Source organism: Aeromonas sp. 102P (assembly GCF_051920345.1).
GTDB classification, from domain to species: Bacteria; Pseudomonadota; Gammaproteobacteria; order Enterobacterales; family Aeromonadaceae; genus Aeromonas; species Aeromonas veronii.
In genome coordinates this window covers 1,782,775-1,838,973 of sequence record NZ_JBQBCZ010000001.1, presented here as the reverse complement: position 1 = coordinate 1,838,973, position 56,199 = coordinate 1,782,775, and the positions used below count along the sequence as shown (strand labels likewise).

Annotated in this window: 52 protein-coding genes, 2 pseudogenes and 1 riboswitch (1 of these 55 only partly in view); of the genes and pseudogenes, 20 read left to right on the top strand and 34 right to left on the bottom strand. The window is 60.4% G+C overall.

The features are described from left to right. Positions 1–335, bottom strand: partial view of a GGDEF domain-containing protein gene (locus ACTG1K_RS08860; RefSeq protein ID WP_005349944.1) — the start only. Its footprint begins 787 nt before the window's first position; the window shows 335 of its 1,122 coding nt (coding positions 1–335); the start codon lies at positions 333–335; its stop codon lies beyond the left edge, outside the window. Positions 336–581: 246 nt separating this feature from the next. On the opposite strand from ACTG1K_RS08860, the gene ACTG1K_RS08855 reads away from it, so the two are divergent. After that, the gene (locus ACTG1K_RS08855) at positions 582–1,979 is read left to right on the top strand and encodes a nucleobase:cation symporter-2 family protein (protein ID WP_043818866.1); all 1,398 of its coding nucleotides are present in this window, start codon (positions 582–584) and stop codon (positions 1,977–1,979) included. Between the two features lie 99 nt (positions 1,980–2,078). Beyond that, the gene (locus ACTG1K_RS08850; RefSeq protein ID WP_139437383.1) at positions 2,079–2,795 is read left to right on the top strand and encodes a lipoyl protein ligase domain-containing protein; all 717 of its coding nucleotides are present in this window, start codon (positions 2,079–2,081) and stop codon (positions 2,793–2,795) included. Between the two features lie 114 nt (positions 2,796–2,909). Here the strand turns inward: ACTG1K_RS08850 and ACTG1K_RS08845 are convergent, their stop codons facing one another. Continuing rightward, complete coding sequence (locus ACTG1K_RS08845) at positions 2,910–4,286, bottom strand: alanine/glycine:cation symporter family protein (protein WP_005338391.1); 1,377 nt, start codon at positions 4,284–4,286, stop codon at positions 2,910–2,912. Between the two features lie 107 nt (positions 4,287–4,393). Beyond that, positions 4,394–4,509, bottom strand: a riboswitch (glycine riboswitch). A 507-nt stretch (positions 4,510–5,016) separates the two neighbouring features. Between ACTG1K_RS08845 and ACTG1K_RS08840 the strand changes: the two genes are divergently transcribed. Continuing rightward, positions 5,017–6,183 (top strand): type III PLP-dependent enzyme, encoded by a 1,167-nt coding sequence (locus ACTG1K_RS08840; protein ID WP_043818871.1) that lies wholly within the window; start codon positions 5,017–5,019, stop codon positions 6,181–6,183. Between the two features lie 87 nt (positions 6,184–6,270). On the opposite strand, the pseudogene ACTG1K_RS08835 reads toward ACTG1K_RS08840, so the two are convergent. Both ACTG1K_RS08835 and ACTG1K_RS08830 read right to left on the bottom strand, forming a co-directional pair. Beyond that, a pseudogene (locus ACTG1K_RS08835) lies at positions 6,271–7,238 on the bottom strand (calcium/sodium antiporter). A gap of 126 nt (positions 7,239–7,364) precedes the next feature. Continuing rightward, entirely contained in the window at positions 7,365–7,838 is a 474-nt protein-coding gene (locus ACTG1K_RS08830; RefSeq protein ID WP_440005112.1) for a peroxiredoxin, read from the bottom strand. Between the two features lie 155 nt (positions 7,839–7,993). Between ACTG1K_RS08830 and ACTG1K_RS08825 the strand changes: the two genes are divergently transcribed. Continuing rightward, entirely contained in the window at positions 7,994–8,920 is a 927-nt protein-coding gene (locus ACTG1K_RS08825) for a phenylacetate--CoA ligase family protein (RefSeq protein ID WP_058056707.1), read from the top strand. A gap of 83 nt (positions 8,921–9,003) precedes the next feature. On the opposite strand, the gene yfcD is transcribed toward ACTG1K_RS08825, so the two are convergent. Further along, a complete protein-coding gene (gene yfcD, locus ACTG1K_RS08820) occupies positions 9,004–9,486 on the bottom strand; it encodes an NUDIX hydrolase YfcD (RefSeq protein ID WP_236368015.1) in 483 nt (160 codons plus the stop codon). Between the two features lie 203 nt (positions 9,487–9,689). Here yfcD and ACTG1K_RS08815 point away from each other — a divergent pair, with 203 nt between their 5' ends. Next, a complete protein-coding gene (locus tag ACTG1K_RS08815) occupies positions 9,690–9,908 on the top strand; it encodes a DUF1107 family protein (protein ID WP_005338403.1) in 219 nt (72 codons plus the stop codon). Positions 9,909–9,960: 52 nt separating this feature from the next. Here the strand turns inward: ACTG1K_RS08815 and ACTG1K_RS08810 are convergent, their stop codons facing one another. The 12 genes from ACTG1K_RS08810 to ACTG1K_RS08755 all read right to left on the bottom strand — a co-directional run bounded on the left by ACTG1K_RS08810 (position 9,961) and on the right by ACTG1K_RS08755 (position 20,439). Then, complete coding sequence (locus ACTG1K_RS08810; protein ID WP_005338404.1) at positions 9,961–10,275, bottom strand: DUF2845 domain-containing protein; 315 nt, start codon at positions 10,273–10,275, stop codon at positions 9,961–9,963. Positions 10,276–10,463: 188 nt separating this feature from the next. Next, on the bottom strand, positions 10,464–11,075 hold the full coding sequence (locus ACTG1K_RS08805) for an FKBP-type peptidyl-prolyl cis-trans isomerase (protein ID WP_440005111.1): 612 nt from the start codon (positions 11,073–11,075) through the stop codon (positions 10,464–10,466). A 150-nt stretch (positions 11,076–11,225) separates the two neighbouring features. After that, positions 11,226–11,951, bottom strand: a complete 726-nt coding sequence (locus ACTG1K_RS08800) for a copper homeostasis protein CutC (protein ID WP_088869895.1) — start codon at positions 11,949–11,951, stop codon at positions 11,226–11,228. A 41-nt stretch (positions 11,952–11,992) separates the two neighbouring features. Continuing rightward, a complete protein-coding gene (locus ACTG1K_RS08795; protein ID WP_440005110.1) occupies positions 11,993–12,895 on the bottom strand; it encodes an ROK family protein in 903 nt (300 codons plus the stop codon). Between the two features lie 107 nt (positions 12,896–13,002). Continuing rightward, positions 13,003–13,509 carry a GNAT family N-acetyltransferase gene (locus ACTG1K_RS08790; RefSeq protein WP_005338408.1) on the bottom strand — a complete coding sequence of 169 codons (507 nt, stop codon included), beginning with the start codon at positions 13,507–13,509 and terminating at the stop codon, positions 13,003–13,005. Continuing rightward, a complete protein-coding gene (locus ACTG1K_RS08785) occupies positions 13,497–14,303 on the bottom strand; it encodes a M48 family metallopeptidase (protein ID WP_005338409.1) in 807 nt (268 codons plus the stop codon). Before ACTG1K_RS08785 ends, ACTG1K_RS08790 begins: the two co-directional genes overlap by 13 nt. Positions 14,304–14,484: 181 nt before the next feature. Beyond that, a complete protein-coding gene (locus ACTG1K_RS08780; protein WP_005338411.1) occupies positions 14,485–15,459 on the bottom strand; it encodes a PstS family phosphate ABC transporter substrate-binding protein in 975 nt (324 codons plus the stop codon). Between the two features lie 178 nt (positions 15,460–15,637). Next, the gene (gene phoR / locus ACTG1K_RS08775; RefSeq protein ID WP_100646531.1) at positions 15,638–16,933 is read right to left on the bottom strand and encodes a phosphate regulon sensor histidine kinase PhoR; all 1,296 of its coding nucleotides are present in this window, start codon (positions 16,931–16,933) and stop codon (positions 15,638–15,640) included. 8 nt (positions 16,934–16,941) lie between these two features. Continuing rightward, a complete protein-coding gene (gene phoB / locus ACTG1K_RS08770) occupies positions 16,942–17,631 on the bottom strand; it encodes a phosphate regulon transcriptional regulator PhoB (RefSeq protein WP_005338414.1) in 690 nt (229 codons plus the stop codon). Positions 17,632–17,732: 101 nt separating this feature from the next. Then, a complete protein-coding gene (locus ACTG1K_RS08765) occupies positions 17,733–18,143 on the bottom strand; it encodes a VOC family protein (RefSeq protein WP_440005109.1) in 411 nt (136 codons plus the stop codon). A 63-nt stretch (positions 18,144–18,206) separates the two neighbouring features. Further along, positions 18,207–19,487 (bottom strand): GGDEF domain-containing protein, encoded by a 1,281-nt coding sequence (locus ACTG1K_RS08760; RefSeq protein WP_440005108.1) that lies wholly within the window; start codon positions 19,485–19,487, stop codon positions 18,207–18,209. A 133-nt stretch (positions 19,488–19,620) separates the two neighbouring features. Then, the gene (locus ACTG1K_RS08755; RefSeq protein WP_440005107.1) at positions 19,621–20,439 is read right to left on the bottom strand and encodes an AraC family transcriptional regulator; all 819 of its coding nucleotides are present in this window, start codon (positions 20,437–20,439) and stop codon (positions 19,621–19,623) included. A gap of 233 nt (positions 20,440–20,672) precedes the next feature. Between ACTG1K_RS08755 and ACTG1K_RS08750 the strand changes: the two genes are divergently transcribed. Next, positions 20,673–21,572 carry a DMT family transporter gene (locus ACTG1K_RS08750; protein ID WP_440005106.1) on the top strand — a complete coding sequence of 300 codons (900 nt, stop codon included), beginning with the start codon at positions 20,673–20,675 and terminating at the stop codon, positions 21,570–21,572. A gap of 76 nt (positions 21,573–21,648) precedes the next feature. On the opposite strand, the gene ACTG1K_RS08745 is transcribed toward ACTG1K_RS08750, so the two are convergent. From ACTG1K_RS08745 to ACTG1K_RS08725, 5 genes and pseudogenes are all read right to left on the bottom strand, one after another. Next, a complete protein-coding gene (locus tag ACTG1K_RS08745) occupies positions 21,649–22,344 on the bottom strand; it encodes a response regulator (protein ID WP_111805413.1) in 696 nt (231 codons plus the stop codon). Positions 22,345–22,347: 3 nt separating this feature from the next. Further along, a pseudogene (locus ACTG1K_RS08740) lies at positions 22,348–23,915 on the bottom strand (ATP-binding protein). A gap of 17 nt (positions 23,916–23,932) precedes the next feature. After that, the gene (locus ACTG1K_RS08735) at positions 23,933–25,483 is read right to left on the bottom strand and encodes an NAD-dependent malic enzyme (RefSeq protein ID WP_425854179.1); all 1,551 of its coding nucleotides are present in this window, start codon (positions 25,481–25,483) and stop codon (positions 23,933–23,935) included. Positions 25,484–25,506: 23 nt separating this feature from the next. Then, complete coding sequence (locus ACTG1K_RS08730) at positions 25,507–26,823, bottom strand: 2-hydroxycarboxylate transporter family protein (RefSeq protein ID WP_194496511.1); 1,317 nt, start codon at positions 26,821–26,823, stop codon at positions 25,507–25,509. Between the two features lie 518 nt (positions 26,824–27,341). Beyond that, positions 27,342–27,512 carry a hypothetical protein gene (locus tag ACTG1K_RS08725; RefSeq protein ID WP_088869905.1) on the bottom strand — a complete coding sequence of 57 codons (171 nt, stop codon included), beginning with the start codon at positions 27,510–27,512 and terminating at the stop codon, positions 27,342–27,344. A 298-nt stretch (positions 27,513–27,810) separates the two neighbouring features. Here ACTG1K_RS08725 and ACTG1K_RS08720 point away from each other — a divergent pair, with 298 nt between their 5' ends. From ACTG1K_RS08720 to ACTG1K_RS08700, 5 genes are all read left to right on the top strand, one after another. Next, on the top strand, positions 27,811–28,323 hold the full coding sequence (locus ACTG1K_RS08720; protein ID WP_440005105.1) for a MarR family transcriptional regulator: 513 nt from the start codon (positions 27,811–27,813) through the stop codon (positions 28,321–28,323). A 1-nt stretch (position 28,324) separates the two neighbouring features. Continuing rightward, a complete protein-coding gene (locus ACTG1K_RS08715; RefSeq protein WP_376888632.1) occupies positions 28,325–29,380 on the top strand; it encodes an HlyD family secretion protein in 1,056 nt (351 codons plus the stop codon). Further along, positions 29,370–30,467, top strand: coding sequence for a DUF2955 domain-containing protein (locus ACTG1K_RS08710; protein ID WP_219927575.1), 1,098 nt, complete (start codon positions 29,370–29,372; stop codon positions 30,465–30,467). The genes ACTG1K_RS08715 and ACTG1K_RS08710 overlap by 11 nt, the downstream gene beginning before the upstream one ends. Before the next feature lie 172 nt (positions 30,468–30,639). Then, positions 30,640–31,404: a substrate-binding periplasmic protein gene (locus ACTG1K_RS08705; protein ID WP_440005104.1), complete on the top strand. Its 765-nt coding sequence runs from the start codon at positions 30,640–30,642 to the stop codon at positions 31,402–31,404. A 141-nt stretch (positions 31,405–31,545) separates the two neighbouring features. After that, a complete protein-coding gene (locus ACTG1K_RS08700) occupies positions 31,546–31,902 on the top strand; it encodes an MliC family protein (RefSeq protein WP_139464163.1) in 357 nt (118 codons plus the stop codon). Positions 31,903–31,958: 56 nt separating this feature from the next. Here ACTG1K_RS08700 and ACTG1K_RS08695 read toward each other — a convergent pair whose 3' ends face one another. The 4 genes from ACTG1K_RS08695 to nrdD all read right to left on the bottom strand — a co-directional run bounded on the left by ACTG1K_RS08695 (position 31,959) and on the right by nrdD (position 35,520). Continuing rightward, a complete protein-coding gene (locus ACTG1K_RS08695) occupies positions 31,959–32,351 on the bottom strand; it encodes a TonB family protein (RefSeq protein WP_005358848.1) in 393 nt (130 codons plus the stop codon). Positions 32,352–32,527: 176 nt separating this feature from the next. Beyond that, positions 32,528–32,698 carry a YqaE/Pmp3 family membrane protein gene (locus ACTG1K_RS08690; protein ID WP_005338440.1) on the bottom strand — a complete coding sequence of 57 codons (171 nt, stop codon included), beginning with the start codon at positions 32,696–32,698 and terminating at the stop codon, positions 32,528–32,530. A 64-nt stretch (positions 32,699–32,762) separates the two neighbouring features. Beyond that, entirely contained in the window at positions 32,763–33,272 is a 510-nt protein-coding gene (gene nrdG / locus ACTG1K_RS08685; protein ID WP_425854322.1) for an anaerobic ribonucleoside-triphosphate reductase-activating protein, read from the bottom strand. 130 nt (positions 33,273–33,402) lie between these two features. Next, complete coding sequence (gene nrdD / locus ACTG1K_RS08680) at positions 33,403–35,520, bottom strand: anaerobic ribonucleoside-triphosphate reductase (RefSeq protein ID WP_440005103.1); 2,118 nt, start codon at positions 35,518–35,520, stop codon at positions 33,403–33,405. Between the two features lie 444 nt (positions 35,521–35,964). On the opposite strand from nrdD, the gene ACTG1K_RS08675 reads away from it, so the two are divergent. Then, positions 35,965–36,939 (top strand): ABC transporter substrate-binding protein, encoded by a 975-nt coding sequence (locus ACTG1K_RS08675; RefSeq protein ID WP_005338444.1) that lies wholly within the window; start codon positions 35,965–35,967, stop codon positions 36,937–36,939. 82 nt (positions 36,940–37,021) lie between these two features. Here the strand turns inward: ACTG1K_RS08675 and ligA are convergent, their stop codons facing one another. The 3 genes from ligA to ACTG1K_RS08660 form a co-directional block, all read right to left on the bottom strand. Continuing rightward, complete coding sequence (gene ligA / locus ACTG1K_RS08670; RefSeq protein ID WP_440005102.1) at positions 37,022–39,028, bottom strand: NAD-dependent DNA ligase LigA; 2,007 nt, start codon at positions 39,026–39,028, stop codon at positions 37,022–37,024. 99 nt (positions 39,029–39,127) lie between these two features. Continuing rightward, the gene (zipA, locus tag ACTG1K_RS08665; RefSeq protein WP_107682405.1) at positions 39,128–40,294 is read right to left on the bottom strand and encodes a cell division protein ZipA; all 1,167 of its coding nucleotides are present in this window, start codon (positions 40,292–40,294) and stop codon (positions 39,128–39,130) included. 15 nt (positions 40,295–40,309) lie between these two features. Then, positions 40,310–43,684 (bottom strand): AAA family ATPase, encoded by a 3,375-nt coding sequence (locus tag ACTG1K_RS08660; protein WP_440005101.1) that lies wholly within the window; start codon positions 43,682–43,684, stop codon positions 40,310–40,312. Between the two features lie 214 nt (positions 43,685–43,898). Between ACTG1K_RS08660 and cysZ the strand changes: the two genes are divergently transcribed. Beyond that, positions 43,899–44,663: a sulfate transporter CysZ gene (cysZ, locus tag ACTG1K_RS08655; protein ID WP_149153386.1), complete on the top strand. Its 765-nt coding sequence runs from the start codon at positions 43,899–43,901 to the stop codon at positions 44,661–44,663. Positions 44,664–44,809: 146 nt separating this feature from the next. Next, positions 44,810–45,424, top strand: coding sequence for a trimeric intracellular cation channel family protein (locus tag ACTG1K_RS08650; RefSeq protein WP_005338456.1), 615 nt, complete (start codon positions 44,810–44,812; stop codon positions 45,422–45,424). Positions 45,425–45,509: 85 nt separating this feature from the next. Here the strand turns inward: ACTG1K_RS08650 and ACTG1K_RS08645 are convergent, their stop codons facing one another. From ACTG1K_RS08645 to ACTG1K_RS08630, 4 genes are all read right to left on the bottom strand, one after another. Then, the gene (locus ACTG1K_RS08645) at positions 45,510–45,761 is read right to left on the bottom strand and encodes a lipoprotein (protein WP_005338457.1); all 252 of its coding nucleotides are present in this window, start codon (positions 45,759–45,761) and stop codon (positions 45,510–45,512) included. A gap of 46 nt (positions 45,762–45,807) precedes the next feature. After that, positions 45,808–46,353: a DUF882 domain-containing protein gene (locus tag ACTG1K_RS08640; RefSeq protein ID WP_139493770.1), complete on the bottom strand. Its 546-nt coding sequence runs from the start codon at positions 46,351–46,353 to the stop codon at positions 45,808–45,810. Positions 46,354–46,517: 164 nt separating this feature from the next. Beyond that, entirely contained in the window at positions 46,518–48,002 is a 1,485-nt protein-coding gene (locus ACTG1K_RS08635) for a L,D-transpeptidase family protein (protein ID WP_440005100.1), read from the bottom strand. 92 nt (positions 48,003–48,094) lie between these two features. Then, positions 48,095–48,859 carry a substrate-binding periplasmic protein gene (locus ACTG1K_RS08630; protein WP_440005099.1) on the bottom strand — a complete coding sequence of 255 codons (765 nt, stop codon included), beginning with the start codon at positions 48,857–48,859 and terminating at the stop codon, positions 48,095–48,097. A gap of 316 nt (positions 48,860–49,175) precedes the next feature. Here ACTG1K_RS08630 and ACTG1K_RS08625 point away from each other — a divergent pair, with 316 nt between their 5' ends. The 5 genes from ACTG1K_RS08625 to ACTG1K_RS08605 all read left to right on the top strand — a co-directional run bounded on the left by ACTG1K_RS08625 (position 49,176) and on the right by ACTG1K_RS08605 (position 54,670). Beyond that, on the top strand, positions 49,176–49,721 hold the full coding sequence (locus tag ACTG1K_RS08625; RefSeq protein ID WP_041202288.1) for a hypothetical protein: 546 nt from the start codon (positions 49,176–49,178) through the stop codon (positions 49,719–49,721). 55 nt (positions 49,722–49,776) lie between these two features. Further along, positions 49,777–50,796, top strand: a complete 1,020-nt coding sequence (locus ACTG1K_RS08620) for a glycosyltransferase family 2 protein (RefSeq protein ID WP_440005098.1) — start codon at positions 49,777–49,779, stop codon at positions 50,794–50,796. Continuing rightward, a complete protein-coding gene (locus ACTG1K_RS08615; RefSeq protein ID WP_005338463.1) occupies positions 50,793–51,164 on the top strand; it encodes a GtrA family protein in 372 nt (123 codons plus the stop codon). Before ACTG1K_RS08620 ends, ACTG1K_RS08615 begins: the two co-directional genes overlap by 4 nt. Beyond that, positions 51,164–52,330 carry a hypothetical protein gene (locus ACTG1K_RS08610; protein ID WP_440005097.1) on the top strand — a complete coding sequence of 389 codons (1,167 nt, stop codon included), beginning with the start codon at positions 51,164–51,166 and terminating at the stop codon, positions 52,328–52,330. Before ACTG1K_RS08615 ends, ACTG1K_RS08610 begins: the two co-directional genes overlap by 1 nt. A 228-nt stretch (positions 52,331–52,558) precedes the next feature. Beyond that, the gene (locus tag ACTG1K_RS08605; protein ID WP_440005096.1) at positions 52,559–54,670 is read left to right on the top strand and encodes an alpha-amylase; all 2,112 of its coding nucleotides are present in this window, start codon (positions 52,559–52,561) and stop codon (positions 54,668–54,670) included. A gap of 75 nt (positions 54,671–54,745) precedes the next feature. Here the strand turns inward: ACTG1K_RS08605 and ACTG1K_RS08600 are convergent, their stop codons facing one another. Continuing rightward, positions 54,746–55,372, bottom strand: coding sequence for a glutathione S-transferase (locus tag ACTG1K_RS08600; RefSeq protein WP_440005095.1), 627 nt, complete (start codon positions 55,370–55,372; stop codon positions 54,746–54,748). A gap of 171 nt (positions 55,373–55,543) precedes the next feature. Between ACTG1K_RS08600 and ACTG1K_RS08595 the strand changes: the two genes are divergently transcribed. Further along, positions 55,544–56,188: a response regulator gene (locus tag ACTG1K_RS08595; RefSeq protein WP_005338467.1), complete on the top strand. Its 645-nt coding sequence runs from the start codon at positions 55,544–55,546 to the stop codon at positions 56,186–56,188. Positions 56,189–56,199 lie beyond the last annotated feature (11 nt).

The window sequence follows — 56,199 nt, the reverse complement described above, 5'->3', positions numbered from 1 at the left end:
CCGGCGCCAAAGCTGTTCAGGCAGAAGAGGGAGAAGAGCATCATCACGGCCATCAGGTAGCCAAGGGCCAGCTTCATCCGCTCCCGCTTGAAGTGGATGAGGTACGAGAGCGGAATAAGTGGCGAGAGCGCCAGAGTGCAGAAGATCCTGGCCTGGAACAGCTGCTCGAAATGAACGGCGGGCAAGGTCAACCAATCCACCACGGCCCAGGCGGGCAATCCGAGCATCAGCAGACAGGTCAGCAGGCGCAAACGCACCGTCATAAAGCCCATGCGAGTACGAGTAAAGTCTTCGGAGTGAACCCTCGCACTCCAGAACTCTGACAACTTGAGCATCCAGAGTCTCCACGATGAATACTGAGGGCTCATTCTACACCTACAAAGTGGTAAAATTGTCATTAACGGAGAGAATAAAAAGGAGAGGTCGGTCACACAAACCGACAGATGATAATCGCAGCGCGCAAACGTTTCAACCCGTCAAAAAATAAACCTTTATTTGCATAATTAGCGCTGGTCAGCCTCATTTCAATCACTACAATAGCGCCCAATTTTCTCCCCCTCCCCACACAATTCGAGGTACTTATGGAACAGGCTGCTGTCACACGCGCCAATCGAGAGGCACATCCACCCAGGCGAGCCCATAGCGAACTGGTCTATGGCATAGAGGATGTCCCGCCTCTGCCCCAGACGCTGTTCGCCGCCCTGCAGCATATGCTCGCCATGTTTGTCGCCATCATTACCCCGCCCCTGATTATCGCCAATGCCCTCGGCCTCCCTGCCGCCGACACCCGTTATATCGTCTCCATGTCGCTGGTCATGTCCGGCATCGCCTCCTTCATTCAAACCCGCCGCTTCGGCCCCATCGGTTCCGGCCTGCTCTCGGTACAGGGCACCAGCTTCAACTTCCTCGGCCCCATCATCGCCTCAGGCCTCGCCCTCAAACAGGCCGCCATGCCCACCGAGGATCTGTTGGGCACATTGTTTGGCACCATGATGGTTGCCGCACTCACCATAGTGGTGATGAGCCGCTTCCTCCATCTGGTGAAACGGATCATCACCCCGCTGGTGACCGGCATAGTGGTGCTGCTGATCGGCCTGACCCTGATCAAAGTGGGCCTGATCAGCATGGGCGGCGGCTATGCAGCCCTCTCTGATGGCAGCTTCGCCAGTCACACCAACCTCTTCCTCTCCCTGCTGGTACTCGGCCTTATCGTGTTGCTGCAGCGCAGTCGCAATCCCTGGCTGCGCCTCTCAGCCATCATGATCGCCATGCTGGCGGGCTATGCCGTGGCGCTGTTGCTGGGTAAAGTGAGCGCCCCCACCTTCGACGGCCCGCTGATGATGGTGCCCATTCCGCTCCACTACGGCCTCGGCTTTGACTGGCAGCTGTTCGTGCCGCTCGCCATCATCTTCGTGGTGACGGCGCTCGAAGCGATCGGCGACATGACCGCCACCTCGGATATCTCCGGCGAGCCACTGGAAGGGCCTGTCTATATGGAACGGATCAAAGGCGGCGTGCTGGCCGATGGTGCCAACTCCATGCTGGCAGCGGTGTTCTCCACCTTCCCCATGTCCACCTTCGCCCAGAATAACGGCGTTATTCAGCTGACCGGCGTCGCCAGCCGTCACGTCGGGCTCTTTATCGCCGCCATGCTGGCCCTGCTCGGCCTGTTCCCGGCGGTCGCCAGTCTGGTGCAGCAGATCCCGGAACCCGTGCTGGGGGGTGCCACTATCGTGATGTTCGGCACCATCGCCGCCGCTGGCGTGCGCATCATTGCCCGCGAGGAGCTGGATCGCCGCGCCCTGATGATCCTGGCGGTGTCGCTGGCCATGGGGCTGGGAGTCGCGCAGGTGCCGGAAGTGCTGCAACACCTGCCGGAGCTGGCCAAGAGCGTGCTCTCCTACGGTGTCGCTACCGGTGGCATTACCGCCATCGTGCTCAACCTGTTGCTACCCAAGCGCGAAGCGCGCCACTCCTGAGACACAGCCTACCGATAGCAAATAGCCCCGCACTGCGGGGCTTTACCTTGCCAGTCGCCACGGGTAGTGTGCTGGGCAGCCTTTTTTGAGGATGCCGCCATGCCCTATCGCCTGCTCTCCCCCCTCTCCAATACCGCTTCACCCGCACAGATACTGGCGCAAGAGCAGCACTGGCTGCGCGACTGTGCCCATGACGGCCAGCCCCGCGCTCACCTCTGGCAGGCGCCCCAATGCCTGATTGTCACTCGCAAAGATACCCGCCTCCCCCATTACGAAGCCGCCTGCCAGCAACTTGCAGCTGAAGGCTGGCCGGTACATGTGCGCGACAGCGGCGGCACCGCCGTGCCCCACGGGGCGGGGATCCTCAACCTATCCCTGCTGCTGCCTCGTACCACCGCAGATCTCGCCCACTACTACCGGCTGCTGGGGGCGCCGCTGCTGACCCTGTTGGCGGAGTACGGCCTTGAGGGAAGCTATGACTTCGTGCCCGGCTCCTTTTGCGATGGTCAGTACAATCTGGTGATCGGAGGACGCAAGATCACCGGCACTGCCCAGCGCTGGCTGGCGCCGGGGCAGGATCACCAGGGCGCCGTGCTGGCACAAGCCATGCTGCTGGTGGCGGGTGATGTGGATGAGGGAACCAGAATGGCGAGCCGCTTCTACGAGCTGGCGGGCGGCGAACTGCGTTTTATGGCGAGAACCTCCACCACGCTGGCAAGCTGCATCGATTGGCGCGGTAGCGATCAGGCACTGGTAGAGAAAGTGCGAGCACGTCTGGATAGCCTGCTGAGCGAGGGGCTATCCCCCTCATCCTGACCTTATCCCGAAGGGAGAGGGAAAGTCCCCGTCCATAGACACAGCGCACAAAAAAGCCACGACCGGAGTCGTGGCTTGTTCTTTTCAAGGGGAGCGTGAAACGGGCCGAGGCGCTCAGGCCGTCTGCGGCTCCGGTTCAGCTTCGCTATCCAGATCCCGGCTAAAGTAGGCGCGGGTCTCGGCGATCACCACATGGCGCAGGCCAATCAGGCCGATGAGGTTGGGCACCGCCATCAGGCCGTTAACGATATCGGCAAGGAGCCAAATCATGTCCAGATGGAGGAAAGCACCGCTCGCAACCAGCGCCAGATAGACCAGACGATAGGGCTTGATCGCCTTCACCCCGAACAGGTATTCGGTGCAGCGCTCGCCGTAGTAGTTCCAGCCAAGGATGGTGGTAAAGGCGAAGAACAGCAGGCCAATGCTCACCAGATACTGGCCAACATGGGCATCAAGCCCCTGGGCAAAGGCCAGACTGGTCATGGCCGCACCGCTTGCGTCGCCGCTCCACACGCCGGTCACCACCAGGGTCAGGCCGGTCATGGTGCAGATGATGATGGTGTCGATGAAGGTACCTGTCATGGAGACCAGCCCCTGCTCCACGCACGAATCGGTCTTGGCCGCCGCCGCAGCGATGGGTGCAGAGCCCAGACCTGACTCGTTGGAGAAGACCCCGCGCGCCACCCCGGACTGAATGGCCAGCATGATGCTGGCACCGACGAAGCCGCCGGTCGCCGCATGGCCGGTGAAGGCACTCTCGATAACCAGCATGACGGCATCGGGCAGGGCGCTGGCGTTGTTCACCAGCACGCCCAGACAGGCGACGATGTAGAAGATGGCCATGAAGGGCACCACCTTGCTCGACACGCTGGAGATGGACTTGATCCCTCCCAGGGTCACCAGCGCCACGATCAGGGTCAGCACCACGGCGGTCGCTTCACGGGGCACCGAGAAGGAGAGGCTCATGGCGTCGGAGATGGCATTGACCTGCGGGAAGGTACCGATCCCGAAGAAAGCCACGCCGATGCCGAACAGGGCAAACAACTTGGCCAGCGGCTTGGAGCCGAGCCCCTTCTCCAGATAGTACATGGGGCCACCCGCCATCTGGCCGTTGGCATCCTGCTCGCGGTATTTGACCGCCAGCAGACACTCGGCGTACTTGGTGGCCATGCCGAACAGCGCCGCCATCCACATCCAGAACAGGGCACCGGGGCCGCCGAGCTTGATGGCGGTAGCCACCCCTACGATGTTGCCGGTACCGATGGTGGCAGAGAGAGCGGTACAGAGGGCGCCGAAGCTGGAGACATCCCCCTGCTTGCCCTGCCCCTGATCGCGACCAAAGACCAGCCGCAGAGCGAGCGGCAAGCGCACCACCTGAAGCAGACCCAGACGCAGGGTGAGATAGATACCGGTCCCGACCAGCAGGATCAGCAGGGGTGGCCCCCAGATAAAGCTATCGATGGCGGTTAACGCCGATTGAATTGATGACATGCATCCTCCTTAAGAAACAGAAATTAAGGAGGAGAAGGATGATCTTCCCATAGGTGTCGCGATCGGCCAGAGGCGATCGGATGCGGGCCAAGCCCAGGTACAACCATCCCATCCCCTCTGTCCTTTTGCCTGAGAGTTTCCGGCGCCAACCTGCCCTTGCGGGTAGTCATGGTGCCTTGCTCCTTCGGCGCCCGATTTAACGGGTCTCTCCAGAGTATCGTCCAGTAGCAGTCCACACCGGTTGCCCGGTACCTGAAAGATTCACTTCTTCGGTGGATGGTTGCCCATCGCTCTCCTGCTACCTTCATCCGAACTAGTTTGGATTAGGAAGTCGGCATGTTAATCCAAAAAATGTGAGCTGTCTCGCACTTGGCCGCCCCCATTTATATTTTTTTAGTGACCACCAGAACCGCAGCAAGAATGTTAAATGTTAGTTAACTATCAACAAGTTAGGCGCTCACGGATCAAATGTGGCCCAAACGGGAAAAATGGCGGATAGAGAACAGTGATCCCTCTCGTTTCGCCAAGAAAATCTTGCCGACATATCCAATCAAAATGCTTGCACACAGAATCAATAAGCCGATAATCCGCTGCATAACCAAGCACTTTGCCATCAATTTATGCACTGTGTTCGGTTGGTCCCACCGGACCGCTCGCCTGACCCGGCCGTCGCCGGTTCAATCGCATATGGCTTGGGCATATCACGCCCCCTAAGGATGACCAAAAGAGAATGAACGAGACCCTGGTTGCAAAAGATGTGGTCGCACAAGATTACCGTCAGCTGGTTGAACAATTCGGCTCCCCCCTGCTGCTGCTCGACAAGGCAGCCGTCCGCAAACAGTATCGGGCCCTGGCCGCCGCCCTGCCCGATGTACGATTGCACTATGCACTCAAACCCCTGCCCCATGAGGCGGTGGTCTCTGTCTTGAAGGAAGAGGGGGCCTGTTTCGATCTGGCCACCAATGGCGAAGTGGATCTGGTGCGCAGTCAGGGGGTTCGCCCGGGGCGTTGCATTCATACCCATCCCATCAAGCGCGACAGCGATATCCGTTACGCGCTGGAGTTTGGCTGCACCGTGTTTGTCTATGACAACCCGCTGGAGCTGGAAAAGTTCATTCCCTACAAGGACGAAGTGAAACTGCTGCTGCGGGTCAGCTTCCCCAACCCCGAGACCAAGGTCGATCTCTCCAAGAAGTTCGGCTGCACTCCGGAGCAGGCGCTGCCGCTGTTGCAACTGGCCCACGCCAAGGGGATCAAGGTGATGGGGCTGTCGTTCCACGTCGGCTCGCAGGTACCTCATGCCCGTCGCCATGTACAGGCCATCGACGCCTGCCGCGAGATCATGGAGCAGGCCTGGGCGCTCGGGCTCAAGCCCTGGGTGCTGGATATCGGCGGCGGTTTCCCGGTCGACTATGAAGGGGGCGAGTTCGATATCGACGGCTTCTGCGCCCCGATCCGCGAAGCGCTGGCCAAGTTGCCCGCTACCGTGCAGAAGATTGCCGAACCGGGCCGCTTTATCAGCGCGCCGGCCATGACTTCGGTTTCAAGCGTGATGGGCAAGGCCCACCGTGGCGACAAGATCTGGTACTACCTGGATGACGGTCTCTACGGCAGCTACAACGGCCAGCTCTATGACCACGTCACCTATCCGGTGAGCACGCCTTATGCCAGTGGCGAGCAGCACAATTCGGTGCTCTCCGGCCCCACCTGCGACAGCGTGGATGTGATCCGTGATGGCATCATGCTGCCGGACCTGGCTATCGGCGAACTGGTGGTTGGCAAGGTGATGGGCGCCTACACTTGGGCCTCCGCCTCCACCTTCAACTTCTTCCCCAAGGCCAGCATCCTCATTCTGGACAGCAGCCAGAAGGGGCAGAAGCTGGTGGCAGTAGCCTGAGCACACCGCTCGCTCGCCAACAGGTTCACTGGGCAAGACAAGAGGGGGAAGCTTGCGCTTCCCCCTCTCTCATTTCACCAACCCCTATCAGATAAACTGACTGGTCAGCAGCCAGCCGGTGTAGGCGACGAAGCAGGTCAGCAGCACGCCCCCCTCCAACCGGTTGATGCGGCCCTGCCCCTTGCGGCCCAGACACATCACCAGCAGCAGCAGGGTCAGCCCCATCATGATGCTCCAGTCACGGGTGAGCACCTCCGGCGCCACATCGAGCGGGTGGATGCCCGCCGCAATCCCCACCACCGCCAGGGTGTTGAACAGGTTGGAGCCGAGCACGTTGCCAAGGGCCAGATCATGCTCGTTCTTGCGAATGGCGATCAGCGACGAGGCCAGCTCCGGCAGGGAGGTTCCCACCGCGACTATGGTGAGACCAATCACCAGATCGCTGATACCAAGTGCCTGAGCGATGGTCACCGCCCCCAGACCAGCAGACGGGAAGCACCAATCAGCAGCACCAGCCCGACCACCAGCCAGAAGATGGCACTCTTGAGGGACATCCCCTCGCTCTCGATATCCTCGGCGGTCTCGGTATCCAGCGCATCTCCCTTGCCATTCATGCCAGCCCAGATGGACCACCCCATCAGGGCAATGAAGACGGCCCCCAGAATGACCGCATCCATCCGGCCCAGATGACCATCAATCAGCAGGGCGCCGGAGAGCAGGGTAATACCGAGCAGGATCGGGATCTCCTTGCGCACTACCTGAGAGGCCACCGCGATAGGGCTGATCAGTGCCGTCAGACCCAGGATCAGCGCGATATTGGTGATGTTGGAGCCATAGGCATTGCCGAGCGCCAACCCGGGATTGCCCTGGGACGCCGCCAGCGCCGAGACCACCATCTCCGGGGCCGAGGTACCAAAACCGATGATCACCATGCCGATCAGCAGCGGCGGCATCCCCGCATAACGGGCGGTGGCAGCGGCACCGTCGACAAACTTGTCTGCACTCCAGACCAGCAGCGCCAGTCCGGCAATCAGGGCAACAAAAGCCAGGGTCATAGGATCTTCATCTCTTGTTATCTGCAACGAAGCGCCAGCCCAAACGGGCAGGCACCATGGGAAAGTGGCGCCAGTGTAGCTGTGCCACCTCCCATTTCAAGGGGAAATCAAACCGTGATTAACATTTCACAGTGCAGCCAGCAGGCTCGCGGCATCGGAGACCTCGAACTTGCCCGGCGCCTCCACAAACAGCTGCTCGACCACACCATCGTTGGCGATCAACGCAAAGCGCTGGGCACGGATGCCGCCAAAGGCGCCGGTATCCTTGGCCAGGCCCAGTGCCCGGGTCCAGCTGCCATCGCCATCTGCCAGCATGGTGATCGCCTCGGCATTCTGGGCCGTCTGCCAGGCACGCATCACGAAAGCGTCGTTGACCGACAGACAACAGATGGCATCCACCCCTTTGGCCATAAACTGATCGGCCAACACCACATAACCAGGCAGATGAGCATTGGAGCAGGTGGGAGTAAAGGCGCCGGGTACCGCAAACAGCACCACTTTTTTACCGGCGAACAGCGTCTGGCCATCCCGCAGCTGCTTGCCCTCGGCGGTGATAAAGGTAAATTCGCCCGCAGGCAGCGGTTGTCCTACAGCAATCATGATTTCTCGTCCTGAGTCGTGATGGGAAGTCGCCAGTTTATCCCAGAGTGACGAGGCCGCCTAACAGCGGCTCTGAGCCTGACCATGGATAGCTGCAGGCATTTTCCCCTTGGGCAGACTACTCTTGAGCTGGTTTCACGGCGCCAGGAGGCCCCATGCAACACTATTACGATGGTCTGGAAATTCGTCCCCCCGCCATGCGCGAACAGCAGCAACTGGACCAGCTCAATCATCAGCTTACCCATGTCAGTCAATATTGCGCCGGTTACTCCAGCGCCTATCGCCAGTGCCGCCTCGAGGATCTGGCAGAGCTGGCCACCCTGCCACTGCTCGACAGCAAAGAGCTCTTTGCCGCTCAGCAGGCTCATCCCCCCTTTGCCGGTCTCACCGGCCGTCCGGCCAGTCAGGCGCTGCGGGTCTTCTCCTGTCCGGGCCAGCTGGCCATCCCCGAATATGCGGGGGCAGACTGGTGGGGCGCCGCCCGGGCGCTGTTTGCCGCCGGTTTCAAGGCGGGGGAAGTGATGCTCAACGGCCACGACTATCACGCCGGCCCCACCGCCTTTATCTTCGATAACGGCGCCCGCCAACTGGGGGCTCCAGTGGTACCCTGCGGCCCCCACGATACCCAGCGCCAGCTGGAGGCACTACTGCGCTATCAACCCACCGGCTATGTAGGCCCGCTGGTGACCCTGCTCGACCTGCTGGAAGCGGCCGAAGCGGCGGAGATCCCGAGCGACTCGCTGCGCCGTGCCCTACTGTGCGAAGCCACCCATCCCGAAACGGCACCACTGCGCGCCATTCACGGCATTGCGGCCCTCAACTGTCTGGTGTGGCAGGATGTGGGGGTGGTGGCCTACGAGAGTCAGCCCGGTCAGGGCTTTATCGTCAACGAGAGCTGCATCGTCGAAATCATCGATCCCGCCAGCGGCAATCCCGTGAGTGGCGACGAGACCGGCCAGCTGGTGGTGACCCGGCTCGATCTGGAGTATCCATTGCTGCGGCTAGCCACCGACTGGCAAGGGCACTGGCTCGCCAAGCCGAGCGCTTGCGGGCGCACCAACCGACGCCTCAAGCTGGTGTAGCAGACCAACTAAATGCACAAAGGCAGACGGGCAGCCATCAGGCTGCCCGTCTTGTCTCTGGAGAAGAGGATATATGAAGTTGGTCAGCGCCTCGCCTGCCAGGTGGCGATGGCGAGCAGGGAGTCGGGGGTAAATTCGCTGGCACGCTCGGCGATCTCGGCCAGGCTCATCCAGTGCACCGCGCTCACCTCTTCGGCCTGCAACTGCAGCGGCCCCTGATAACGGCAACTGAAGAGGCCACCCCAGACCCGGTAGCCCTCCCCTTCCGCATAAAAGCTGCCAAAGCCCTGCAGGGGAACATCCATAATCCCCAGCTCTTCGGCCAGCTCGCGGCGGGCGGAGAGCTCCATCTCCTCACCGGTGGTGACCACGCCACCGGCGCAGGCATCCAGCATGCCGGGGCAGAAATCCTTGCTGAGGGTGCGCCGCTGCACCAGGATCCGATCCGCGTCGTCGAGCACCAGAATATAGCTGGCACGATGGCAGAGATTCTCCCGCCGCACCTTGGCTCGCTCGGCCACGCCAATCACCCGGTTATCCTCGTCCACCACATCAACCCATTCCACGCACAGGCCCTTTTATTTGTTCCATTCAAGCCCGCAGTATATCGGTGCGGTGGTTTGTCATGGCACAACTTTTTCGATGACGCCGTCAATTTGCCGAACTCACTGGCAAAATAAGGATTCATACAAATCTTTATAAACCGTCATATCAGTGTCATCGACCGACACCATAGTGTGCCCTGTCCAGGCAATCAGGGAACCGTGTGATGAAGGTATTCAAGCAGTTATCCCCACGGCAGATCGCTCGCTACATCAAGAGCTTTCATCGAGGCTATTTTGCCATCGAGTCGCTGGGGACATTTGAATTCAACGCGGGCAGGATCAGCCTCCATGGCCTGACCTGCCGCCAGCGGCTAAGACTGGCTCGCCAGATCAATCTGGCTGTCAGACAACTTGGTCACCGCGACCCCTTGCCGGACATGTGAGTCAAAGGGTCTTGCCCTACTGTCTGTTGTGCATCCATGCTTTGCCCGCCGGCTACTGGCCGCGCGGGCCGTTTTCGATATCGGTAATGATGCCGTTGCGCACCGTCACAAAGCGCATGAACTCGTTCTTGCCGAAGTTGTAGGTCCAGCGTTCACCATATTTGACCTGCACCATGTTGCCAAACTGGTTCTCCTCGTTGCGGTTGAGCTCTTCACGCAACATCGGCTCACCGCACTTAAGCAGCATCTCGGCGGTGGTGTCTCCCTCGGTGATCAGGGCGTTCTTGCAGCGCATGGCATCAGCACTGGCCGGAATGCTCAGCAGCAACAGGGCCAGCCCCGCTACTTTCTTCATCTTCTTGCTCATCGGGTTCTCCTTATCCTCTTTAATGAGTCGCAGTATGCCTGTTCCCGTTTCTGAAAAAACCAGTAAAAAGCGCAAAAGAGCCGCCCTTTTCTCCTTTCCAGCCCGCTGGTCGCGACAAATGCTGTCTATCACATAACCCAAAAACAAACGGCGACCCGAGGGTCGCCGTTTGCATCAAGCCAGCAGGATCACAGGATGTCCAGCAGCTCGACTTCAAATACCAGTGCAGAGTAGGGCGGGATGGAACCGGCACCACGGGCACCGTAGGCCAGATCGTGGGGGATGTAAAGCTTCCACTTGGAACCAACCGGCATCAGCTGCAGCGCTTCAACCCAGCCAGCGATCACGCCGGTCACCGGGAATTCAGCCGGCTGGCCGCGAGCGACGGAGCTGTCGAATACGCCACCGTGGGTGAAGGTACCGTGGTAGTGCACACGCACGGACTGACCGGCTACCGGAACGGCACCGTTGCCTTCTACCAGCACTTCGTACTGCAGACCGGAGTCGGTCACCTTCACTTCAGCGCGCTTGGCGTTATCAGCCATGAAGGCTTCGCCGTCAGCAGCGGCGGCCTTGGCGGCGGCTTCCTGCTCTTCTTGCATACGCGCAGTGATCACCTGGAAGGCATCATTGATATCGTCACGGCTGACCGCGAACTCCAGACCATTCAGAGCATCTGCCAGACCTTGTTGCAGGGCCGGGATATCCAGACCGGCGAAGGCTTGCTGCGCCAGCTGATCACCCATGTTGCGGCCGATGCCATAGCTGGCCTTCTGTTCGATAGAGTCGTATTGGGACATTGAGATGTTGCTCCAGATCCATGTAGTAAAGAGGCGGGATAATATCAGACTTTTGGCCGGGGTGCTGCCGGGGGCGCCCCTGATTTCCCCGTCAGTGGGAGGAACTTCACACAAGATGCGGATGAACGCCGCCCAACGGCGGCGATCTGCTTAACCGCGATCCAGCAAGGCTCTGACCGCAGCCACCTTGGCGCCATCGGTGATATTGACCCGACCATCATCCGAAGTGCCCATATTCACTCCGTGCGGCACCATGCCACCGCGCCAGCCCATGCCGGACATATGCACTTCGCTCACTCCGGTGAACTCGATGATGGTACGCACATTGTCGGCATTGACCCCGGCCCCCGGCATCAGGCTGGCACGCCCCGCCAGCGCCTGCTGCATCTCTTGCAGGGTTTCCAACCCAGCCAACGCGGTCGGCGCATGGCCCGAGCTCAGAATGCGTTCGCAACCGGCCGCGACTATGGTCTCCAGATCGAGGCGCCAGTCGGAGGAGAGGTCGATGGCGCGATGGAAGGTGACTCCCAACGGGCCTGCTGCATCCACCAGCTGTTTGAGCTTGGCGGCAGGCACCCGCCCCTCCTCATCCAGCAAACCGACCACCACCCCTTGCAAACCGGCAGAGCGTGCCGCCGCGATATCTTGCAGCATCATCTCGAACTCGCCGTCGTTGAAGCAAAAATCCCCGGCACGCGGGCGGATCATGGCATAAACCGGCACGGTGGCGTGGCGGGCTGCCTGCTGCATAAAACCGTAGGAGGGGGTCAGGCCGCCCAGACCCAGCGCAGAGCAGAGCTCGATGCGATCCGCCCCGGATTGCTGGGCAGTAAACAGGGATTCCAGGTTGTCGATACAGATTTCAAGACGGGTCATGAGGACTCCTTTTTCGGGGAGATCAGACCCCACATCTGATCTCATAGATTGAGCAAGGCTGCGCCACGCACACCACCTGCACCGCCGAAGCGGGCCTGGCGGATCTCGGGCAGGGCGACCCCGGGCAACAAGTGACCGGGCAGACGCAGCGGCAGCTGTTCATAGAGGGTGGGCAGGCCGCTCAGGCCGCCCCCCAATACCACTACCTCGGGATCAATTACCGAAATGGCGGCGGCAAGCCCGGCGGCCATGATCTCCAGCCAGCAGTCGACCGTCTCGACCGCATGGGGTTCATGGGCCTCGAAGCGCCCCACAATCTGGTGACCCGTGGCGCGCTGGCCATGGAAATGGTGATAGAGACGCTCCAGACCGGTGCCGGAGGCATAGGTTTCAAAACAGACCAGACGGCCGCAACCGCAACGGGGACGGGGCAACTCGGGGTACTTCATCAGCATGGTCGCGGGCAGTGGGTAATGACCAATCTCGCCAGCCAGCCAGTTGCGCCCCTGAATAAGCTTGCCCGCCAGATAGACGGCGCCGCCGATGCCGGTGCCGATGGTGACGCCGAGCGCACTGCCTGCGCCGTCGGCTGCCCCTTGATGCACTTCGGACCAGAGGAAGCAGTTGGCGTCGTTATCCACCTTGACCGGACGCTCCAGCAGCTCGGCCAGATCGGCGCCCAGATGGCGACCATTGATGGAGGGCAGATTGGCCGCCACTATGCTGTGATCCTGGCTGTTGATGACACCAGGGAAACCAATGCCGACCGAGCCCCGCGCGCCGAAGCGGGCATCCGCCTGCTCGACCCGGGAGCGGATCAGCTGCTGCAGCCCCTCATAATCATTGCCCGGGGTGCTCATGCGCTCCTCGTGGCAGAGGTTCAATGCACCGTCATAGACCGCAAAGGCGATCTTGGTGCCACCGATATCAAAGCCGTAATACATGCCAGCACTCCCTTGTCAGCCCGTGTTTATCCAACTCTGTCCAGGGGGGACATTGTATTAATTCGCAAAAAAAATAAAGTGACCGAAGGCGAAAAACGGGAGAGTGATCAGAGCAAACGGCTCATTTGTCGCTGCAGGCAGGGCTGCCCGAGGCTTATCAGGGTGCGCTCCTCGCCGTCAAAGACGAAGCCGCGGCGCAGGTAGAACCCCTCGCCGATGTGGTTGCCATCGAGCAGCCACAATTTGACGCTATGGCAACCGGCGCGGCGCATCTGCATCGCCACCGCCTGCCACAGCCGTTTGCCATAGCCTTGTCGCCAGTGGTCGGGATGGAGGTAAAAAGCGCGGATCAGGGCATGGCTCTGTCCCGCTTCCTGCTGTGGTTGCCAATAGAGCAGGCCAATCACCACCTCATCGAGACAAAGCAGCATGGGCCTTGGGCCCGGCTCGGCCAGACGGCTCTGCCAGATCTGCAGATGGGCGGTGACGTCCAGCTGCTCCAGCAGGTCGGCACCGAGCACCTGGCCATAGGCAGCGAGCCAGCTGGCTCGCTGCATCACCGTCATGGCGGCGGCATCGTCGCTGCGCGCCATGCGCAGGCTTATGCCTTGCATTGGGGCACCAGACCGTTGGCGCGGGCCTGCTCATAGAGCGGCAGCACTTGCGCCTGTTGCGCCTGCAACTCGGCGATCCGGTTCTCGTTACTCGGGTGGGTGGAGAGCAGTTGCGGCGGGGTGTTGCCACCGGCGGCGGCACTCATGTTTTGCCACAGGGGGATCGCCTCGGCCGGATTGAACCCGGCGCGCGCCATCAGCTCAAGCCCCAGCCGATCCGCTTCGCTCTCCTGAGTACGGCCATAGGGCAACATCACCCCCACCTCGACCCCGAGGCCAAGGGCGGCCATGGTGGCGCCGCGATACTCGCTGGTGCCCATGGCAATGTCCGCAGCCGCCAGACCGATCCCCGCCAGCTGGCTGCGCGAGAGTCGTTCGTTGGAGTGCTGGGCCAGTACGTGAGTCAGCTCGTGACCAATGACGGTCGCCAACTGATCCTGATTCTTGGCCACCTTGAGCAGGCCGCTGTAGACCCCGATCTTGCCGCCGGGCAGGGCGAAGGCGTTGACCTGTTTGGAGTCAAACACCACCACTTCCCAGTTGGTGATGCCATAGCTGGCCGGCACCTGGGCGGTCACCGCCTTGGCGACACAGGAGACATAGGCGTTGAGTTTGGCATCCTTGCTCACCTTCTCCTGCTTCTTCATCTGCTCGAAGGAGTCGGCGCCCAGCTGGTTCATCTGCTGGGGAGAGTAGAGCAGCATCTGGCTGCGGCCGGTCGGCGACTGGGCGCAGGCGACCAGCAGGGAACTACAGAGGGCTACCATGCCAAACTTGGTGAGGGACGCAATCATGAAGGGATCCTTTGCCATAACGTTGCCCTATTCTCGGAAATGCCGCCCTGCTAAGCAAGGGAGCCAGCCCCCGGCTGGCGGAAAAATATCCATCCAGCGCTATTAACAAAACTGACAGCCGACAAAAACAAAACGAGCCCGCTTGGGGCTCGTTTTATCAGGGCATGCTGACTGCAGGCAGTTACATGATACCCAGCTTTTTCAGGTCAGCCTGAACCACCTTGGCCGGTACCGGCACGTAGCCATCTTTGGCAACGATGTTCTGGCCTGCTTTGGAGAGCATCATCTTGACGAACTCTTGCTCCATCGGGGAGAGCGGCTTGTTCGGATGCTTGTTCACGTAAACGTACAGGAAGCGTGACAGCGGATACTTGCCGGTAATGGCGTTATCGGAGGTCGCTTCGATGAAGGTCTTGCCATCTTTGGAGAGCGGTACTGCACGCACGCCGGAGGTGACATAACCGATACCGGAGTAGCCGATGCCGTTCAGGGAGGCAGAAACAGACTGCACCACGGAGGCAGAACCCGGCTGCTCGTTCACGCCGCTCTTGAAGTCGCCGTTACACAGGGCGTGCTCCTTGAAGTAACCGTAGGTACCGGATACGGAGTTGCGACCGAACAGTTGCAGATCCTTGCTGGACCAGTTGCCGTCCAGACCCAGATCAGACCACTTGGTGGCAGCCTTGGCTTCGCCGCACTTGAGGGTGCTGGAGAAGATGGCGTCGATCTGCGGCATGGTCAGCCCCTTGATGGGGTTGTCCTTGTTGACGAACACCGCCAGGGCATCGACTGCAACGCGGATGGCAGTCGGCTTGTAGCCGTAACGCTTCTCGAATGCTTCCTCTTCACCGGCCTTCATGGCACGGCTCATCGGACCGAACTGGGCAACACCTTCGGTCAGGGCAGTCGGGGCGGTAGAAGAACCGGCGGCCTGGATCTGCACGTTGACGTTGGGGTACAAACGCTTAAATTCTTCGGCCCACAGGGTCATCATGTTGGCCAGGGTGTCCGAGCCGACAGAGGACAGGTTGCCCGAAATGCCGCTGGTCGGTGTGTAATCCGGCAGGTCTTTATCCACACCGGCAGCCAGGGCGCTGACAGAAAACAGGGTTGCTGCGGTGAATCCGATTACACCAGCCAGTTTGTTGAGTTTCATCCAATCTCTCCAAAGTTACAGAAGGTCCGTTCTTAAGACGGCGCCAGTATCTGACCTGGCAGTGACAAATTTATGGATTTAATGTGACACTTTAATGACATGGCGACAGATTTGAACAAATGAAAAGAGGGCCCGTTCAAAGGCCCTCTTTTTGCAGCTAACTCATTGCCATAAAAGACTATTTAATCACCACCATGCGGCTCGGGATAAGAAAGCTGAAGCGGCTGCCAAGGCCGACCCGGCTCTCGATATCGAGCTGGCAGTCATGATGACTGAGGGCATGCTTGACGATGGCAAGGCCCAAGCCTGAGCCGCCGGTGTGGCGCGAGCGGGCCTTGTCGACCCGATAGAACCGCTCGGTCAGCCGCGCCAGATGCTCGGGGGCAATCCCCTCCCCTTCATCGCTCACGGCAAACAGCGCCATCGCCCCCTGCTTGCGCCACTCCACGGTAATTTTTCGCCCCGCAGGGGTGTAGTGAATGGCGTTGTAGACCAGGTTGGAGACAGCACTGCGCAGCTGCTCCTGATCCCCGCGTACCAGAAGATTGGGCTGCACCACAAATTCGAGCTGGTGGGCCCGTTCGCCCGAGAGCGCTCGCGCCTCCTGCTCAAGCAGCCCCAGCATGGCAGGCATGTCCACCAGATGGGAGAGATCCACGGTCGGGGCCGCCTCAATACGGGAGAGGGTGAGCAGCTGATTGACCAGATTATCCATCCGGATGGTCTGCTCCATCATCACCCGATGCGCCTTGGCCCACATGGCGGGCGGGGGCGGCTCCTCGGTCATCTCCAGATAGCCCTTGAGCACGGTCAGCGGGGTGCGCAGCTCGTGGGAGACGTTGGAAACGAAGTGCTTGCGGGTCTTCTCGAGACTGCGCAAGCGGGTGACATCGCGCACCACCAGCATCGCCTGATCCGAGGCGTAGGGCATGATGCGAAACTCGAGAAACTTCTCCTCGTTGACCGGGGAGTGCATCTCGAGGGGCTCGTCATATGCCCCCTTGCCCAGATAGGCGTTAAAGGCAGGATTGCGAATGAGGTTGCCGATATGCTGGCCAGCATCCTCCGGCCAGCGAAAACCGAGCAGTTGCTCCGCCAGCCGGTTGCACCAGAGGATGCTGCCATCGGTGCGAAACACCACGGCGGCATCGGGCAGCGCCTCGGCCCCCTCCCGGAAGCGGCGGATCAGCCCCGCCAGCTCGCGGCGCCGGGCTCGGTGACGCTGCTGCAGCTTGTAGATACCGTTGAAGATGTACTCCCAGCTGCCACTGCCGCTGGGGGGCACCAGGCTGCGGTCGTGCCACAGCCAGTCAGAGAGCCGCTTCTGGAAGCGATAGTGCCAGCCCAGATGCAACACGGCCGCCACCAGCAGGCAGAGGGCAAGATGATCAATCAACCAGCCAACCAATGCGAAGGGGGCGTAGAAAAACGCCATTCGCCACAACTGTCGCCGCCAGGCGTAAGGTTGCAACATAACTGCCTCTAGAGACGGGTTGAGAAGCGGTATCCGGCTCCACGCACCGTCTGGATCAATCTGTCGTGCCCTGTCTCTTCAATCGCCTTGCGCAGGCGACGAATATGCACATCCACGGTTCTGTCCTCGACGTACACATTGGTACCCCAGACATTGTTGAGCAGCTGTTCACGGCTGTAGACCCGCTCGGGGTGAGTCATGAAGAAGTGAAGCAACTTGAATTCGGTCGGCCCCATGTCGAGCGCCTTCTCTTCGGCACTGACCCGGTGGGAGACAGGATCGAGTTTCAGCCCCTGCACCTCGATCACCTCGTCTACCGAGGTGGGCGACACGCGGCGCATCACCGCATGGAGGCGAGCGGTCAGCTCCTTGGGCGAGAACGGCTTGGTGATGTAGTCGTCGGCTCCGGCCTCCAGACCACGCACCTTGTCCTCCTCTTCACCGCGAGCGGTGAGCATCACCACCGGGATCTGGCGCGTCACCTCATCCTGCTTGAGCTGCTTGATAAACTGGATGCCACTGCCGCCCGGCATCATCCAGTCGAGCACGATGAGTTCGGGGTAGGGTTCGCGCACCTTCGCCAGTCCATCGGCGTAATCTTCCGCTTCAATCGTCTCATATCCCTTCTGCTCCAACACGAAGCAGAGCATTTCGCGGATCGGTGCTTCGTCCTCGACCACCAGAATTCGCTTAGCCATTCCCTTCTCTCTCCTCTGTGAAGATGGGTGCGCCAATTATTAGAATTTTCTGTGACACTTTTATGACTTTATGACAGGCGGGATGATAAACGTTTTCAGATTCAGTTGGCAGCAGTACGTTGCAACAAGTCCCACCGGTTGCCGCTGATATCCTCAAACACCACCACGATGCCATATGGTTCATCGCGGGGCTGTTCACAAAAATGAACACCGTACGCCTGCATGCGCTGGTAATCCCCCCAGAAATCAGTGGTCTCGAGGAACAGAAATACCCGGCCACCGCCCTGCTGGCCGATGGCGGCCTGCTGCTGCGCATTGGCCGCTTGTGCCAGCAGCAACGCGGAACCGGGGGTGCCTTTGGGGGCAACCCGTACCCAGCGCTTGCCCGGTTTGCCCGGTTCATCGAGCCGAGTGTCCTCCAAAAGCGCAAAGCCAAGACCCTCGGTAAAAAAGCGAATGGCCTGATCGTAATCAGCCACCAGCAGGGTCAGCGCCCCTATGTGTTGTGTCATAACTGCTTGCTCATGTTGAAAGCGATATTGGAATAAAGCACACGGCATCTCGACGCATCGCTGTCAGTGGCTCGCAACCCGGTTGCGACCCTGCGTCTTGGCTTGATAGAGCGCCTCGTCGGCACGTTTGAGCACCTGATCCGGCGACTCACCCGCCCGCTCGGCCACTCCGAACGAGGCGGTCACCCGTAACCCGGACGGCCAGTGGATATCAGCCTCCAGGGTGGCGCGCAGCCGCTCAGCCAGCGCACAGGCCCGTAGCTCATCGTAGTGAAGGCAGACCAGCACGAACTCCTCACCGCCCCAGCGCACCAAATGGCAGAGCGCATCACAATGGCGCAGGATCTCGCTGACCAGATGCTTGAGCACCTCATCACCCACCGGGTGACCGTGGATGTCGTTGATCTGTTTGAAGTGGTCAACGTCGATATAGATGAAGGAAAACGGCAGATCAGCGATATCGGCCAGCAGCCGCTCACCACCAAGCCGGTTGAAAGCACCGGTCAGCGGATCATAACAGGCCTCCTCACGAGTGCGGCGATTCTCTTCGCTCAGGGTACGGTTCAGCACCTCCACCTCAAGCTTGGCCTGATGAGCATGCAACAAACGCTGCTTCATGGCGAGGTGGTTTACCAGAAAGACCGCACAGCCATAGATGAACCAGACAAACAGGATCAACCGGTAGAAAAGGGTAGGCTCAAGCCAGTTGCCATGAAACTGCAGCTCCTCGATCACCACACCATACTCACCCGGCGACATATATGACCCCGCAGCAATCTCGATGGCGTAGACCCGGCTCAGATCAGGCCCCTGCAACTGTAACGGCACCTTATAGCGCTTGATCCACCAGGTTGCCGGAGTAAACACGTCGAGAGGCACCTCGTGGTCCTTGCCGTAATCGGCAGGGCGAAAGATGATTTCGTTGAATTTGGATTGCAACGGGTCATCCATCTTGTCGAAAAGCGGATTGTAGTTGCGCAGGTAGAAACGCCAATCCTGCTCCTCGCCCCCCGTCACGCTCAAGCGGATATGGAGAGTGTTAAATCGAGCAAGATTGATACCCTTTTCGCGCGCGGTCAGGGTGAGAACCAGACCACAGCTGGGATAACTCTCGGGGCTCGCAGTCAGTACACACTTTACGCCGGGATTACCATCGGCCGAGGGATGGTAACTCACCGCTCCCGGTGCAGCATCCACCGCCTTCAACACGTTTACCGAGAGCGGCCACTCCTTGATATCAAGCACCCGCTCGGGGCCAAACTCGAACAGCAGGATGGAGCAGCCAGTCAGCGCCAGCAAATACCAGAACAGCAACTCGGCAAAACGGGAACTGGAAGCGATCATGCTGACCCCATCGTATCAATAGGAATACCCGTGCAACTGGAACAGGCGGTGGCCTCGGATAGCACGCGATAACAAGCCACTATGATAACCCCATGAATCACAAGAAACATGCCACTTATCAAGGAGTTCACAGCTATCTGTCACGTTTTTCAAGCGCAGTGCCAACCCGCACTGTCGATTGCTGGCGATAACGCTGGGGGGAGCAGCCGAGCTCCCGGTTGAACATAGCGATAAAGGCCGAGGTGGAGCCGTAACCGAGCCGCCAGCTGATCTCCTGAATGGGCATGTCGCCCTTGAGCCAGGCCAGCGCCTTGAGCAGCCGCAACCGCGCCCGCCACTGACCGAAGCTCATCCCCAGCTCCCGCAGGCAGCGCCGCGCCAGGGTACGCTCTGTGGTGTGCAGTTGTCCGGCCCACTGAGCCAGAGTACGGGGATCGGCAGGATCGCTGTGTAACGCCGCCAGCATGGGAGCCAACAGCTTGTCCTGACTCATCGGCAGGTAGCTCTCCTGACAGCGGGTGCGCGCCAGTCGCTCCACCAGCAACTCGGCCTGACGCTGATCCCACTCATCCGCCATATGGCTCACCCGCCGTTCGCAAAAGTCGCTCAGCAGGGCGCGGATCAGCGGGGTGAGCAGCAGCAATCTGGGCTCTGGCGGCAGCTTGGCCGCCAGCTCGTGGCTGACGTAGATGGAGGTGTAGTCGAGGGTCTGCTCGTTGTAGGAGGTGTGCTCGAGATCCGCCGGCACCCAGATAAGATAGTCGGCAGGGGCCACCAGTCGCTGATCCCCCAGCTCTATCTCCATGATCCCCAGACTGATCATGTTGAGCTGGCCCCAGGGGTGGGAGTGCAGCACGGTCGCGCTGTCGGCCAGCATCTGCTGGTAACTGAAAAAGAGCGGATTGGGAGCGGGCAGAACGACATCTACCGGCTGAAACTGGTGAGTGGCCATTAGCGCCCCTTGTCAGCGAGAGATAGGAGCAGGCGTGATGCAACGCCCTGTTGGCTCGGTCTCCGGCACAGGCCAAAAGCAGCCATCAGTTGCGAGCAAACGCAGCCCGTGTGGGCCGGAATAAGGTACATCAGAAAGAGTTGTCTTTTCTGCTGGGTCATCTGTCTGTTTTACGCTACTTAATAATATAAAGACAAGGGTAGACTTGGCCCCCTGTTAATAAGGAGCCTCTGATGCGAATCTTTTCCCCTCTTCTCTTTCCGCTGATGGCGGTGCTGATCTGGGCTACCAATATCGTGGTTTCCAAGGCGGCTGCCAGCGTGCTCGACCCCGCGGCTATCTCCTTCTATCGCTGGGTGATTGCCGCCCTGGCGCTGACCCCTTTCTGCCTGCCCGCCCTTTGGCGGCGACGCAGTGAGGTTCGCCCCTGGCTCGGCAAGCTGCTGGTGCTGGCGGCGCTCGGTATGGTGCTCTATCAGTGTCTGGCCTACTACGCCGCCCACTGCACCTCGGCCACCAATATGGGGGTGATCGGCTCCCTCATTCCGCTGCTCACCCTGCTGCAAGGGGCGCTCTTCTTCGGCCAGCGTCCCGGCAAACAGGCACTGTTCGGCATGAGTCTCTCCCTGTTCGGGGTGCTCTGGCTGCTTGGCAAGGGCGAACCGCTTGCCCTGCTCCACAACGGCATCAACCCGGGGGATGGCATGATGTTGTTGGGCTCCGCCAGCTACGCCCTTTACGGCCTCTTGATCCGCCGCTGGCACCTGCCGTTTGGCCCCTGGCTAAACCTCTACATGCAGATCCTGCTGGCGGTACTGTTGCTGGTGCCACTCGCCCTCAGCGCCGACTCGATGGCAGTGCCGGCCGAAGGGTGGGGACTGGTGCTCTTCGCCGGGCTCGCCTCCTCCCTGCTGGCGGCTTACTGCTGGATGCGCGGCCTCGCCTGCATGGGGGCAGAGCGCACCTCGGTCTTTATGAACCTGATGCCGCTCTGTACGGCGCTGATCGCCGTCGTCGGCCTGGGCGAGCCAATCCACGGCTATCACCTGCTGGGTGGCGGGCTGATCCTGGGCGGGGTGATGGCCTCCCAGCTGAAGGGGCGTGTGCCGGTAGCCGAACGGGAAGCCGCCTGAGAACCAACATCGTCCGGAAACAACAAGGGAGCCCATGGCTCCCTTGTTGTTTCTGCAATACACGCCAGTGCGCATCTCAACCGGCCCGGCGCCAGCGGTAGCGCCGCTCCGGCCGCCCCCGCTGACCGTAGTTGAGATCTACATCCACCCGATCTTCCGACTCCAGATACTCCAGATAGCGGCGCGCCGTGGTGCGGCTGAGGGAGAGTCGCAGCGCCACCGTGTCGGTGGAGAAGACGTTCTCCGGCTCGCCCGCCAGCAGATCCAGCACCTGACGCAGGGTGATGCTGTCGATCCCCTTGGGAGTGACGCGCATCTCCTTGATCTGGGAGCGCCCCCCCTTGCCCAGCAACTTATCGAGATCTTCCTGCTCCAGCCGACCCCGCTCGCACAGACGGCTGTGCAGTTGCAGGATCTCGTCCAGACTCTGCTGGATGCGAAACAGCCGCAATGGTTTGATGACGTAGTCATGAACCCCCAGATTGAGGGCCTGCTGGATGGTCTCCACATCCCGCGAGGCGGTCACCATGATGACATAGGCTTCGCGGTTGTGGCTGCGCAGGCGGCTCACCCACTCAAGGCCGGAGCCATCGGGCAGGGAGACATCCACCAGCAGCAGTTGGGGCACCACACCGGCCATCATGGCATCGGCCTGGGCCAGGGTGCCGGCCCGCCCCAGCAGGGAGAAACCGGATGTCGCCGCCACCAGTTCTGACAAGATGGCACCGATCCGATCGTCATCTTCAATAACAAGCGTGATTATTGGGTCCATGGCTCACATTAATTGGTTTTTATTCAAGTAGATACCAAACAGGGTGGTCTGCTCGGCGGTTCGCCGCCATTCTATCACACCCTCGTGCCGACCCACGGTCTCCTTGACCAGGAACAGACCCACTCCGTGATCGCCGCTCTGGCGACTCACCCCGTAATCGAACAGGTGATCGGCCAGCTCCTCATCGACCCCCTCGCCGCTATCCTCCACCTCGATCACAAGTCGCCGCCCCACATCGCACAGGGACAGCAGCACCCGGGGCGGCCGCTGCTGGCGATTGCGCCAGGCCGCCTGCAGACCGTTGTCCAGCAGGTTGCCAATGAGGGTAATGAGATCGGCCGAGACCGAGGCCGGATACTCCGCCAGCGCCGAATCGGGATCGAGCTCCAGGGTCACCCCCAGCTCGCGGGCCCGGCTGAACTTGCCGAGAATAAGCCCCGCCACCGGCTTGTTGTCGATCAGCCGCAGCAGCTCCTGCAGCATGGTCTGGCACGCTTCGTTCTCCTGCTGGATCAGCTCCACCGCCTGATCCACATGGCCCAGCTGCAACAGGCCGGAGAGGCTGCTCAGCTTGTTGGCGAACTCGTGGCTCTGCATCCGCAGCATCTCGGCATACTGGCGCAGGTGGGTCACCTGCACCCCCAGACTGGCGGCCACCTCCGGACGGCTGAAGATCAGCAGCCGCCCCGGCGCCTTGCCCTGCACCGCCTGCCAGCGGCCGACGAAGGACTCCCCCTGAATGGTGAAGCTCACTTCCCCCCCTCCTGCTCCAGACAGGGGGCAAGGGGCGGCACCAGCTCCGCCAGCGACTGTCCCTGCAGGGCGTGGCGCCCGGTAACCGGCAGCCGCAGCTGATAGCTGGCGGTGCTGTTGATCATATTGATATTGCCGCGGCCATCGAGGGCGATCACCCCTTCGGTGATGTGCTCCAGCACCAGATCCTGCAGGGTGAAGCGGCGCACGATCGCCTCCGGCTCCAGATCGAGCAGGGTCTTGCGCAGCAGGTATTGTACCCAGAGTGCCAGCAGCAGGCCGCACCCCAGCACCGCTACTATGGCGCAGATGAGCAGGGCCACCCGCTCCATATAGATGCCCTCCACCTGCTGCATCAGGTAGCCCACCACCACGGCCCCCATGACGCGCCCATCCCCGCCCACCACCGGGGAGAAGCAGCGGATCGCCGGCCCCATGGTACCCCGATCCTTGGAGCAATAGCTGCGCCGCTCCTGCAGCGCGGGCCAGATATCCTCGCCGCGAAACTTCTGTCCCACCAGCTCGGGGTTGGGGTGGCTGAGGCGGCGACCATGCTCATCGGTCACCACCATATATGTTGCGTCGGTGCGGTTGCAGACCGCCTCCACGTAGTCGCGCAGGGTAGGATCACTCCCCTGACGCAGAGCTTCGACCACCCGGGTATCCGCCGCCATGACCCGTGCCAGATCGCTTCCCTTATCCTGCAGATTGCTCTCCAACAGATGACGGATAAAGAGGGCCAGCAGGCTGCCCAGAATGAGGATCAGCAGCAGGGAGAGCCCGAGAGAAAGGGTGACCAACTGGTGGCGAAGTTTCATGCACATACCTTAAAACGTCAGGACGCAGCCCAATAGTGCGGATGCCACCAGGTCTGGTCAATCAAAGGTGCCGGATCGCCGACAAAATCGGCCAATCCTTCCTCGCGGGCACTGAGCGCCACCGCTCTGGCCACGGCGCGGGCCACCTCTCCCACCTGCTCGATGGGGGGCAACAGCCGGCCCGCCACCAGCGGATAGGCGCCGACTGCCCGCACCGCGGCCAGCAACATGCCATCGCTGATGCGGCGCGCCTTGACCGCGCAGGCTCCGAGACCGATCCCCGGGAAGACATAGACGTTGTTGCACTGAGAGACCACCCGCCGCTCACCCGCCACAGTCACCGGCGCAAAGGGGCTGCCGGTGGCAAGCAGAGCGCGGCCATCTGTGGCGGCCCACACCTGCTCGGGGGTGGCCTCGGCGCTGCGGGTCGGGTTGGAGAGTGGCAGGATCACCGGCTGCGCGCACACCTCCCCCATCGCCTGCAACACCTCGCCAGTAAAGAGGCCGCCCTGACCGCTCACACCAATCAAGACCGCCGGGCGCACCTGGCGGATGGTCTCCAGCAGCGAACTGCGCCCCTCCTCCACGGCACGGGCAAATGGCTGTTGGGCGTGGGTCAAATTGGGACGATCGCTGCAGACCACTCCGTCCTGATCAAACAGCCAGACGCCGTCGTGACTCCCCGCCAGCTGGGCCAGCATGGCGGCGATGCCGCAACCGGCAGAACCCGCGCCGACGATCAGCACCGGGGCATCGCACAGGGCGGTCCCCGCCTGTTGCAACCCGGCCAGCACGCAGGCAGAAGCCACTGCCGCCGTGCCCTGAATATCGTCGTTGAACATGCAGAGTTCGTCGCGATAGCGGGCCAGCAGATTGGCGGCATGCTTGCCGGCAAAGTCTTCAAACTGCAGCACCACCTGCGGCCAGCGCTTGCGAATGGCGGCTACCACCTTGTCCATGAAGTGGTAATAGCTCTCGCCGTCAATGCGCGGGGATTGCCAGCCGAGGTAGGAGTCATCCTCCAGCAGCTCGGGGTTGTTGGTGCCTACATCGACACAGAGCGGCAGGGTGCGCGCCGGATTGATGCCGCCAGCAGCGGAGTAGAGCGCCAGCTTGCCGATACAGATCCCCATGCCGCCGATACCGAGATCGCCAAGCCCCAGCACTCGCTCGCCGTCGGAGATGACGATCACGTCCACCTCCTGCTCCACTGACTCGAGGATGTCATCGAGATCGTCCCTGTCATGCCAGGAGAGATAGAGCCCGTGGCTGCGCAAATAGAGATCGCTGTGGCGCTGACACGCCTCCCCCACCACCGGGGTGTAGATGATCGGCAGCAGCTCCGGCAGGTGGTGGCGTACCAGATCGTAGAAGAGCACCGGGTTGTCCTCCTGCAGCTGGCGCAGCAGCAGATGCTGGTCAAACGGACTCTGCATGGCGCTGACCAACCGGTAGATCCGGCGCCGCTGCTGGGAGAGGGACTCCTCCTTGTGGGGAATACGCCCCCGCACGCCCTGACGCTTGCGCTCGGCATAGGGCAGGCTGGTGCCCATCATGATGTCGTTCATCTTGTTTGTTCCTTAATCCGGTATCAGGCGAACAGGGAGATAAGGGCGGTGGCCAGGATCAGCATCACGGCGCCGCCAAGACGGGAGGAGATCTGGGCAAAGGGCATCAGCTTCATCCGCTGGGCCGCCGAGAGCACGGCTACATCGCCGGTGCCGCCCATGTTGGCCATGCAAAGCCCGCCGGTGATGGCCGCCTCGATGGGATAGAAACCGATCATCCGACCCACCAGCGCCGCGCCGAGGGCGCCACCGATTACGGTGACCATGACCAGCACGAAGTAGCTGATGGAGAAGGCGCTGATCAGTTCAGGAATACTGGTGTAGGCGACACCGATCCCCACCAGCAGGGAGGGGGTGAGGTTGCTCACCACAAACTGATACCAGTCGGCCGCCGCCTGTTCATAACGGCGCGGCAGCAGGCCGCTCACCTTGATAAAGGCTACCGCCAAAATCATCAGGGCGAAGGGGTGCATGGGGATAAAGTTGCCAAGCAGGGAACCCAGCACAAACATGCTGGAGCTGATAAAGAGCCCCATACCCAGACTCTGCAAGGTCGGCGCTTCGGCCTGCTCATCGGCAATGCTCTGGCTACTCTCTTTAACCATCAGCTTGCCGTTGCCAGTCAGGGAGGGGTAACGGCGACCGAGCCGCGCCAGCAGGGAGCCCACCAGAATGGCCAGGGTATTGGCGATCACCACCGCTGGCACCATCCGTGACAACAGATCGGCACTGGACATCTGCATCGGGCCGGAGAGGATCTCTACCAACGGCACCGCGCCAGCCCCCATGCCGCCGCCCATGATGGGCAGGCCGATCAGCAGCACCGCATTCTTAAAGCCATACCCCATCAGGGAGCCGACCAGCCCCACGCTCAGCAGTGCTAGTGCGACGCCGCCAAGAATGACCGGCAGGTAGCGCATGGCGGCATTTTTCAGCAAAGCGCCGCTCATACCGAACACCGAACCGGTCACCAGACTGGCGATAAAGAAGTTGAGAAAGCCCCCCTCCTTCATGAAGTTGGTGATGACCTGCCCCGCCTGCACCGGCAGCAGCTGATATTCGAACAGGGCGGCGCCGCCGAAGATGGCGAGGATGGTGCCGCCCCCCAGGTATTCACGGATCGGCATGATCCGCTCACCCAGCTCGGTCAGCAGGGTGCCCAGCACAAACATCAGTGCCAGTGCACCGACCATGCCCAGCGGCAACGAGCCATTCCAGCCGGAAAAGAGAACGCAGGTCGCCAGCCCCAGAAATATAAAGAGCGGCATACCGGCAATTTGTTGGCCGCCCATAAAGGCGGCCTTTTCTTGTGTGGTTTGTAGGGGTGAGAGGTTTTTCATTGTTATGTACTCTGCGTGTGATTGTGGCCGCTACTTTATTGATCCCCCTCTCCCCTGTCGGTTAGCCAGATTGCAAAGCCATATAAAAACATTAAAAACTTAAACATCATGGTGCCGCCAGCGTGCGCTGCACAATAGAACACCAGACATACAATACCCGACCAAGTCAGGAAATAGGGCGATCAAACGAGCGAGCCCAATGGCGGATATTTGGGTGATCAGCAGTAATAACGATGCGATGATCTCCCCCCCTTAGGGGAAATAACAGGGCCAGAGGACCAGCTCTGCAACCATTTATCGCCACAGCTCCTGTGAGTGATAATCAGCGGGCAATCTCATCGCCATAACGCGAGTGCTACGGCGTGCCACATCAGGGTTTGAGTCGGCGTGCAGGAAGCACGCACGATGAAAAATGGTGAGAAGAAAGATGCAAAAATGGGAGATTGAAATAGTGATGAGTCAAGCCAGCGAATACCAGAGCACTGGCTTGAACTCACAAGGATCACACACGGTCAGGTCTATTCTGCCAACAGCAATGGAATATTGGCGGGGTCAAAATCATGACTGATATCGGTACTTCTGATAGCGCCTTCCCGATTCACGCCATGGTGTGACTCTGCACCATATTCTCCATCACTCAACAGCGTTTCAATTGCCAGATACACACATCCACTGTCATATCCATCCACAACCCGTTTCCCCCTTGTTTTATAACCCCATCAATATTAGCGGATAAAAAAAGAGCTGCTCGCTGAAGCTGAAAATTTCATGAAAATAACCACCGGATATCCTCCATTCACGGCGCAATATCCGAATCGGCAAGAGAGCCTCGAGTGGATCAGCCCCGAGAATAATATCAGGGGCTCGAATGCTGCTCGCCCTCACCAACGAAAGATCCGACCAGAAACATGATCCGCATCACACTATTTACTTAGCCTGCTAAACAAGTATGATACTTAGCAGGCTAAGTAGATTGAGGATGAGAAGATGACGGATCTGGAAAGGTTGCGCGAGCTGTCGCTCGCCGAGCAGATAGCGCGGATGCACCGGCTATGGCGTACTGCCGCCGACCTGGAGCTGGCCCCCCTTGGCCTCACCCATCCCCGCTGGACTGCGCTCTGGAAACTCTCCCGCATGGGGAACCATGTCAGCCAGAAGACCCTGGCCGAAGCCCTCGAAATAGAACTGCCATCCCTGATGCGCACCCTGGGCCAGCTGGAAGAGCAGGGACTGATTGAGCGCCACTGCTGCAGTCAGGACAAGCGGGCCCGCATCGTCTGCGTGACCCCGGCTGGCAAGACTCTGCTCGATCAGATCGCCGACCGCATCATGAATATCCGCCGGGAGCTGCTGGGGGGCATCGACGAGCAGACCCTGCAACTGTTTGAAGCCACGGTGCAGCGGATCTCGGCCAACGCCCTCAGCAAAATTGAACAACATCACGACCGACAAGCCGGAGGCGATACAAGCCCTCCCGAGACCGACACAGAGAGAGAATAAAATGACCCCGGATCAACAATTTACCCGCTGGATCAAATGGTCCATGGCTGGCTTTGCCACCTTGTTTGCCTATTTTCTGATAGCCGACCTGCTGATGCCCCTCACCCCTCAGGCGATGGCGACCCGGGTAGTCACCAAGCTGGCCCCCCAGGTGAGCGGCAAGGTGATCGAGGTCGCTGTTCACAACAACCAGCAGGTCAAGAAGGGGGATCTGCTGTTCAGGCTGGATCCGGCCCCTTTTGAACTGGCAGTGGAGCAGGCCCGCCTTGCGCTGGCGCAGGCAGAGCAGCAGAACAGTGAACTGGATGCCGCCCTGACCGCCGCCGTTGCCGAGATCAACGCCAAGGAGACCCTGGCCAGCCAGAAGTGGCGCGAGGCTGAGCGGATCGATGCGCTGTACCAACGTCACATGGTTTCGCTGCAACAAAAAGATGAAGCTGACAGCGCCCTGCGAAGCGCCCAGGCCAACCTGCGCGCCAGTCAGGCCAAACTGGCCCAGATCAAGGCCAGTCGTGGCGTGACCGGTGAGGATAATCTGTTGCTGCGCCAGGCCCACAACAAGCTGGCGCAAGCGCAGCTGGCCCTCTCTTACAGCCAGGTCCACGCGGATCAGGATGGCACCATCACCAACCTGCAGCTCAAGCCGGGCAGTATCGCCAGCGCCGGCAGCCCGCTGCTGGCACTGGTGTCGGAACAGGTGGACGTCATTGCCGATTTTCGGGAGAAGAGCCTGCGCCATGTTGGCGAGCAAACCCGCGCACTGGTGGCCTTCGATGGCGAGCCGGGTCAGCTCTATCCTGCCCGGGTAAGCAGTCTGGATGCAGGAGTGAGTGCCGGTCAGTTTGATGCCAACGGTCGACTGGCCGCACCGGTGGAGTCTGATCGCTGGGTACGGGATGCCCAGCGGATGCGGCTGCACCTCGAGCTGGACCAGCTCCCCGATCATCTGCCAGCCGGGGCGCGGGCCACGGTGCAACTGCTGCCGGACAATGCCCTGACCGCCATGCTGGCACGGGGCCAGATCCACCTGCTCAGCCTGCTCCATTATGTCTACTAACCACGCCACTCACCCGTCGGCCAATACCGCCCCAGCCCACCCCGCCGGTGGTGCTGCCACCCACCTCTGGTATCGGCCCCTCACCGGCAACGAGCTGCGCCAGTGCCTGCGCATCGCCTTTGGCTGCACCACGGGCTTTCTGCTCTGCAAGCTGTTTGGCTGGAATTACGGGGTCTTCTATACGGTCACGCCAGTGCTGCTGCTGGGGATGGTGCCGGTGATGAATGGCCATGCCGCACGCCAGCTGATCGCGGCTGCGGTGGTCTGTGGGGTGGAGGTCGGGCTGCTGGGGGGACTGTTTGGCAGCCATCCGGCGCTGATGACCCCTATCGCCTTCATGCTGTTTCTCTACCGTTTCGCCGCCATGTCGCGGGGCAGCCTGTTTCTGTTCGGGGCCAACGGGGTGCTGAGCCTCAGCATCATGCTGCACTTTGCCAGCTATCCGCAGACCGACCTCAACGACCTGATCCTCAACAATATCTGGGCGAGCGTGCTGTCGGTGCTGATCGCTTACCTGATGACCATGCTGATCCCGGATGTGGAGGCCAGACCCAAGCCCGCCTCAGCCCCCAAGGCGCCGCACCGGATGCGCCATGAAGCCCTGCTGGGTGCCACAGTGGCCACCCTGTCATTTCTGGTATTTCAGGTGTTTGACCTGCGCGACTCCATGTCTGCCCAGGCCACAACCCTGCTGGTGTTGTTCCCCATGCACTGGAACGGTGCGCTGAGTTATGCCCGCAAACGGGCGATGGGCACCTTGCTGGGGGTCACCTTCGGCCTGCTCGGCCAGTTGCTGCTCTATGACTGGTCAGGGCAACTGCTGCTGGTCGCCCCGCTGCTGTGGCTCGGTGCCATGCTGTTCAGCCATGCCCATGTCAAGGAGGCAGGCGGCTCCGGGGTCGGCTTTGGCGCCCTCACCACCCTCGGCATCCTGTTTGGCCAGTACCTCACTCCGGGCAACGATCTGGTGTTCAGCGCCCTCTACCGGGTCAGCAGCATACTGTTTGCCATCGTGGTCACCCTGCTGGCCTGCTACCTCGTCCATCGGCTGCTCAATCGCTTCGAGGCGACCCGCTTCGGTTATTGATTTCCTGTTGTAAGCACTGTTGTCAGCCCATGGATGAGCTCTCTTTCGCCCCGTCGCCTGCCGGGGCGTTTTTTCTCTCGCTCGTTGACTTCCCTCACCAATACTCCTGCCACTACAAGTCAGCGCAGAAGTGTGGCTATGCTTGTAAGGCTGCTGTCGATGAGGTGTACCTATGGTCGCGTTGTTAAAAAAATGGCTGGTTTGTCTGATGCTGTTGGCTACCAGCCCGCTCGGGGCCACCCCGCTTGTCATTGGTGCCGAAGATGACTGGGCCCCCTACTGCGAGCGCGACAAGGACAATGAGGATGACCAGCCCCGCGGACTGGCGCCTGAGCTGGTCAAGGCGGTGTTCGCCGCCGAAGGGATCGAGATTGTCTTTCGCACCCTCCCCTTCGCCCGCTGCATGCACGATGCGAAAAGCGGCAAACTTGCGGGGTGCTTCAACGCTACCATCACCGAAGAGAACCGCTACCAGTACCACTGGCACGATACCCCCATGTTCGAGGAGGATCTTGCCATCTTCGCCCTTGCCAGCGACCCGCAACGGGATCTCAAGCTCACCTCGCTGGAGGGCAAGCGGGTGGGCATCACTCTCGGCTACACCTACCCCACCGATTTTATGGAGAACCCCAGGATCACCCGCTTTCAGGCCAAATCCGATGCCCAGACCCTCGAGATGCTGGTACGTGGCCGAGTCGACTACATCCTGATGAACGGCATGCCGGGCTACCTCAAGATCCAGCAGAAGCAGCTGACCGGCAAGGTGGTCAAGGTTGGCAAGCTCTCCACCGATGGCTTCTGGCTCGCCTTCTCCCGCCGCCACCCGCAAGGAGAAGCGCTGGCCAAACAGTTCGAGCAGGGGCTGCAGAAGATCAAAAACAACGGCATCTATGAGACGCTGATCCGCCAGTTTGAAACCAGACTTGGCCTCTACTGATGGCGATACCTTCCTGATTGCACCCTCTCATACTCGCGCGGTATGCCGGACAGCCAGCGACGCACCGAATGGCCGTGCGGATTGCACAATAACGGCAACCTGTTAGGCTCACGCCCGTATGACACCAATGGAGCTGTAATCATGAATAAGGTACATATGATGGCTGCTGGTGCGTTGGCCCTCGGCCTGCTCGCCGGCTGCAATCAGGGCAATACCCTCTCAGTCACTGGTGGCGAACCGGTCAGTTATCAGTGCGAGCAGGGCAAGAAGGTGCAGGTGCGCTACTTCTCTCTCTCCGACGAAAGCCTTAGCTTTATCAAGCTGTCACTGCCGGACGGCAAGGATTACACCCTGCCTCAGGCCGTCTCGGCCTCCGGCGCCCGCTATACGGACGAACATGAGGCCGTCTGGTGGAACAAGGGGGATGAGGGCTTTGTCGAGCTGCGGGATCAGGATGGCGAGTGGCAGACCGCCTACAACGACTGCAAACAGCAATAAACGTGACCCCGGCCTGGCCGGGGTCTCTCTTTCTTTGGCATCAGAGTGGTAGGGGATCAATTGATCTCGATTTCGAAGCGGTTGGTCACCTCGACCGGTATGGCATCCGGGTTGCCCTCTGCCGGGCTGTAGCGGATCCGCGAGAGGGTCGCCAGCGCGCTCTGTTCCAGCTCGCCGGGGGGCTCGGCCGCCACCACTTCCGGCTTGACCGGCGTGCCGCTGGCGTCGATTTGATAGCGCACTTCCACATACCCCTTGACCGGTTTGGCCGGCAGGGCGGGCTCGTCATTGCCAAGCCATGACCACTGCTTCTCCTGAACCCAGTAGCTGGACAACTGCTCGAGAGGGATAGCGATCGGAGCGCGCTCGTGCGCTACCTCCTGACGAGATGAGCACCCCAGCAACAGTGTCACTGCCAGACCTGACCATACTGCGACTTTCCACTTCATGTAACGCTCCTTGTTCTCTGCCGGTGCTTGTTGCCGGACTGCAGGGCGCTCAACGCGGCCCGCTTGGTCAGTCACCCATCCTAACGAAAAAGTATTCGTATGAACATTAACAAAAGGGCCAACCCCGAGAGGTTGGCCCTTTTATCGTCAATAAGCTCACTAACCATACGCTGGCATCAGCCGCGCTTGTCGCTCACCACCAACCAGAGCGCATGGACCATGCCCGGCAGACCGCCCATCAGGGTCAGCACTATGTTGATTAAAAAGTGCAGGCTAAAGCCCACCTGGATAAACGCGCACACAGGGGGCAGGAAAATGGCCAGCAGGATCTTGAGCAGATTGTTCATCTCGGCTCTCCTTTTCAAAAATGTCGTCAGGATTGGAATGGGCTAACCATAAACATCCCGGACTTCAACTGCAAACCAGACAGGGAATTCGCTCACCCGCATCACGCCAGGCGTTGAGGTCGTGGATCTGCTGATTGCTGCTGCCACGCAAGAGCAGGCCCGGGTCTGCCAACTCCTTTTCATACTTGCCATCCACCAGCACATCCAGCAAGGCCACCAGCTCGCGCTGGGCCTCTGACAGCTCGCCGAGCCGGTAGCCGGTCCAGCACCAGATATCCTTGCCCGGACACTCGGCGCGTACCCGTTTCACCAGCGCCAGCACGTGGGGCACGTTGGCCGGGTGGAGCGGATCGCCGCCGGAGAGCGACAGACCTCGCCGTTTGATGCGGCTGTCGTTGAGATCCGCAATGATGCGATCGCTCATCGCCTCACCGAATGGCTGGCCGCCATCAAGCCGCCAGGTGCTCTGGTTGTAGCAACCCGGGCACTGATGCTCGCAGCCCGAGACAAACAGGGTGGCACGGGTGCCGGGGCCGTTGATCACATCGACCGGGTAGTATTGGTGGTAGTGCATCATCTCTCTCTATTACGGCCCCCTCATCCCCGCCCCTTCTCCCGCGAGGGGAGAAGGAAGCAAAGCAGCGCAAACTGTACATCGGCCGGTTCCCTCTCCCCTTGGGAGAGGGCTAGGGTGAGGGCTTGGCTTACATATGTTTGACGCGGCGCTTCACCTCTTCCTGCTTGCCCGCATTGAAGGGGCGCGCATCCGGGCTGCCGAGGTAGCCGCAGACACGGCGGGTCACCGACACCTTGGCCGGGTCATGGTTACCGCAGCGCGGGCAGGTAAAGCCCTTGGAGGTGCACTCGAATTCGCCGGTAAAGCCGCAGTCGTAGCACTCGTCGATGGGGGTGTTGGTACCGTAGTAAGGCACCTTGTCATAGCTGTAATCCCAGACGTTTTCGAGTGCTTCCAGATTGTGCTGGATGTTGGGGTACTCGCCGTAGCAGATGAAGCCACCGCTGGCGATGGGCGGATAGGGTGCCTCGAAGTCCAGCTTGTCGTACGGGTTGACCTGCTTCTCCACATCGAGGTGGAAGCTGTTGGTGTAGTAACCCTTGTCGGTCACGCCGGATACCACGCCAAACTCCTTGGCGTCGATGCGGCAGAAACGGGTGCAGAGGTTCTCGCTCGGGGTGGAGTAGAGGCTGAAGCCGTAGCCAGTCTCCTCTTTCCACTCGTCAATGGCTGCCCTGAGACGGGCGATAATGGCGATCGCCTTCTGTTGCAGCTCGGCGCTGTCAAACAGGTGCACCTTGTCACCAAACAGGGCGTTGATAGTCTCGTGAACCCCGATATAACCGAGGGAAATGGAGGCACGACCGTTCTTGAAGATCTCGCTGACGTTGTCGTCCGCCTTGAGGCGCACGCCGCAAGCCCCTTCCATATAGAGGATCGGAGCAACCCGTGCTTTCACCCCGTCCAGACGGGTGATGCGGTACATCAGCGCCTTCTTGGCAACCCGCAGGGAGGCATCGAGACGATCCCAGAAGTCCGCTTCGTCACGGGATTTCAGGGCAATGCGCGGCAGGTTGAGGCTCACCACCCCCAGGTTGTTGCGACCTTCGTGGATCAGCTCGCCATTCTCCTCGTAGGCACCGAGGAAGGAGCGGCAACCCATGGGAGTCTTGAAGGAGCCGGTCACTTTCACGACCTGGTCGTAGTTGAGGATGTCCGGATACATCCGCTTGGAGGCACACTCCAGCGCCAGCTGCTTGATGTCGTAGTTGGGATCGCCCTGCTTGTGGTTGAGGCCATCCTTGATGGCGAACACCAGTTTCGGGAACACAGCGGTCTTCTTGTTCTTGCCAAGACCAGCGATACGGTTGCTGAGGATGGCGCGCTGGATCATCCGCGACTCCCATCTGTCCCCCAAGCCAAAGCCGAAGGTGACGAACGGCGTCTGACCGTTGGCGGTGTGCAGGGTGTTGACCTCGTACTCCAGTGACTGGAAGGCGTCGTAGCACTCTTTCTCGGTGCGAGCCATGGCGTAGGCTTCCACATCGGCAATGCCCCACTCTTCGGCCACTTCACGGTGTTTCTGCCAGCTGATGGTCACATAGGGGGCCAGCACTTCGTCGATGCGGTTGATGGTGGTGCCGCCATAGATGTGGCTCGCCACCTGGGCGATGATCTGGGCGGTCACCGCCGTGGCGGTGCTGATGGATTTCGGGGTATCGATCTCCGCATTGCCCATCTTGAAGCCGTGGGTCAGCATCCCTTTCAGATCGATCAACATGCAGTTGAACATCGGGAAGAAAGGCGAGTAGTCGAGATCGTGGAAGTGCAGATCACCGCTCTCATGAGCCTGAACCACATCACGGGGCAGCATGTGGCTGGTGGCATAGTGCTTGGCGACGATACCGGCCAGCAGGTCGCGCTGGGTCGGGATCACCTTGGAGTCTTTGTTGGCATTCTCGTTGAGCAGGGCGGCGTTGGTCTGCTCGACCAGACCGCGGATCTCCTGCGCCAGACGGCCGCGCGCCTCGCGGGCCTGATCCCTGTCGTGGCGATATTCGATATAGGCACGGGCGATGGCCTTGTCGTCGGAAGCCATCAGGTGGTTTTCGACCCGGTTCTGGATCTCGTGGATATCAACTTCACCACGCCCTTCCAGCTCCTGACTCACCGCATTGGCAATGCGGGAGGCCAGTGCCGGATTGGCCTGATTGACCGCTTCCGCCGCTCGGCTGACCGCCTCTGCAATCAGCTGGGCATTGAATGGTGCGCGACATCCGTCACGTTTGATCACAACCGGTTTCATGGATTTTCCCCGTTAAAAGGCCAGGCATTTGCCTCTGGCTCACCCTTGTTGGGCCCCCCTCCCGGCATCTCGTCCTGGACGCAAATAAATTCAGCCGAGGCTTGACAAGCCTGGGCTGAAGATAGGAAGGGAACAGCTTATACACAGCTTAATAACACAACATATAGGGATTAAAAACGAATGCGTCCCTATATGTGGTGTCTATTAGGCACCAAAGCGCAGCCTCATTTCTTGATCCAGAACAGGTTTTTCAGCGAGCGGGACAGTTCACGACCAACCAAAAGGAGCCCCATTCAAATCCAATCTCAAGCGGGGTGCGGGCTGGCGTCCGATCCGCCCACCCGAAAAAAATCGCCCCCCACCGCACCGGTTTCGAGATGACAGCGCCAACCAAAACAGCCCATACTGAACAAGAACTCTCTCCCCCTCGACAAGGGACAACCCATGCGCACCTCTCTGCTGTTGCTACTGTTATCCACCCTCTCACTGCCGCTCTGGGCTGCCAACATTCTGGTGATCAGCAGCTACCATCCCGAATACCTGTGGGACCAAAGCTACAACAAAGGGCTGCTCGATGGCTTGCAGGGGGAGCACAAGATCACTCACTTCTATATGGACACCAAACGCCATCCACGGGAGAAGTTCGACGAGATCGCCCAGCAAGCCATCGCCTTTTATCTGAAGAGCAAACCGGATCTGGTGGTACTGGGGGATGACAACGCCATCAACTATCTGGCCAACGAGATCGCCTCGCTGGGCACTCCAGTGGTATTTCTTGGCATGAACGAGAACCCGCGCCTCAAAGGCTTTGTCGGCCACCCCAAGATCACCGGCGTGCTGGAGCGCCCCCTGCTCAAACGCAACATCAGCGAAATAAGTCAGATGATGGGGGGGCTCGACAAGGCGCTGGTATTGTTTGATTCCAGCAATGTGGCCCTCACTGCCATTGAGGATGAATTCAAGACCCAGACCGAGCTGCGGGTCGGTCAGACCAGGATCAACAGCCAGCTGATGGGGGATTACAGCCTCTGGCAGGAGGCGGTGCTCAACGCCAAGAAGAACGGCTATCAGGCAATCTTCCTCGGCCTCTACCACACGCTGGTCGATGACAATGGCAAGCATGTGAGCGAAAAGACGGTGTTGGAGTGGACCAGCGCCAACACGCCGGTGCCGCTCTTCTGTTTCTGGGAGTTTACCGTCGGCAAGGGGATGGCCATCGGTGGGCTGGTGCTGGACGGCCACGATCAGGGGATACAGGCAGCCAGCCTCATCAACACCATACTGGCGGGCACCCTGCCCCGTACCATCTCCCCGCGCGCGGCCCTGCGCGGCGAATATGTCTTCAGCAAGAGCGAGCTGGCCCGCTGGCAGCTCACCGTGCCCGACAAATGGCGTCACAAGATCCTCTGGCGTGAGTGACCGCCGAAACAAAAAAAGAGAACCCGGCAATGCCGGGTTCTCTTTTATCGAGTGCTGCGGTTAGCAGGCTTGGTGAGGGCGATCAGCCCTGCAACGCCTGTTTCAGCTCCTCTTCGGTCCAGATGGTAATACCAAGCTCCTGCGCCTTGGTCAGCTTGGAACCGGCCGCTTCCCCCGCGACCAGCACATCGGTCTTGGCAGATACCGAACCCGCCACCTTGGCTCCCAGCGCCTGCAATGCCGCCTTGGCGTCGTTGCGCGACAAGGTGGTCAGCGTACCGGTCAGCACGAAGGTCTTGCCGGCAAAGGGTTGCTCCGCGGCCTCTTTCTTCTCGATAGCCGGCCAGTGGATGCCGGCAGCCAGCAGAGCCTCCAACACCTCCACGTTGTGCGGCTGACGCAGGAAGTAGTAGACATGCTTGGCCACCACATCGCCCACATCGGCCACTTCGAGCAGCTGCTCCACCGAGGCTGCGCGCAGGGCATCCAGGGTGAGGAAGTGGTTGGCAAGGTTGAGCGCAGTCGCCTCCCCCACTTCGCGGATCCCCAGGGCAAACAGGAAACGCGGCAGGGTGGTGCTGCGCGCTGCATCGATGGCGGCTACCAGATTGAGGGCCGATTTTTGCCCCATCCGCTCAAGACCTGCCAGCTGGATGGCATTGAGGCTGAACAGATCGGCAGGAGTCTTCACCAGTCCCTTGTCTACCAGCTGCTCGACAATCTTGTCGCCAAGGCCGTCCACATCCATGGCGCGACGGGCGGCGAAGTGCTTGATCGCCTCCTTACGCTGCGCCTCGCAAAACAGGCCACCGGAGCAGCGGGCAACTGCCTCTCCTTCCAGCCGCTCCACCGCAGAACCACACACCGGACACTCGGCCGGGAAGAGGATCGCGCGGGCGTCGCTTGGGCGTTGCGCCTCCACCACGGCGACGATCTGCGGGATCACATCCCCTGCCCGACGCACGATCACGGTATCGCCAATCATCACGCCGAGGCGCTCAATCTCGTCAGCATTGTGCAAGGTGGCGTTGGAGACGGTCACGCCGCCGACAAACACAGGTTTGAGCTTGGCGACCGGGGTCACGGCGCCGGTGCGGCCGACCTGAAACTCGACGTTCTCAAGCTCTGTCATCTCCTCCTGCGCTGGGAACTTGTGGGCGGTCGCCCAGCGCGGGGCGCGGGCCACAAAGCCCAGCTCCTCTTGCAGGGCGATAGCATCCACCTTGTAGACCACGCCGTCGATCTCGTAAGGAAGCTCGCCACGGCGGGCCAGAATGTCGTCATGGAATGCCTGACAACCGGCAGCCCCCTCTTTGAGCTTCACCTCGGGACTAAGCGGCAGCCCCCACTCCTTGAGCTGATTGAGGCGACCAAAGTGAGAGTCACCGAGCAGCTCGCCGCCAACACCGACACCGTAAGCGTAAAAGCTCAGGGGACGGCTGGCAGTGATACGTGAATCGAGCTGACGCAGACTGCCGGCGGCGGCGTTACGCGGGTTGACGAACACCTTCTCGCCTGCGGCCAGCGCCTTGGCATTCATCGCCTCGAAACCAGCCTTGGGCATAAAGACTTCGCCACGCACCTCAAGCCGCTCGGGCCAACCAGAGCCCCGCAATGCGAGCGGAATGGCCTTGATGGTACGTACGTTCTCGGTGATCTCCTCACCGGTAGCGCCATCGCCCCGGGTCGCGGCCTGCACCAGCTGACCATTTACATAGAGCAGGCTCACCGCCAGGCCATCAAGCTTGGGCTCGCAGCAGAAGGTGAAACGCACGTCACGCTTGAGGCGATCGCTCATGCGCTGTTCGAACGCCTGCAACTCTTCGCTGCTAAAGACGTTATCCAGACTGAGCATGGGGATCTCGTGGCGCACCTGACTGAACGCCGTCAGCGGCTGGCCGCCGACCCGCACGCTGGGTGACGCCGGTGTTTTCAGCTCGGGATGCTCGGCCTCCAGCGCAATCAGTTCGCGCATCAGGCGATCGTATTCGGCATCCGGCACTGTGGGGTTATCCAGCACATAGTACTGGTGACCATATTCGGTAAGCAGTTCACACAATTGACGGTGGCGGGAGAGGGTGTCGCTCATGAAAAAGTCTCGAAGTGTGATTGAACGTACGGCCGGGGTAGAAACAAAAATGCGGTACCAGGGTACCGCACTTTTTCTTCACTCGACCCGCATGGCGTATTAGTCGCGGCTGGCCTCGTAGGCAGCCAGCTCGTGACGGTAACGGGCAATGGTCTCGTCGCTCAGCGGGCTGCGATCCATATCTGTCAGCATGGCATCGAGATCGCTGGCCAGCTGATCGGCAGCCTGCAGCATGTCCTCGAAGGCAAACGCGGCATTGCTGCGCAGCGGCAGTTGCATGAACAGGGAGACACCCGGCGTGGTGAACTGTTCCATCCGGTACGGATTGAAGGTGCCTGGCTTGACCATGTTGATCATGGAGAAGAGCACTTCACCCTTACCGTTGAGATCTTCGTGACGGTGGAAAATATCCATCTCGCCAAACTTGAAGCCCAACGCCATCAGGGATGAGAGCAGGGTCGCACCTTGCAAGTCGTGACCAGGACGGCCCATCAGGTTGATGACATAGACATCCTGCCAGATCTTCTCGACCGGCTGGGGCGCCATGCGCGGCTCTTCCACCACAGGTGCAGGTGCCACATAGGCCGGCTCTTCATAAACAGGCTCGGGAGCCACATGACGGGGCTGCGGCTGATATTCCGGCTCGGGTGCACGCACCGGTTCGGCACGAACGGTGTCGGCAGTACGGACTGTCTCTGCACGGGCACCAAAAGTCGGGGCGGTCGCATAGGCGGGCTCGACCAGCGGCTCGTCGTCCAGCGACTGCATCATGGGCTCGCGCTGGGGACGGGAACGGTAGACCGGGGTACGACGATTGACCTGAGCAGGTTTGCGCACCGGCGCGGCAGGCGCCTCGTCGATCTCCTCGGGCAGCGGTTCGTCGAATGTTTCCTCTTCATAGACAGGAGGCGGCGGAACCGGGCGGGCAGCAGGCTTGCGCACTACGGGCGGCGGCAGATCGTCCTCGTCATCTTCATCATCAAAGGCGGGGACGGCAGGGCGACGACCGAGTTCCGGCTGGCGGCTCTCTTCACTGCGCAGCTTGGGCTCGGCACGACGGCCACCACTGACCACGCGTACCTGGCCGATGCCATCGCTGTCGAAGGCGTCGTTATCACGATCCCGCGACTTGGAGTCCATCCGTCCAATCGGTTTCTCTTTGATCGGTGCCTGACGATTCTTTTTGTTGCTCCACAACCCGTGAATGAGCAATGCCGCAATAGCAATACCGCCCAGGGCAACCAAGATGTAACGCAATTCCTGCATTAGCTGCTTCTCTTTCTAGTTTTGCTCAGCCAAAGCGACGGCTTCACCGATATCGACCGACACAATGCGAGAAACTCCGGGCTCTTGCATTGTGACGCCAACCAGCTGCTCAGCCATCTCCATGGAGACCTTATTATGACTGATGTAAACGAACTGTACTGTGCTCGACATCTCTTTGACAAGAGAACAGAAGCGACCGACGTTCACTTCATCGAGCGGTGCATCCACCTCATCCAGCAGACAAAAAGGTGCTGGGTTGAGTCTGAAGATGGCAAAAACCAGCGCAAGCGCGGTTAACGCCTTCTCCCCCCCGGAAAGCAGGGCAATGGTAGCATTCTTCTTACCCGGAGGTCTCGCCATGATGCTCACTCCGGCCTCCAAAAGATCATCGGAGGTAAGCTCAAGCCAGGCACTGCCCCCACCGAACACTTTTGGAAACAGGGATTTTAAATCTTCGTTGACCTTATCGAAAGTGTCCCGGAACCGTATTTGTGTCTCTTTATCAATTCTTTTAATGGCTTGGCTCAAGGTTTCCAGCGCTTGCTCGAGATCCTGACACTGATTTTCAAGGTAGGTTGCCCGGGTTTTCGCCTCTTCGTACTCCTCCAGCGCCGCCAGGTTGATGGCGCCGAGCGCCTCCACTTGCGCCTCCAGGGTCTGGATCTCCTGCCGCAGCTTGCTGCGATCAGCGGCGATAAGCACCGCCTGATCGAGATCTACCAGTCGAACCCCCAGCTCTTCGAACTGCTCGTGCAGCCCTTGTCGACGGGTGAGGTTGCGTTCGCGCTCAAGGCGCAGGGTTGCCAGCTTCTCTTGCAACGTCACCAGCTGCTTGTGATCGGCACTTCTGGCCTGTTCCAGCTCACCGAGCTGGCGCTCCAGCTCCGCAAGCCGTTGATGGCAGGCGAGCTGCTGCGCCTCCAGATTGCGCTGCTCGGCCAGCAGGGGCGCCAGATCCGGCACGGCCTCGCTATCCGGCCCTTTCAGCCCAGCCAGCTCCAGCCCGAGCCTCGCCAACTCCTCTTCACCCAGGGTAATGAGTTGGCGCAAATTGCCCAACTCCAGTTGCAAACGCTGGCAGGCCGCTTGTTGCTGCTCGCGGCGCGCACGGGCCTCGTCGACCGCCCGCTCGCTGCGGGTCAGCAGCTCCTGAGCGAGCTGCAACCCTTGCGTCAGCGGCTCCCCCTGCTCCTGCAACTCGGCAAGGCGCGCCTCATCGAGTTCCAGTTGTTCACGGGCGCTGGCCAGTCGCTCTGCCTCTTCGGCCTGCTCCTGATCGAGCCGGATCAGCTCTTCGCCGAGCTGACCGAGCCGCTGCAACCGCTCCTGCCGCTGACCCTGTTGCAGACTCCAGGCTTCGCGCAGTTGTTGCCATTTCTGCTCTTGCTCGCGCAAGGTTCGCTGCGACAACTCCTGCGCACTGGCAAGCTGGGCACGCCGGGCATCGGCAGCCACAAGTTGCTCGCTCAGCTGTGCCAGCCCCTCGGCAACCCTCTCCTGCTCGGTATGCAACCGCTCACGCTCACCGAGCAGTGCCATGGTGCCGAGCGCCGCGCCCTGCCCCAGATCTGCCCAGTTTGGCCCCAGCCAGTCGCCAGCAGGAGTCAGTACCGACTCACCGGCCGCAAGGCTTGGCTGGCGGGCCAATGCGGCCTCCCGGCTCTCCACCAGCCAGATGGCATTGAGGAAGGCGGGAATGTGCTCACCGCCCAGTTGCGCCGCCAGCGTACCGGCAACCGCCGGTTGCGCCGGGCCAATCCAGAGTCCCTCTTGCGCCAGATTGCACTCGTCCGCCGGCGTTGCGGTGAGCCAGCGACCCAGCACCTTGTCGAGCGCCTGTGCCCATTCGGGAGCAACCTGCAGTCGATCCGCCAGGGTCGCCCCTTCCATCTGCTCGCCGAGGATTTGATCCAGCGTCGCCAGCCGCGCCTCCAGTTCCCGCTGCAGGCTCAACTGCTGGCCATACTGCTGCTTGAGTTGTTCATGGGCGTCGACCGCCTGCGCCAGCTGCTCGGTCAGCTCGCCATTAGCCGCCCGCGTCAGCTCCAGCTCACCACTCAGGGCATCGAGGGCCGGTTGTAGGTCATCGGCCTCTGCGCCGAGGGGGCCAGCGCGTTCATCTTCCAGCTTGAGGCGCGCCAGCCGGGTCTTGGCTTGCAGCTCCTGCAGGCCACCCAACCGGGTGCGAGTCTGGTTGAGCTGTCCCTGCAACCCGGCCAATTGTTGTTGCCACTGCTGCTGGCGCAGGCGGGCCTGCTCCAGCTGCTCGCTGGCCTGCTGGCGGGCCTCCTGCTGCTCGGTGAGCAACTGCTCACACTGCTCCAGCCGAGCGCTCTCCTGCTCGGCGCGCAATACCCCTTCGGTCAGTTGATCCTGCTGGCTGGCAAGCTTCGCCTTGCGGGTGGCGATCCGCTCACCGAGCGCCTCTGCACGGGCCTGCCAGTCGCGCCCCAGTTCACTCTGGTGCAGTTGCTGTTGCTCGAGACGGGCGATGGCCTGCCCGCCGAGAAAAATCTGTTGCTGACGGCTCGCCTGCTCGGCTTGCGCCTCTTGTCTGGCGACCGACAGGGTGACGTGGCGCCCCTCATCGGCGGTGCGCTTGGCATCGAGCGCCGCCAGCGCCTGCTCGGCCTGCGCCAGTTCGGTTTTGGCCTCGCCAAGGCGCGTCTCCAGCGCCCACAACTCGGAGCCAATCAACTCGGCACGAGCAGCGCGCGAACGACTCTTGAGCTGTTTGTAGCGCTCGGCGGTTTCGGCCTGGGCTTTGAGGTGGTCAAGGCGCGAACCCAGCTCGCCGCGAATATCGCCGAGGCGCTCCAGATTCTCCTGAGTGTGGCGAATGCGCTGCTCGGTCTCGCGGCGCCGCTCCTTGTAGCGGGAAACCCCGGCGGCTTCTTCCATAAAGAGCTTGAGATCGGCAGGACGCGACTCCACCAGTCGGCTGACGGTGCCCTGTTCGATGATGGCGTAGCTGCGGGGGCCAAGACCGGTGCCGAGGAAGAGGTCGGTCACATCCTTGCGGCGGCACTTCTGGCCGTTGATCTGATAGTGGTTGGAGCCGTCGCGCAGCACTTCGCGGCGCACCGAGATCTCGGTAAAGCGGCCGAACTCGCCGGGCACCCGGTTATGGGGATTGTCGAACACCAGCTCGACCGAGGCGCGCCCATGCGCACTGCGGTTGATAGAGCCGTTGAAGATGACATCGGTCATGTTCTCGCCGCGCAGATGGCGGGCGGAGCTCTCCCCCAGCACCCAGCGCACCGCGTCGATGACGTTGGATTTGCCACAGCCATTGGGGCCCACCACGGCGGTCATGTCTGCCGACAGTTCGATGCGGGTCGGCTCGACGAACGACTTGAAGCCGGCGAGTTTGATCAGTTTCAGACGCATGGCGACCTGTATCAGTGGCTAAATAAAGAGGATGCGGGCAGGTGACTTTACCAAATCCAGACCCGGCTTTGTTTGTAATATGCAGGCATCATCCCCATTCAATGCCTGATTTTCAGTCGCCACGGCACGAAATAAGGAATAGTCGGCGACTTTACCAAATCAAAGGCTTGTTTGTAATATGCTGGCAGTTCTCCCATGCATAGATGGAGCTCACATGAGCCAATCACCCCATATGGTCAAAGATTCAATCAGCGGTGCAGACTACTTTCTGCGCGGTTTTTCCCTCATTCGCCAACCGGGCATCCGCACCTTTGTGCTGATCCCCCTGCTGGTCAACTTCGTGCTGTTTGCCGGGGCCTTCTATGCCCTGCTGCTGCAACTGGACGGCCTGTTCGCCTGGCTCCATCAGCAGATCCCCGCCAGGCTCGACTGGCTGGACTATCTGCTGTGGCCCATCGCGCTCATCACCATCCTGGTGGTCTTCTCCTTTATCTTTAGCTCGGTTGCCAACTGGGTAGCCGCCCCCTTCAACGGCCTGCTGGCGGAGAAGGTGGAGCAGATCCTCACCGGTCAGCCCGCCAATGACAGCGGCATGCTGGATATCGTCAAGGATGTGCCACGCACCTTCGGCCGCGAATGGACCAAGCTGAAGTATTACCTGCCCAAGGCCATCGGCTGCCTGATCCTGTTTCTGATCCCGGTGGTGGGCCAGACCCTGGCGCCGGTGCTCTGGTTCCTGTTCAGCGCCTGGATGATGGCGATCCAGTATGTGGATTATCCGTTCGACAACCACAAGATCGACTTCATCACCATGCGCGATGCCTTGAAGCAGCGCCGCGGCAAGTGCCTCAGCTTCGGCGCTCTGGTGACCCTCTTCTCCGCCATTCCGGTGGTGAACCTCTTCGTGATGCCAGTCGCCATCTGTGGTGCCACCGCCATGTGGGTCGATCACTACCGGCAGGAGCAGTTGGGGCGCTAACCCTTGAACATTGATTAGAAAAAGGCACCCGAAACGGTGCCTTTTTCGCATTTAGCATGAATTAAATTAATGCATGCATTCGATAGCTTGTCCCATATGACACGAGTTGGTAGGATTCTGGCCTTTCTCGTTCCCTGGGATATCTCATGTTACATGCACTCTTCTTGGTTGGCTTGGTGGCCGAAGGGATGACCGGCGCGCTGGCCGCGGGTCGGCGACGGATGGATCTGTTTGGTGTGGTGATCATCGCCTCGGCGACGGCCATCGGTGGTGGCACCATTCGCGATGTGCTGCTGGGCCACTATCCGCTGCTCTGGATTGAACATCCGGAATACGTGCTGCTGGTTGCCGCAGCTGCGATGGCGGGTGTGGTCTCCGCCCCCCTGATGCGCTACCTCGGCAAGCTGTTCATGGCCCTCGATGCCCTGGGACTGGTGGTCTTCTCTATCTTCGGTGCGGCCCGAGCGCTGGATATGGGCCACGGCGCCGGTATTGCCTGCATCATGGCGGTAGTGACCGGGGTCTTTGGCGGGGTGCTGCGGGATCTGCTCTGCCAGCGGATTCCACTGGTATTTCGTCGCGAGCTCTATGCAGCCATTTCGCTGATCACCGCAGCCCTCTACTGTCTGGCGCTGGATCAGGGCTTGCCGACCAACTGGGCAGCGTTCGGTTCCATCGGGATCGGCTTTGTGCTGCGGCTGCTGGCTGTTCGCTTCAAGTGGGGTCTGCCCACCTTCAACTACCAGTACGCGACCCACTGAGTACGCCAGCTTCTGGCGAGGCGGGTTGGATTGCGAGCAACAAAAAAGCGCCCGAGCGGCGCTTTTTTCATGGACGGTCTGCAACTCAGTTAATCCCTTCCGAGCTGAAGAAGGTCGCCTTGTCGGCGATAAAGCGGATCTTGATGTTCTTCCCTTCCCCGCCCCAGAGGCAGCTGGTGGTGCCCAGCGCATCATCACAGCGCTCCGCCTTGCCCAGAATGGTGCTGGCCTCGGCGTAGCTCATCCCCATCTTCAACTGGTCGTAATTTTCACGGTTGAGCTTGCTGCAACCGGTCAACAACAGGGCGATCAGGCCGCCAATCACTATCTTTTTCATCGCTATCTCCTCTCTGGTGGGAAGAGCTTGGCAGTTGCCAACCCCTTTACCAGCTGCGCACCGGGCCGGTATCGAGGTGAACGAAGTTATCACGGGGATAGTAACCAACCCCACCCACCTTGAGCTGGAGCGCCGCCTTGCGCAGATGGGCCAGCTGTACGCCGGGGATCCGCACATCCACCGCCTGCCCCAAGGTGTGGTAGCTGTGCTTGGCCACGCCGCGGCTCTTGTGGCGCTTCTGACGATTGGTCGCCGGGGCGCGATAGCCGGAGATCAGCTGAATTTCACTGCGCCGACCCAGCTTGTGCTGCAACAGAAACAGTTGATCAAAAAGCTTCTTGTCGATGTTGAACACTTCATTGCGCCGGTAATCGCGGAAGATGTGGTTGAGCTCGGCCAACCCGTCGCTCAGATAGTGGCCATTTTCCCAATAGCTGGCGCGCACCCGCTCGCCGGTATTGAGATTGAAGAAACTGAGTTCACGCCCGGTGGTACTGCGGCTGGCCAGTGCAGGGAAGGTGATCAGCGAGCTGCCCAGCAGGCAACCGGCTCCCAACAACAGGCGACGTCGACTTATCTCTTGTTCCAGCATAAGGGGTTCGTCCATCGCAGATTCAAGCGAAAATAGTTGAATAAGATCACTGATTGAATGTGATACAGGCGCTTGAAACTACCCTCCGGCGGGGGGCCCTGTCAAACCTCAATCGCCCATAGAAAAGCCCGGCACAGGCCGGGCTTTTCACTCTGTGGCAGGGATCACAGCAGGCGGCTCAGGAAGCTGACCCGATCAAATCCGTAGATGTCGTTGCGCAGTTGCTGGCGACCATTTTCGTCGATCCAGCTGCTCCAGTAGACGGTAAAGACCGGGATCGGCGTGGTGAGCGGCAACCATTTGGTCTGGCTCTCCTTGAGGATATTGGCTACCTTGTCCGGCTGATAGCGGGAATCTGCCAACAACAGCTCGGCCAGATCGTCGGCATGTTCCACCCGGATGCAGCCCGAACTGAAGGCGCGCGCCCCCTGTTCGAACAACGCCTTGCGCGGGGTGGAATGCAGATAGATGGCATCATTGTTGGGCAGGTAGAACTTGTAGCGCCCCAGAGCATTATGATCCCCCGGCTTTTGCCGCAGGCGATAGGGGAAACCGGCGGCCAGCGCCTGATGCCACCCCTCTTCGGTGAACTGGACCGGATTGCCCTCGCTGTCGATCACCTCGAACTGCTCGCGACTCAAGTACGCGGGATCCCGACCCAGCTTGGGCAGGATGTCCTTGCTCAGGATGGAGCGCGGCACATGCCAGGAGGGATTGAGCACGATGGAGCGAATTTCACTGGCCAGAATGGGGGTGGCCCGCTGCTCCTTGCCGACGATGACCCGGCTGGTAAACACCTCGTTGCCGGACTCCACCACGCTCAGACGGTAGTCGGGAATATTGACCAGCACGTAGCGGCCACCGGCGAGTTGATCCACCAGATCGCGACGCCACAGGTTACGCAGCAGCAGGCTGGCGCGCACTTGCGGGCCGGTATTGAGCCAGGAGCGGGTCTGACGACCGATAATGCCGTCCGCGGTGAGACCGTGACGACGCTGGAACTGCTTGATGGCCTGCTCGGTATCACCATCGTAAATCTGATCACCATGGCTCGGGGCGCTGTCGCCCAGCTCGTTGAGCATGGCGCGGATTTGGCCGAGCTCGGCGGAGCTCTCTCCGGCACGCAGGGTCGGCATATCGAGGGTTGGCCACTTGCTGGCCATCGGCATCGCCAGCAGTTTGTGCACCTTGGCCCGCACCGCCTCGTATTCCGCCACCTGAGGGCGCAGGGATTTCACCTGGGTGAGTAGGTCATCATCGCTGGGTTGGGTCACTACAGGGCGGTTCAAATCGAGCTTGAGAGTCTTCATCTGCTCACGAGAGACCAGATCCATCCCCCGCCAGGCGTGCTGGAAACGACTGAGCTTGGCAAAAATGTCGTCATAGATGGCGCCACGCTTGTCTGCAGGGGTGGCCTGTAGACGCTTCCACAGCGTGAAAAAATCGGGATGCAGCTGGGCAAGCACAGCCTCTTGCAACTGCTGCTCCAGCTCGACACGGGCCTGTTCGGCCTGACTGCCCTGATACCAGTCGTGTCCGGTTTCACTGGCCGCCACCACAACTTGTGCTTCGGTCGCATGTACCGCGCCAGCGGGCAAACATCCCAGCCACACCAGATTGGCAAGGGCCAGCCAATACTTCATCCCCATGGGTACCTCAAAACGGTTTGTTCACTCTGTCAGGCCTGACAAGCAGACCCGATGCTCAGGCCGCTCATGATGCGTGAACGGCCAATACTTTGCTAGCGCCCGGGGGCATAACGCTGCCAGATAATGTCATACGCATCTGTCTCCTTGAACCGCGCCAACGCCTGATTAAATTGTTGCAAGAACTGCGGCGAAAAGCTGCGCTTGCCCAACATAAAGAAGCTCGGCGATTCAGATACCACCATGGGATGGCTGGTGAACAGACCGCTCATCCCCTCCTTGTTAAGGGCGCTGGGGGTAGCCAGCATGTCACCAAGGAAACCGTCGATCCGGCCGCGGGCCAGCTTCTCATAATTCTGCTGATCGCTCACCGCACTCACCTGTTTGGCATAGCGACCGAGCAGCGACATCACTTCATCACCATAGAAGTACTCTTTGGTGACCCCGAGGGAGTAACCACTGGCCAGCCAGCTCGCCAGATCCTGCTCGGGATAGTGGCTGCCCTTGCGGAGCCACAGCAAGGTGCGCCCCGGGTTGTAGGAGTCGGAAAACCAGGCATAACGAGCGCGCTCATCATTGATATTTGCCTCCATCGCCATGTCTATCTCGCCATACTCCATCTCGTGCAGTACCCGCTTCCAGGGCAGCTCCACATAGTTGACCTTGCAGTGCATGGAAGTGAGCACAGCCGTCAGCACCTCGGCGGCATAACCGCGCACCTCTTGCGGTGAGTCGGCTTCGTAATAATGGTAGGGGGGCCAGTTATCGTAACCGACCTGAATGGGCTCGGGACACAGGGCCCTGGCCAATGCCATTGGCGCCCATAATCCAAGCAGCAGACAGCAAGAGAGCCACTTCATATGTCATCCTTGACGAATAGGTGAGTCATCATAAATCGCCCCCTGCAAAATGGCGATAGAGGCCAGATGACTATCGCATCCGCTAGAAAATGACGCAGCAAAGCGCTTCTATTTACCAATTGCCCTGCCGGAGCGCCACTGGCAACCTGTGCCCCGCCAGGCCTGTTTAACCGGGAAACAGCAACGTTTGGAACAGGGGTAAAAAGGGGTTAATATGTGACCAAATATTTTTTTGTGATCCACTATGCTTTTTTTGCAATTGGATTAGCATATGCGCGACATCGGCCTACCCATTCTGTCAGGCATAGAGAGTGATATGACGTACAAAAAGTTCGGTTTTTTGACTGCCATTCTGGCGTTAAGCGGTTTTTATCTTTACACCCTCTATCTGGCTGCTCACCCCAACGTGAGCCTGGCCTACAAACTCTATTATCTGGAAGGCAAGACCCGCTTCTGGGAACACAACTCCAGCATGACCTATCAGCCGGGTAACGAGCTCAATCTGACCAAGCCAAGCCGCTTCCTCTCCAGCGAAGGCTGGGCCAAGAAGCCGAGCGATGAAGGTACCCTGCTCAGCGGTCAGGGCGGTCTCTACTTTGTGCTGCCCAAGCAAGCGGCCAATCCGGATCAGCTGACCGTACAAGCCCGCATCAACAGCCCGGAAGCCGGTGCCCTGTTGAAAGTGGCGCTGGGTCACGACTTCACCACCACGGTGAAACTGGCCAAAGCAGGCATCAACGAAATCCGCCTCAGTCTGCCCGGTGACTCGCTCACGGCAGATCCCAAGCGCCCCAATTTTCTGGCGCTCTCGGCACCTACTCCCATCAATGTGCAGTCGGTACGTTTGACCGTAGCCCAGTGATCCTTGCCCCGAATACCATTTTATAAAAACAACTATCCCAAATAAGGACGTTCTTATGTCGTATCCAGATTTTCGACTCTCTCTGGTCGTTCCCGTTTACAACGAGGAAGAGAGCATCGATGCCTTCATCAACGCGATAGACAACGAACTGGCCCCGCTGAAAGACCAGCTTGAAATTGTATTCGTCAACGATGGCAGCCGTGACCGCACCCGTGAAGTGGTCGAGCAGGCCATCGCCCGTGACCCGCGCGTGACCCTGGTCAACCTGGCACGCAACTTCGGTAAAGAAGCCGCCCTGACCGCCGGTCTGCATCAGGCCAAAGGGGATGCCATCGTGCCGATGGACGTGGATCTGCAAGATCCTCCTGCCCTGATCCTGGAGTTCGTAAAACTGTGGCAGACCGGTGACTATGACACCGTCTACGGCATCCGCGTCGATCGCAGTGCCGATACCCCGATGAAGCGCCTGACTGCCGGTGGCTTCTACCGCTTCTTCAATGCGCTCTCCACCAGCACCAAGCTGCCGGAGAACGCAGGTGACTTCCGCCTGATCGACCGTCGCGTGGTCGAGGCGATCAAGCTGCTGCCCGAGCGCAACCGCTTCATGAAGGGTCTGTTTGCCTGGGCCGGTTTCCGTGCCGTTGGCGTCCCCTACGAGCGCCCGGCCCGTCACGCCGGTGAAACCAAGTTCAACTACTGGAAACTGTGGAACTTCGCCCTCGACGGTCTGCTCAGCTTCTCCAGCTGGCCGCTGCGGGTCTGGAGCTATGTGGGTGTCGGCGTCTCCTTCGTCGCCTTCCTCTACATCCTCAAGATCGTGACCCAGGTGGTTTTCTTCGGCATCGACGTGCCCGGTTACGCCTCCCTGATGTCCGTAGTGCTGTTCCTCGGCGGTATCCAGCTGCTGTCGCTCGGCATCATCGGCGAGTACATCGGCCGCATGTTCGTGGAAGTGAAACAGCGCCCGGTCTACCTCATTGAAGGGGTCTATGGCCAGTATGCCAAGCAGGATGCGACCAAACCGCGGAGCGCTGACAGCAACCCGCAAGAGCAGCAGGAGCAGGCGCCTCAATGATCTCCCGCGAGGAATTCTGGCGGCTGGTACGTTTCGGTTTTGTCGGCGGGGGGGCTACCCTCGTCGACCTTGGCACCTCCATCGCACTGTTTCATACCTGGCCCACCATCTCGGAGCACCTGGTTACCACGCTGGCTTTTGCCATCGCGTTCTGGTTCTCCTTCTTTGGTCACCGCTACATCACCTTCCAGAAGCAGGGAGCCGCCAGCAAGTTTCTGCTGGTCGCCCTCTTCTCGCTGGCGGTGCGTAACCTGATCCTGAGCGGCCTGCTGTTTGCGGGGCTCTCCGGTCTGCTGCCGGTGGTCATCGCCACCCTGACCGTTACCGTCCTCACTTACGTTCTCTCTCGCGTCTGGGTTTTTGCCTGATGAATGATATGACCAATACTGCCCCGCTAACCGGGGATGCACTCCCCTATCGCCCGTCACTGCGCATCAGCGGCCGTGACTGGCTGATGATCATCGCCGCCTTCATGCTGAGCCGGGTGGCGCTGTATGGCATGGGCTACTTCGGGGTCCAGCTCTATGGCTCCCCCGACATAGGCCCGCTGCAGGCCTATTGCCAGTTCGACTGCGTCTGGTTCCAGCGCATCATCGAAAATGGCTACGATCTCTACCCGCGCTGGCTGAGCAAGGGCAATGCGGCCAACTGGGCCTTTATGCCGCTCTACCCGATGGTCTCCGGTGCCATCTCCAACCTGTTCAATGTCGAGAGCCTGATCGGCCTCATCATTGTTACCAATATCTCCTTCTTCGCCAGCCTGCCGCTGATGCTGTTGGTGTTGCGTCAGCTCAAGCTGGGGGACGATACCGCCCGCTTCGGCGTCTGGCTGCTCGCCTTCTCCCCCTTCTCAGCCTACTTCGTCTCCGGTTATACCGAGTCGACCTTTATGGCGCTGATGCTGGGGATGTTCCTGTTCGCCTATCGGGAGCAGTGGCTGATGGTGGCCGTGCTGGGGGTCTGTATCTCCGCCACCCGCAACCTGGGGGTGATGATGGTCTTCCCGGTACTGATCCTGGCGCTGCAAGCCTACGGCTGGCGGGAATTTTTCCGCTTCACCGAGCGCGCCTTCAAGGTGGTCTTCACCCTCTGGATGATCCCGTTTGGCCTGTTTGCCTACATGGTCTATCTCTATCACCTAACCGGCGATGCCTTCGCCTTCAAGCACATTCAGGTGGCCTGGGGTCGCTACATGGACAGCCCGCTGGACTGGTGGCTGAGCGGTTTCGAGCTGGGCGGCCGCAAGGCTTACCTCTCCATCATGGTGATCTTCGGCTGGTGCCTGAACGGTTACCTGTTCAGCCAGAAACGCTGGGCGGAAGCGACCCTGATGTTCATCTGCTGCACCATCCCGCTGATGACCGGCCTCAACGCCATGCCGCGCTACATGTTCGGGCTCTACCCGACCCTGCTAGCCATCATTCTGCTGACCCATCGCTGGCCAGCCATCCGCCCGGCGGTGCTCTGCATCAGCGGCATGGTGGCCTCCTTCATCGCGGTGGCCTTCGTCAACTTCAAGTTCTTCACCGTCTGATGTGACGACGATTCCTGCAATGCCAAATGCCGGTCACCTGACCGGCATTTTTTATGGGCGCTATTTATATCGACAGAGATTCCCACCACCTCCCCGTCACACTTTCCTTGGCTTGAAAACGTAACCATTTGAACTAATGTCACAAATCGGCATTTTGCCGATCCAAGGCGCGCTTTGCTGCTCCTAGAATGGGCCCTTGTCCGAACTGCCCTGTTCAAGGAATGGCTTATGCGTCGTGCTCATCACTTATCCCCTCTCTGGCTCGCCCTGCTGGCCGCCCCTCTGTTCACCCAACAGGCGCTGGCCGCTCCCGAGGTTCGCCTCTATGTGGATGGTCAACCGGTCGCGACCCCGATCGCGCTGGACAAGGGCACGGTGGAGCTGACTCACCCTCTTGCCAAGGGGAGCCACCAGATCCGCATAAGCGACGCAGGAAACAGTTGCGGCACCAGCTTTGGCCCGAGCGAGAGCAAGCCGCTCCCCTTCGGCACCGCCCAGCCCATGGACAAATGCAGCAAGGATCAGAGCTTTACCCTGCGGGTGATGCTGGCCGGGGAGTATCAGTTCACCTTCAACCCGGATACCCCCAGCCTCAAGGTGCTGCGGGCGACCAAAAAGAGCGAGTTCAAGCGCCAGCCGCCGACAGAGCCCTGCATCAGCTGGGATGGCGGCCCGGTCACTGTGTCCCTGACAGGGGTCTGGCCCGACGGTACCCGACTGAGGGATGCCTACTCGAAACAGGAGGCGGTGGTCAAACAGGGCAAACTGACCCTGACCCCGAGTAAAGAGAGCGGCGGCCTGCTGCTGCTCGAACCGGTCAAGGCAGCCAAGCCAGTACCGTTCAGCTGGGATCAGGCGAGCGTCTATTTCCTGCTGACCGATCGCTTTCACAATGGCGACCCCGCCAACGACCACAGCTTCGGCCGCCAGAAGGATGGTCAGGATGAGGTGGCCACCTGGCACGGCGGCGACTTCAAGGGGCTGACCGAGAAGCTCGACTACATCAAGAGCCTCGGCATGAACGCCATCTGGATCACCCCCATGGTGGAGCAGGTTCACGGCTTTATCGGCGGTGGTGAGCAGGGCAACTTCCCCTTCTATGCCTATCACGGCTACTGGGCGCTCGACTTCACCAAGATTGACCCCAACTACGGCGATGAAGAGAGCCTGAAAACCCTGGTGGACGAGGCCCACAAACGCGGCATGCGGATCATCCTCGACGTGGTGATGAACCATGCCGGTTACGCCACCCTCGCCGATCTGCAGGATCTGGGGCTCACCGAACTGACCCAGAATACAGCCAAGCTGCCGACCGTCTGGAACCAGTGGCGCCCGAGCGGTGGCCTCAACTGGCATGGTTACAACCAGTTCATCGACTATCAATCACCCGCGTGGAACAAGTGGTGGAGTGGTGACTGGGTGCGCGCCGGTCTGCCCGGCTACCCGCAGCCCGGCACCGACGATGTGACCGGTTCGGTAGCGGGGCTGCCGGACTTTCTGACCGAATCGGCCAAACCGGCAGGGCTGCCGCCATTGCTGGCCGCGAAAAAAGACACCCTCGCCAAGGCGCTACCCAACGCCACCGTAAGTGACTACCTGATCGCCTGGCACACCGACTGGGTGCGCCGCTTTGGCATCGACGGCTTCCGCGCCGACACCGTCAAGCATCTGGAGCCCGAGGTGTGGGCCAAGCTCAAGCAGGCGGGCACCGCTGCACTCAAGGAGTGGAAGACCAACAACCCGGGCAAGGCCCTCGACGATCAGCCCTTCTACATGGTGGGCGAGGTGTGGGATCACGGGGTCGCCAAGGATTTCTGGTATCAGAACGGTTTCGATTCACTGATCAACTTCGACTATCAGCGCGAGTTTGCCCTGCCCCAGGCCCAGTGCATGGCCAGCGCCGAGCCCACCTATGCCAGCTACGCCAGCCGCATCAATCAGGATCCCGAGTTCAACGTGTTGAGCTACATCAGCTCCCACGACACCAAGCTGTTCTTTGGAGACTATCAGGATGTGCCGCTACAGCGCCGGGTCGCCAACAGCTTTATGCTGCTGCCAGGCGGCATCCAGCTCTACTACGGCGACGAGTCCGGCCGCGGGCTGGCCAAGGATGGCGGAGTGTTCGATCAAGGCTTGCGCTCGGACATGAACTGGCAGGAGCTGGCCAGCGGAGAGAAGGCTGAGCTGGTCAAGCACTGGCAGCAACTGGGCCAGTTCCGCGCCGCCCATCCTGCCATTGCGGCAGGCAGTCACCAGAAACTCTCGGATGCCCCCTACGCCTTCGTGCGGGAGAAGGGGGATGACAAGGTGGTGGTGGTCTTTGCCGGTCGGCAGAAGTAACTCTTGAGCCACATTCACCAGCAACAGAGAGGGGAGCCACTGGCTCCCCTCTCTCGTTTATCTATCTGCCAAGGTTCACTGTGACTGGCGCGCCGCCACCGGCCACTGCAAGCGCGCCTTGACCAACATCTCTTGCCACAGGGGCCAGGCCAGCAGCGCCTGCTGATAGGCTCCAGCCTGACCGGGCAACAGGATGCCGTAGCTGGCCAGCCGATAGGCCATCACCGCATAGAAGGCATCGACAATGCCCGCCTCGCCAAAGTAGAAGGGGCCCCGCGCCTGCGACCAGATCTCCTGCAAGCGAGCCAGCTCACCGACCGCCTCCACCGGGGGATCGATACGGGTTGGCGCCCCAAGAAAGAAGGGGAGCAGAGAACGGATCTGCCGAAATCCCGCGTGCAACTCGGCGCAGAGGCTGCGAGCCAGTGCCCGCTCGGCCAGCGAAACCGGATAGAGCTGACGGTCGGGACAGAGCTCGTGTACATATTCGGCGATGGCCAGCGAGTCGTGAACCCGCAAGCCATCGTGTTCGAGCCAGGGCACCAGACCGGCCGGTGCCAGCCGCTTGAGCCGCGCCAGCGACTTGGCATCCTCCAGATCGAACACCTGCTCCTGCCACGCCAGCCCGCTCATGGCGAGCACTAGTGCCGCCCGCATCGCCCAGGTGGAGCCGGTGCCCACCGCCAATACCAAGGAACCCATCTGTTGCCTCCTGCATGAGTTGCCTGCGACCGGCCTGTCTGCCCTTGATGGCAAAACATCCGATGGTCGCTTCACATTTGCGCACCGGCGGGTTTGACCCTCTTGGTGAGCGATGCTAGTTTGATTTTTCAAAACAATCAGTTAGCAACAATGTGAGCCATTAACCGAAATATGGACAGCCAATTTACCATCGTCATCGCAGATGACCACCCCCTGTTTCGGGGCGCCCTTTACCAAGCGGTGCACATGGCCATCAACGATGCTCAATTGCTGGAAGCGGACTCCATCGACAGCCTGACCAGCCTGCTCGGCGAGCACCCCGAAGTTGACCTGTTGCTGCTCGATCTCAAGATGCCGGGAGCCAATGGCTTCGAGGGGCTGGCCCACCTGCGCGGCCAGTATCCCGACCTGCCCATAGTGGTGGTCTCCGCCTCGGAAGATGCGGCCATCATCCAGCAGGTATTGCGGCTCGGGGCGCTCGGCTTCATTCCCAAATCGGTACCGATGAAGGAGCTGGTCAACGCCCTCAATACGGTGATCGGGGGGGATAACTGGGTGCCGGAAGGCATCTCGCTCCATCCCGAATCGGAAGATGGCCCCGATTTCGCCAGCAAGCTGGCCAGCCTCACCCCCCAGCAATACAAGGTGCTGATCATGCTGCGCGATGGCAGCCTCAACAAACAGATCGCCTGGGAGCTCAACGTCTCCGAGGCCACCATCAAGGCCCATATCACCGCCATCTTCAGAAAACTGGGCGTCAAGAACCGAACTCAGGCGGTTATCGCCCTGCAACAGCTCGATATCAAGGAGAGCTGACCCCCGCGCGC

Excerpts from the sequence above, each read along its gene's own strand:
- ACTG1K_RS08815 (WP_005338403.1), top strand. The coding sequence starts at position 9,690 with ATGAAGGTATTCAAGCAGTTATCCCCACGGCAGATCGCTCGCTACATC.
- ACTG1K_RS08855 (WP_043818866.1), top strand. The coding sequence starts at position 582 with ATGGAACAGGCTGCTGTCACACGCGCCAATCGAGAGGCACATCCACCC.
- cysZ (WP_149153386.1), top strand. The coding sequence starts at position 43,899 with ATGAGCCAATCACCCCATATGGTCAAAGATTCAATCAGCGGTGCAGAC.
- ACTG1K_RS08600 (WP_440005095.1), bottom strand. The coding sequence starts at position 55,372 with ATGGGTTCCTTGGTATTGGCGGTGGGCACCGGCTCCACCTGGGCGATG.
- ACTG1K_RS08730 (WP_194496511.1), bottom strand. The coding sequence starts at position 26,823 with ATGAAAAACCTCTCACCCCTACAAACCACACAAGAAAAGGCCGCCTTT.
- ACTG1K_RS08615 (WP_005338463.1), top strand. The coding sequence starts at position 50,793 with ATGATCTCCCGCGAGGAATTCTGGCGGCTGGTACGTTTCGGTTTTGTC.
- ACTG1K_RS08720 (WP_440005105.1), top strand. The coding sequence starts at position 27,811 with ATGACGGATCTGGAAAGGTTGCGCGAGCTGTCGCTCGCCGAGCAGATA.
- ACTG1K_RS08845 (WP_005338391.1), bottom strand. The coding sequence starts at position 4,286 with ATGTCATCAATTCAATCGGCGTTAACCGCCATCGATAGCTTTATCTGG.
- ACTG1K_RS08710 (WP_219927575.1), top strand. The coding sequence starts at position 29,370 with ATGTCTACTAACCACGCCACTCACCCGTCGGCCAATACCGCCCCAGCC.
- ACTG1K_RS08620 (WP_440005098.1), top strand. The coding sequence starts at position 49,777 with ATGTCGTATCCAGATTTTCGACTCTCTCTGGTCGTTCCCGTTTACAAC.
- ACTG1K_RS08760 (WP_440005108.1), bottom strand. The coding sequence starts at position 19,487 with ATGATCGCTTCCAGTTCCCGTTTTGCCGAGTTGCTGTTCTGGTATTTG.
- ACTG1K_RS08825 (WP_058056707.1), top strand. The coding sequence starts at position 7,994 with ATGCAACACTATTACGATGGTCTGGAAATTCGTCCCCCCGCCATGCGC.
- ACTG1K_RS08610 (WP_440005097.1), top strand. The coding sequence starts at position 51,164 with ATGAATGATATGACCAATACTGCCCCGCTAACCGGGGATGCACTCCCC.
- ACTG1K_RS08705 (WP_440005104.1), top strand. The coding sequence starts at position 30,640 with ATGGTCGCGTTGTTAAAAAAATGGCTGGTTTGTCTGATGCTGTTGGCT.
- ACTG1K_RS08675 (WP_005338444.1), top strand. The coding sequence starts at position 35,965 with ATGCGCACCTCTCTGCTGTTGCTACTGTTATCCACCCTCTCACTGCCG.
- ACTG1K_RS08800 (WP_088869895.1), bottom strand. The coding sequence starts at position 11,951 with ATGACCCGTCTTGAAATCTGTATCGACAACCTGGAATCCCTGTTTACT.
- ACTG1K_RS08715 (WP_376888632.1), top strand. The coding sequence starts at position 28,325 with ATGACCCCGGATCAACAATTTACCCGCTGGATCAAATGGTCCATGGCT.
- ACTG1K_RS08745 (WP_111805413.1), bottom strand. The coding sequence starts at position 22,344 with ATGGACCCAATAATCACGCTTGTTATTGAAGATGACGATCGGATCGGT.
- phoB (WP_005338414.1), bottom strand. The coding sequence starts at position 17,631 with ATGGCTAAGCGAATTCTGGTGGTCGAGGACGAAGCACCGATCCGCGAA.
- ACTG1K_RS08810 (WP_005338404.1), bottom strand. The coding sequence starts at position 10,275 with ATGAGCAAGAAGATGAAGAAAGTAGCGGGGCTGGCCCTGTTGCTGCTG.
- ACTG1K_RS08780 (WP_005338411.1), bottom strand. The coding sequence starts at position 15,459 with ATGAAACTCAACAAACTGGCTGGTGTAATCGGATTCACCGCAGCAACC.
- zipA (WP_107682405.1), bottom strand. The coding sequence starts at position 40,294 with ATGCAGGAATTGCGTTACATCTTGGTTGCCCTGGGCGGTATTGCTATT.
- ACTG1K_RS08640 (WP_139493770.1), bottom strand. The coding sequence starts at position 46,353 with ATGCTGGAACAAGAGATAAGTCGACGTCGCCTGTTGTTGGGAGCCGGT.
- ACTG1K_RS08840 (WP_043818871.1), top strand. The coding sequence starts at position 5,017 with ATGAACGAGACCCTGGTTGCAAAAGATGTGGTCGCACAAGATTACCGT.
- ACTG1K_RS08595 (WP_005338467.1), top strand. The coding sequence starts at position 55,544 with ATGGACAGCCAATTTACCATCGTCATCGCAGATGACCACCCCCTGTTT.
- ACTG1K_RS08850 (WP_139437383.1), top strand. The coding sequence starts at position 2,079 with ATGCCCTATCGCCTGCTCTCCCCCCTCTCCAATACCGCTTCACCCGCA.
- ACTG1K_RS08605 (WP_440005096.1), top strand. The coding sequence starts at position 52,559 with ATGCGTCGTGCTCATCACTTATCCCCTCTCTGGCTCGCCCTGCTGGCC.
- ACTG1K_RS08765 (WP_440005109.1), bottom strand. The coding sequence starts at position 18,143 with ATGACACAACACATAGGGGCGCTGACCCTGCTGGTGGCTGATTACGAT.
- ACTG1K_RS08700 (WP_139464163.1), top strand. The coding sequence starts at position 31,546 with ATGAATAAGGTACATATGATGGCTGCTGGTGCGTTGGCCCTCGGCCTG.
- ACTG1K_RS08645 (WP_005338457.1), bottom strand. The coding sequence starts at position 45,761 with ATGAAAAAGATAGTGATTGGCGGCCTGATCGCCCTGTTGTTGACCGGT.
- ACTG1K_RS08755 (WP_440005107.1), bottom strand. The coding sequence starts at position 20,439 with ATGGCCACTCACCAGTTTCAGCCGGTAGATGTCGTTCTGCCCGCTCCC.
- ACTG1K_RS08830 (WP_440005112.1), bottom strand. The coding sequence starts at position 7,838 with ATGATTGCTGTAGGACAACCGCTGCCTGCGGGCGAATTTACCTTTATC.
- ACTG1K_RS08790 (WP_005338408.1), bottom strand. The coding sequence starts at position 13,509 with ATGCAAGGCATAAGCCTGCGCATGGCGCGCAGCGACGATGCCGCCGCC.
- ligA (WP_440005102.1), bottom strand. The coding sequence starts at position 39,028 with ATGAGCGACACCCTCTCCCGCCACCGTCAATTGTGTGAACTGCTTACC.
- ACTG1K_RS08785 (WP_005338409.1), bottom strand. The coding sequence starts at position 14,303 with ATGATTGCGTCCCTCACCAAGTTTGGCATGGTAGCCCTCTGTAGTTCC.
- ACTG1K_RS08695 (WP_005358848.1), bottom strand. The coding sequence starts at position 32,351 with ATGAAGTGGAAAGTCGCAGTATGGTCAGGTCTGGCAGTGACACTGTTG.
- nrdG (WP_425854322.1), bottom strand. The coding sequence starts at position 33,272 with ATGCACTACCACCAATACTACCCGGTCGATGTGATCAACGGCCCCGGC.
- phoR (WP_100646531.1), bottom strand. The coding sequence starts at position 16,933 with ATGTTGCAACCTTACGCCTGGCGGCGACAGTTGTGGCGAATGGCGTTT.
- ACTG1K_RS08625 (WP_041202288.1), top strand. The coding sequence starts at position 49,176 with ATGACGTACAAAAAGTTCGGTTTTTTGACTGCCATTCTGGCGTTAAGC.
- ACTG1K_RS08805 (WP_440005111.1), bottom strand. The coding sequence starts at position 11,075 with ATGTCCCAATACGACTCTATCGAACAGAAGGCCAGCTATGGCATCGGC.
- nrdD (WP_440005103.1), bottom strand. The coding sequence starts at position 35,520 with ATGAAACCGGTTGTGATCAAACGTGACGGATGTCGCGCACCATTCAAT.
- ACTG1K_RS08750 (WP_440005106.1), top strand. The coding sequence starts at position 20,673 with ATGCGAATCTTTTCCCCTCTTCTCTTTCCGCTGATGGCGGTGCTGATC.
- ACTG1K_RS08660 (WP_440005101.1), bottom strand. The coding sequence starts at position 43,684 with ATGCGTCTGAAACTGATCAAACTCGCCGGCTTCAAGTCGTTCGTCGAG.
- ACTG1K_RS08630 (WP_440005099.1), bottom strand. The coding sequence starts at position 48,859 with ATGAAGTGGCTCTCTTGCTGTCTGCTGCTTGGATTATGGGCGCCAATG.
- ACTG1K_RS08690 (WP_005338440.1), bottom strand. The coding sequence starts at position 32,698 with ATGAACAATCTGCTCAAGATCCTGCTGGCCATTTTCCTGCCCCCTGTG.
- ACTG1K_RS08735 (WP_425854179.1), bottom strand. The coding sequence starts at position 25,483 with ATGAACGACATCATGATGGGCACCAGCCTGCCCTATGCCGAGCGCAAG.
- ACTG1K_RS08635 (WP_440005100.1), bottom strand. The coding sequence starts at position 48,002 with ATGGGGATGAAGTATTGGCTGGCCCTTGCCAATCTGGTGTGGCTGGGA.
- ACTG1K_RS08795 (WP_440005110.1), bottom strand. The coding sequence starts at position 12,895 with ATGTATTACGGCTTTGATATCGGTGGCACCAAGATCGCCTTTGCGGTC.
- ACTG1K_RS08650 (WP_005338456.1), top strand. The coding sequence starts at position 44,810 with ATGTTACATGCACTCTTCTTGGTTGGCTTGGTGGCCGAAGGGATGACC.